Here is a 56,176-nt window from a genome sequence, read left to right as displayed (position 1 = left end):
GCCACGTCGGCGTCGTGCTGCTTTTGCTGCAGCGCCACTGCCGCCTCCTTCTGAGGCAGGAAGGCGGAATAGTTGCCCTTGTAGCTGGTCAGGCCGTGACCCTCCACCTCCCAGATGCGGGTACACACCTCGTCCAGGAAATAGCGGTCGTGGCTGACCACCAGCACCGCGCCGGAGTAGCCCTTCAGATAGTTTTCCAGCCACTCCATCGTGATGAAATCCAGATGGTTGGTGGGCTCGTCCAGGATCAGAACGTCCGGCCGCTGGAGCAGCAGCCGGGCCAGGCACAGCCGGGTGTGCTCGCCGCCGGAGAGCACCGCCACGCTCTTTTGATAGGTCTCGGGGCCAAACCCCATGCCGCTGAGCACCTTTTTGATGTTCACGTCCATGTTATAGCCGTCGGCAGCGTCGATCACCGCCGAGAGGCGGGCGTGCTCCGCCAGCAGTTCCTGGTCGGCGGGATCCTTTTCCAGCTTTTTTTCCAGCAGCTGCATCCGGTTCATGGCGTCCAGCACCGGCGCGAAGGCGTTGCGCATCTCACCGTAGACGTCCTGAGCGGGATCCAGCTTGCTGTTCTGCTCCAGGTACCCCAGGGTGACGCCGCGGGTCAGCTGCACCTCCCCTTCGTCGGGCTGATACTCGCCGCAAAGGATCTTGAGCAGGGTGGTTTTTCCGGCCCCGTTTTCCCCCACGATGCCGATGCGCTCCCCCTGCTCCACCGTGGCGTTGATCCCCTGAAGGACCACCGTCTCGCCAAAACTTTTTCCGATGTTTTGTAAGGATAGTACCATATTCGTCCCGTCTCTTCGCGTAACTTGTGGTCAGCCGCCCTGCTCAAACTGATGCTTGCGCGCCGTCTTGCCCACGTTCTCCAGTTCGTCCGGCTCCATCACGATGGCATACAGTTCCTCCCAGGAGCGCACGGTGTGGGTCGGTCCGTTCTCGGCGGGAGCCTCCTCCCCGTTCCAGTTGCACCAGCAGGTATCCAGCCCGGCGTTCTGGCCGCCCTTGACGTCCGCGGTGAGGCTGTCGCCCACCACCAGCACCTTGCCCCGGTTCTCGATGCCCAGGGTGCGCAGGGCCGTCTCAAAGAAGCGGCGGTTGGGTTTTTCCACCCCCACCCGCTCCGAGATGAACACACCGTCCATATAAGCGTTTAGGCCGGAATCCGCCAGACGCTTTTCCTGCACCCGCTCCACGCCGTTGGTCACCACCGCCAGGGTGGCCACCTCCGCCAGTTCCTTCACCGCGTCCAGCGCGCCGGGGATTGGGTCGGGATGCTCGCTCAGCCGGTCGAGATAATATGTGTTCATCGCCGCCGCGTCGCCGGTGCGCTCCAGCGCGGCCAGCAGTTCCTCAAACCGCCGCACCACCAGCTTGTCCCGCTTGATCTGGCCCTTCTCCAGCGCGGCCCAGAGCCCCTTGTTGATGGTGTGGTAGGTGTCCGCTACCTCCTGGGTGGCCGGCAAGCCGAAGTGTTCCATCGTCTCGTGAAAGGCCTTCTGCTCGGCGGCGCCGAAATCCAGCAGGGTGCCATCCACATCCAGCAAAAGGCAATGATAGTATGCCATGGGTCATTCTCTCCCTTTTTCAATCCTTTGCCGCCCGGCGATCCACACGGCGGGCGGCAGTTTTACCTTGTCTATTATCTCCTATTCCGGCCCATTCGTCAAGCAAACATCCCACATGCACGGCGGCACCCGGACGGGCCAAGGCCGCCGTCCGGGTGCCGCTGCGTGTGCTCAGAGATCGACGATGGGATAGGCGCTGCCGTCGGCCGCGGTGTTTTTGCAGCTGCAGCGCCCGCAGGGCCATGTGGGGCAGTTCTCCGTGGGCTCGGGGTCAGGTTCGGGCTCCGGATCAGGTTCAGGCTCCGGCTCCGTATCGCAGCCGCCGCAGGAAGTCCGGCAGCCCCAGGGGCACCGCCGCGACCCGCCCTGGCATCCATAGGACGTCAACGCCGCATCCGACGCCACCGGCTCGCCCCAATCAAAATCATAGTTCTCCACGGTGCCGTCGGTCACATTTTCGTCGCCCACCGCGTACGCGCGCAGGCACTGGCTCAAGTCTGTCATGGTCAAACGCCTCCTTGGCCCAGTGTATGCGCCGGCGGCGCGGCGTGTTCACGGAGGCGGCAGCGGACGATGCCGCTCAATAATCGAACTCGCCCTTCACCGACCGGCTGAACAGCCGCGGCAGCACCTCGTCGGCGGCGAGGCCGTTGTACAGAAGGTCGTTCACCGTTTGGCAGATGGGCAGATCCACCTTGTACTCCTGCCCCAGGCGCACCAGCGCCTGCACGGTGGAGGCTCCCTCGGCCAGCAGATCGAACGGTTCGCCCTTGATGAAGTTTTCGCCAAACTGGCGGTTGTGGCTGTGGGGCGAGAAGAGGGTGGCCTGGTAATCCCCCAGATGGCATAGCCCGTAGGCGGACAGTTCGTTGCCCCCCATGGCGCGGATGAGCCGTGCCACCTCCCGGGCACCCCGGGCCATCAATGCCCCCTTCAGGCTGGTATATCCCGCGCCGTCCAGCATGCCCGCGGCGATGCCGATGACGTTCTTCGCCGCGGCGCCCACCTCAGTGCCGATGAGATCGCGGCCTTTGTACAGCCGGATCAGGTCACTGCTGAGCTGTTCCACAATAAAATCGGTGGTGGAGGGGTCAGCGGAATCCACCACCATGCAGTTGGGCACGCCAGCGGTGAAATCCTGCACATGGCCGGGCCCGACCCACACCGCCAGCTGCACCGGCTGGGTGACCTCCTCCCGGAACACCTGGGTCAGGCGCTTGCCGGTGGCCACCTCGATGCCCTTCATGCAGAGGATGAAGGTCTTGCCCGCCACGTCGTGCTGCTGGATCTGCCCCGCCAGCTGCCGCAGCTGCTGGGCGCTGATGGAGATGACCACCACCGGCCCGAAGGCCAGCGCCGCTGCCAGGTCGTCGCCCAGCTGCAGCGAAGCGGGCAGGGTCTGGTATTCGTTCTTCCGCTCGGCCCGCAGCTGAGCGAGGCCGCGGGAACCGGGACGGCCCCACAGTAAAACGTCGTTTTTCGCGCAGTGGTAGGAGGCCAGAAATGTGCCCCATCGGCCGCAGCCGAGAACGGAAAGCTTCATGGTGCGTTCTCCTTCTTGGTCATGTCGTGAAAAGGCCGCCCTGCCGGGCAGGGCGGCCTTTTCTATTCTATTGACGTTTCAAAATGTATGTCCCCGCTCACGGCGTGTCCGGCTGGCTGGCGGTCGATGCAGGCGGAGTGGTGGTGGACGTTGCCGGCGGATCGGTCACGGTGACGGTGGCGCTGGCGGTACCGGTGGTGTAGCCGTCCTTGGTCACCGTGACGGTGATGGTCTGCTGGCCGGCAGCGGCGGGCGTGTAATTCACGCTCTCGCCGTTGCCGGTCACAGCGCCGCTCCAGGTGATCGTAGAACCGGCCGGCGCGCCGACCACCTTGTAGGTGCCCGTTGTGCCCGTCGTCAGCGAAGCGGCCCCCTCGATGGAAACAGACATCGGCTGGAGGGCCTTGCCCTGCACCGTGATGGTAGCCGTGCCGCTGACGCCGCCGATGGTGGCGGTCACCGTATAGGTCTTTGCGTCGGTGCTGTCGTTCGCGGGCACCGTCACCGTGGTGCTGGAGCCGCTGGTGGCGCTGAGGGTGGCGCCGGCGGTCACGCTCCAGCTGACCGTTCCTTCCGCGTCACCGGGCGTGACGGTGGCGGTGAGGGTGGCGCTGCCGCCGGAACTGCTGACACTGGTACCGCCGTTCACCGTGACGCCGGTGGGCTTCACCGCCCCCTTCTCCACCGTCAGTTTGTACTCGGCGGAGGTGGTCTTGCCGTTCACGGTCACGCTCGCCTTGATGGTAAAGGTACCTTCCTTGTCAGGCGTGTACGCCCAGCTGTAACCCACACGCTGCTGGGTGCCGTCCAGCGTCCAGATCACAGAAGTGTCCTTGTCGATGCTCTTGTCGCTCACCGAAGCGCTGAAGATGAGTTTGTCGCCCACCTTGGCGGTACCGGAACTGCCCTGCTCGATGCTCACCACCAATTTTGCGCCGAACATGGCGGTCACATTGACGTTCTGCTTGAAATCCTTGTCGGTGCGGGTGGCGTCGGTTTTGCCATCGCTCCATTTGATGAACTCGTAGCCGGATGCGGGCACCGCGGTCACCGAAACGCTGCTCTCACTGGTGAGGTCCTTGAAGCTCAGGTTCGTCTTGTCTTTCTGGTCACCGCTTGTCAGGGTGCCGCCCACGTTTTTGTCCACGTTATACTGCGCGGTATAGGTCTTCTGCTCCTGCGAAGTTGCCGGCGTGGGAGTGGTCGTGGTCGCGGTGCCGGTGGAACCGGTCTTGCGGCGCTCGGGGATGTTGCTGGTATCGGGGCGGCGGTCCTCCGTGCCAAGATAGGCGTGGGTGCGCGCATAATCCATAATGGCCGTGAGCGCATCCTTTTTCAGATGGATATCGCCGTCCATAAAATACTGCGACTTGCCGTAGCCGTCTTCACCCACCAGGATCTCGGAGATATTCAGGAACTTATAGCCGTTGTCCGCGCACATCTGCGCCAGGGCTTCGTTGAAACCGTTGATGGTCTCCATGCTCATATTGGGATAGCTGCCGTGGCTTTCCGGAATGGGCGGCACCGCGGAAACGATGATATCCGTATAGGGATACGCCGCCTTGATGGCCTCCAGCCCGCTGCGATAGTTGGACACAAAATCGGACGCGCTCATACTGCCGTCGGCGTTGTTGGTGCCCATCATCACGATGATCCGGCGGGGCTTCATCTTGGGCAGGGCGTCGGGAATGGAATAGGCGGTATCGTCGCCCTTGAAGTAGATGGATTTGTCGGTGGTGAAATTCTGGATGCCCAGCCCTTCCACCGCCACCACCTGATCCAGTTCCAGCAGCGCGTACTGGTAATAACGGTAGGTGTTGGAATCGCCCACAAAGATCGTCTGATCGATGTATTCCTTGCCGGCGTCGTCGGTCGCGCCCAGAACGGCGTCCCCGTACTGGCTGGCGTCAAAGTCGTTTTCCACCGTCTGCCCGGAGGTGGTGGACGAAGGCTGACTGTCTCCGGACTGGGGTTTGTCCTTGCCGGCCTTGGATACGATCACGCTCACCACAGCGATGGTGATGACCAGCACCAGGGCACAGATGGCCAACACAATGGCCGCCTGTTTCTGCTTCGGGGTCATGGACCCTGAGCCTCCGCGGGTGTTTCGTCTGTTTCGAGGCATTCGATTGCCCTCCTTTATTGTTTGCTTACTGACCAAGGATGAAATCGGTCAATTCCTCACACGTCCGGGCCATAAAGCACGGCTTGAAGGCAAGCAGTTCTTCCCTGCTGCCGTAACCGTACAGCACGGCAGCGGCGGGCACCTTGCAGTCGGCCGCGCCGCGCATATCATCGGCCCGGTCGCCCACCATCAGCACCTTTGCTCCCTTCAGTTCCGGACGCGTGAGCACGGTGTGCATCACGGCGGTCTTGGTGTCCACGCTCTTGTCCTCGCTGGCGCCGCCGATGAATGTAAAATAGCCGGCCAGCCCCTGCTCGCGCAGGATCGGAGTCACCACCGAAGTGGGCTTGGAGGTGGCGGTGTACAGTTTTACGCCGCTGTCCTTCAGCCGCCCCAGCATCTCCCGCACGCCGGGAAACACCTGGCACATATGCTGACCCACCTCGTGATACCGGTCACGGTAGATGCGCACCATGCGTTCCACGTCTTCCTCCCGGCGCATGTGTTCGCCAAAACTGCGCCGCAGCGGGGGGCCGAGGTATCGGGTCAGGTCGATCCCGGCCGGGTCGATCCCCACCGATTGAAACGTGTATTCCATTGTTGCGAGGATCCCCGGGCTGGAGTGGATCAAAGTGCCGTCCACATCGAACAGCACGGCATTGAAGCAAGCCAAACTGGCACCGCCTTTCCTTTGGTTGGTCGCGCCGAAAAGGGCGCCGTTTCCGGCGCGCGCCCCCCTCCCCGCCCATCGTTCACCCAAGAGGGAACGGAGACAGCAAGGCAGCACCGATACGGTTATTATACCATTTTTCCTGTTCCCGCACAACGAAAAGGCCCGGAATTTCACCTGACAGACGCATATAATACGATAAATCGCTCGCAAATATTGCAAAAATGCCCGGTGCGTTACAGCACCGGGCAGGAAAGCGCGTATCCGTTCAGGAGAGAAGCATCCGGTCATTGTCCAGTTCGCTGCCGCTGGCCTGCTCGAATTTTTGCAGCAGGTCGGCCACCTTCAATTTCCGCTTCTCCTCGCCGTTCACGTCGTAGATGATGCGCCCCTCAAACATCATGATGAGGCGGTTGCCATACTGGATGGCGTCTTTCATGTTGTGGGTGATCATCAGGGTGGTGAGTTTGTTCTCGGCCACGATCTTTGCGGAGAGTTCCAGCACCTTGGCGGCGGTCTTGGGGTCCAGCGCGGCGGTGTGCTCGTCCAGCAAAAGCAGCTTGGGCTTTTTGAGGGAGGCCATCAGCAGAGTCAGCGCCTGCCGCTGGCCGCCGCTGAGCAGGCCCACCTTGCTGGTGAGGCGGTTTTCCAGGCCAAGGCCCAGCATTTTCAGCTGCTCCTTGTACCGCTCCTGTTCCTCTTTGGTGATGCCCGGGCGAAGGCCGCGGCGCTGGCCGCGCCGGGCCGCCAGCGCCAGGTTTTCCTCGATCTGCATGGTGGCCGCGGTGCCGATCATGGGGTCCTGAAAGACACGGCCGATGTACTTGGCCCGCTTGTGTTCCGGCAGGCGGGTAATGTCCACCCCGTCGATCATGATGGTGCCGGAATCCACCGGCCAAACGCCCGCCACCGCGTTCAGCAGCGTGCTTTTGCCCGCGCCGTTGCCGCCGATCACCGTAACGAAGTCCCCTTCGTCCAGGTGCAGCGAAAGGCCGTTCAACGCCACCTTTTCGTTGACCGTGCCGGGGTTGAAGGTCTTGGAGATGTTTTTCACATCAAGCATTGCGGGCGCCCCCCTTCTTCACGGGTTTGGAAAAATAGCGGTTCTTCCAGTAAGGCACCGACAGGAACACAGCGACCACCAGCGCCGAGAGCAGCTTGAGATAGTTGGCGTTGAGGCCCAGCGCCAGCACCGCCTGCAGCACGATGTAGTAGATGATGGAGCCCAGCACCACCGAGAACAGCTTCAGCGCGAAATTGGTGAACAGCTTGCCGAAGATCACCTCGCCGATGATGACGGCGGCCAGACCGATGACGATGGCGCCGCGGCCCATGTTGATCTCGCTGGCGCTGTTGTACTGGGCCAGCAGCGCACCGGAAAGCGCCACCAGCCCGTTGGAGACCACCAGCCCCAGCACCTTGGCGAAGTTGGTGTTGATGCCCTGGGCACGGGCCATGTTGCCGTTGGCGCCGGTGGCGCGCAGCGAACAGCCCAGTTCGGTGCCGAAAAACCAGTAGAGCACCGCGATGATGGCCAGGGTGAACAGCCCGCCCACAAAGATGGGGTGGCGCCAGAAGGGCCGGGTGCCCTTGGCCACATCCGTCACGAACCGCAGCGACACCAGCAGCTTGTCCAGCATCTCGTTGGTGGTAACATTGATGGCCACGGTGGCTTTCATGCTCATAATGGCCATGTTCACCGAGTAGAGTCCCAGCTGGGTCAGGATGCCGGCCAGGATGGCGGGGATGCCGCAGGCCGTGTGCAGCAGGCCGGTGACAAGGCCCGCCGCCATGCCCGCCAGCGTGGCCGCCAGCATGGCCAGCCACAGGTTGACGCCGCCGGTGAACAGCACCGCGAACACCGCCGCACCGGTACACAGGGAGCCGTCCACCGTCAGGTCGGCGATGTCAAGAATGCGAAAGGTGATGTACACGCCGATGGCCATGATGCCCCAGATCAGCCCCTGGGAAACAGCCCCCGGCAGTGCGTTGAGAAAATCCATGTATCTTCCCTCCTGCGGGGCGAAAGGCCGCCCCGTTACTGTCGACTTTATTACTATAACAAAAAGCAGAGGAAAAGGAAAGCCTTTTCCCCTGCTTTTGGCCAACTTCAGCCGCCTTACTCGGCAGCGATCGCCTCGTAGCCTTCCGGGGGAGTGAGGCCCAGGTCGGCGCAGATCGCAGCATTGTATTTTTTGGTGAACTGAGGCGCATACTCGATGGGCATCTGGGACACATCGGCCTCGCCGGTGAGGATCTTCACCGCCATGTTGCCGGTGGCAACGCCCAGGTCATAGTAGCTGATGGACAGGGTGGCCACGCCGCAGCCGGAGCAGATGCCCTCCTCGCCGGCGATCACCGGCACGCCGGCCGGGCGGCAGATGTTGTCCACCACACCGGTGTTGTTGGCCACCGTATTGTCGGTGGGCACATAGATCACGTCGCTGTTGTCGGCGGCGTTCTGGGTGACGGAGGACATGTCATTGGTGTCGGAGAAGGGGTATTGGGTGCAGGTGTAGCCCAGTTTTTCCAGTTCGGCCTGCACCACGTCCACCTGATACTGGCTGTTGGGTTCGGCCGAGCAGTAGAGCAGGCCCACGGTCTTGGCGTCGGGGAACCACTCCTGCAGCATGGCGGCCTGCTGGTCCAGCGGGGCCAGGTCGGAGGTGCCGGACACGTTGGTGCCCACCGTGCCGGAGAAGTCATCAATGCCCAGCGCAACGCCGTACTCGGTGACCGACGTGCCCAGAATAGGAATATCGGAAGTGGCGGACACCGCGGCCTGCAGGCTGGCGGTGGCGTTGGCCATGATCAGGTCAACGCCGGAAGACACAAAGCCGTTCACAATGGTGGCGCAGGTGGGGGTGTCGCCGGCGGCGTTTTTCACCTCAATGGTCACCTGATCGCCCAGCGCCTCCTTCAGCGCGTCCTGGAAGCCCTGGGTGGCCGCGTCCAGCGCGTCGTGGGGCGCCAGCTGGCACACGCCCACCACATAGCTCGCTCCCTCAGCGGGCTGAGAACCGGTGGACGATGCAGAGGCAGCACCGCTGCTCGGAGTAGAGGCGGGGGTGGACGTCTGGCCACCGCAACCCGCCAACATGAGGGCGGCCAACAGCGCCGCCATAGATCCGCGGATCATCTTTTTCATGGTCTGTTTCCCTCCTGTTTTGCCCCATAGGGGGCTTTCACATCCCGGGCAGTTTATTGCCGCAATGTGTTACTGTACTGAAGTATACCACCGAATCATTCCGCTTGCAAGTGGTTTTTTCTCCCGTCCGGCCGCCTTTTGCCCTTTTGGCCGGGCAGATGCCGGCGGCTTTCCCGGATCACCTGCGGGCTGAGCCACAGCACTGCCGCAAGGTTGGGCAGGGCCATGAAGCCGTTGAAGGTGTCGGAGATCTCCCACACCAGTTCCAGCCTGGTCACGCAGCCCAGCACAATCACCCCCACAAAAACCGCCTTGTAGACGCCGGCGGCCCGCCTTCCCCACAGGTATTCCGCGGCCTGCGACCCGTAGAAACTCCATCCCAGCAGCGTTGAAAACGCAAACAGGGTCAGGCTCAGCGCCAAAAACACGCCGCCAGCCGGGCCGAAGGCAGCGCGGAAGGCGTCCGCCGTGAGGGCCGCGCCGTTGGGCAGTTGTTCCGACGAACCACCGGCCGCCGCGTAGGCTTCAAAGTCATATACCCCGCTGCACAGGATGGCAAGGGCGGTGAGGGTGCACATGAACAGAGTGTCCACCGCCACCTCCATGACGCCCCACATCCCCTGTTCCACCGGGGCACAGCCCGCGGCGGAATTGGCCATCACCGAGGAGCCCAGCCCCGCCTCGTTGGAGCTGACACCCCGGGCCACCCCCACCGTCAGCGCCCGGGCGATACCGTAGCCAGCGGCGCCCCCCAGCCCCGCCCGGAGGGAGAAGGCCTCCCGCAGGATCAGCGCCAGCACCCCGGGCAGCCGGCCGATGTTCAGCACCACGATCAGCACCGCGCCGCCGGTGTAGGCAAAGGCCATAAAGGGCACGATCTTCTCGGTGACCTTTCCCACCCGGCCGATGCCGCCGGCGATGGCGACACCGATCAGGGCGGCAACCACAAGGCCGGTGAACAGCGGCGGCAGCCGGAACACGTCCCGCAGCCCCTCGGCGATGGAATTGGCCTGGGCCATGTTCCCCATGCCCAGCGAGCCCAACAGGCAAAAGAAGCTGAAGGCCGCCGCCAGCGGCCGGCTGTGCAGGCCTTTTTCGATGTAGAACATCGCCCCGCCCACCGGGTTCCCGTCCCGGTCCGCGCCGCGGTACAGGCCTGCCAGCACGTTCTCCGCGTAGGCGGTCATGGTGCCCAGCAGCGCCGAGACCCACATCCAGAACACGGCGCCCGGTCCGCCCGCCACCAGCGCGGTGGCGACGCCGGCGATGTTACCGGTGCCCAGGGTCGCCGCCAGCGCCGTGCAGGCGGACTGGAAGGCGGTGGTGGCGCCGCGCCTGCCGTCGTCTCGGAAGGCCCTGCCCAGCGTGCCGCCGAGCCAGTACCGAATGCCGCGCAGCTGGAAAAAGCCGGTGGCAAAGCTGAACACCGCGCCGCAGAGCGCCAGCATCCCGATGGTGCCCGGCCCCCATGCCAGCTGATGAAGCGCCTGTAGGACAAGGCGCAGCGCGCCGTTTGCATGCTCCATATCCCTTCCCCTTTGTTGTCAGTGTCAAGATATGTATATGCGGGATTTCGCCCCGGTTTGCGGCCTTTGCCGGCAGACGCGGCGCTGAAAGGGCAAAAAGAGCGGGGCCCCCGTTCGCGAGGGTCCCGCCCGGATGTGTTTGCTTATTCGTGCCGGATGGCTTCCAGGGCGCTGATCTTGGTGGCGCGGATGGCCGGCCACAGGCCGGACAGGATGCCCACCAGGGTGGAGAATCCAAGCCCCAGCAGCACCAGCCACGGCGGGATGATTGAGATCGCGCCGCCCATGCCGCCGTACATGCCGCCCAAGCTGTTCAGCAGGCCGCTCATGTCGATACCGCCGCCGCCAAACAGCGCGGCGATGGTGTTGATGTTGTTGAGGATGGCCGACGCAGCGTAACTCAGCGCCACGCCGATGATGCCGCCCAGCAGGCCGATGGCGCCCGCTTCCACCAGGAACATATTGCGGATCTTGCCCACCTCGCAGCCCAGCACCTTCATCACGCCGATCTCCTTGGTGCGCTCGTAGATGGACATCATCATGGTGTTGGCGATGTTCAGCGCCGCCACCAGCAGCGCCACCGCCGCCGTGCCGCCCAGGATCATCTGGCTCTTGACGACGCTGGCCTGCATCTCCTCGCGGATCTGGGTCAGGGAGTTCGTCTGCTCATAGCCGATGTCGTGGATCCAGTCTTCCACGGCGCCCACGTTGTCCACATCGTCCACCTTGACATAAACTTCCTGATAGCCGTTGTCCTGCTCCCGCATGACCGTGCCGTTGGAGATCATCACACTGCCGGAGGAGGTGTTTTTGTTGCCGCTCAGGCGCTGGTATTCCTTTTCCAGCAGTTTCATGTCCGCCACACGCATGGCGATGCCGGATTCGGTGAAATAGTGCTTGGATGTGTCCGACACGAACACCCCCATCACCACCAGCTGATACTCGCTGGATTTTTCGTTGCCATTCGTGTCATAGGCGGTAAGCTTCAGGGTGAGTTTATCCTTGTTGATATCCACGAAAGGCGGAACGGGGTTTCCCAGAGAGTCAGTCTGCCCCGCCCAGCGCTGTCGCTTGCCGCTGTTGTAACTTTTGCGGGTATCCTGGAACTGATAGGCAAAGTTGGCGCCCACTAGCACGGGGATCTTCTTTTTTCCCAGGTTCACGTCCTCGGCGATCCAGTTGCCGCTTTGCAGCTGGAACTCCATTGCCTCCAGTGCGTTCATATCCACACCGTAGCAATCCCACATATACGCCTCGTAGCGATCGCCCTTGCCGGCAAGGATGCTGCCGTTGATGGAATTGGCGGAGTAAAACGGCGTTGCGGCCACCACATGCTCATGGCTGCGGAAGGTCTCCAGCATTTCGTCGTCCAGCTTGGGAGTATCTCCCGTGGCGCCGTAGGCATAGTTGTAAATCTGGATCTGGGTCAGGTCACCCCAGCTTTGCAGCATCGCTTCGTTCTGGGCGTTGCTGGCGATGCCCAAACTGATCATCACAATGATGGCGAAGGTACCCACCACCACGCCGATGACCGTCAGGGCGGTGCGGCCTTTGCGCCGCCGAAGATTATCCGTGCTGAGACGCAGCAGATCAGATATCTTCATCTTCATCCTCCAGCTGTGCAAGCTTCTTTGCCGCCTGCTTCTTGCGGATCACCACCACGATCACCGCCGCCACGGCGCCCACGCCGACCACGATCAGCGCCCAGCCCCAGACAGGCATGCCGCCGCCCACGTCTTCGCCCATGGTGGGATCCATCATGCCGGGATCCATCATGCCGGGATCCATCATGCCGGGGTCATCCATGGCCGGCATCGCCTGTACCGTGCAGGAAAATTCCTTTTCCAGCGAGGTCGTTTCGCCCTTGGCGTTTTCATAACTCAGGATGACCTTGCCGCTGATCACGCCCTCGGCGGAGGCCATCACGCTGAAATCCACTGAGTTTTCGGTGCCGGCGGCCACGTTGCCAAGGAACTGGCTCTGGCCGGGATTGGCGAGGTTTTCGCCCTGGATCTCGGCGGTGAGGTTGTTGATGGAGCTCTTGCCCTTGTTGACAAAGGTGACCGAGAGATACCCCTCCTCCCCCATCATCATGGTCTCGGGGGCCTCGATGTTGGTGATCTCAAACCGCTCGGGCTGGGTCACCGGGATGGAGATGGGCGAGGACACCGCCTCGCCGTTTTTGCTGGTCAGCTGCACGGTGATGCTCACCGCGCCGGGGTTCATCGTGGCGTCGGTGACCATCTTATAGCTGATGGTGCTGGTGGCGCCGGGCGCCATGGTGCCCACATAGGTGTTCATGCTGCCGCTGGCCAGGCTGATGCTCTTGGAATCGGTCGGGAAGGTCAGCCCCACCATCACGTCTTCCAGATTGGTGTTGCCGCTGGTGGTGAACAGGGTCAGTTCCAGGGTGAACTCCTTGCCCGCCTCCACGCTGGTGCCGCCGAAGGTGAAGTCCTTCACCATGATCTTGGGCACCTCCGCCGGGGCCGGAGAGGGCGACGGCGTGGGCTCGGGCCGCTCGGCGCACTGGTTGACCGGCAGGCTCAGCGTCACGATCTCGCGGACGTTCACCGGGTCCTCGGTGATGATATCGAATTTGAAGGTGTTGTCGCCGCCGGTGTACTCGATGTCCTTGAATTCAAATTTGTAGGCGTGGATGGCATGATCCGCCTCAGCGTAGGGCTCGATCGCGTCCTTGCCCACAAAGGAACCGGTGTTGATGCGCGCGCGCAGCTGGACGCCGTGGCTGTCCGCCCACTCATCCACCACGGTGATGGTGATGTCCGCTTTGCCGCCGGGGAAAAGCTGGCTGTCGTTCTTCACATCCACGCTGTAGTTGGAGATGAACGGCGCCTGAACCGCGGGCGTGCTGCTGGATACGGAAGCGCTGCCCGACGCGGGAGCACCGCTCGAAGTGCCCGTGGAATTTGTGGGGGCGCTGTTGGCGGGAGCCGGCGCCGTGTTCGCGGCGTTCTGGGACGCGGACGGCGTGGAAGGCGCCGCGGGAGCCGCAGCCGGATCGTCCGCAAAAGCGGTCATGCCCGCAAAAAGTGACAGCGCCAGGGCCAGGGAAAGCGCAAGGCTTGTGATTTTTCCGGTGGTCTGTTTCATGGGTAATTTCCTCTCTCATTCGTCGGTGATACTGTCTGCCGGGACGGTGGTCTGAGGCTCCGGCGGCGCCTGCTGTTTCGACTCCAGAATATCCTTGAACAGTTCGGCCTGTTTTTGCGCCTTCTCCTGTTCGTCAACGAGAATGTTGCTCTCCACCTTTCCGTCGCGGATGGTGATGACCCGGTCCGCCACATCGGCCAGATCCCGTTCATGGGTGACCATCACAAAGGTGATGCCGTTTTCCTTCGCCATGGTGAGCATCCGGTACAGCACCTGCCGGGTGGTGGTGGAGTCCAGGTTGCCGGTGGGCTCGTCCGCAAAGATGACTTTGGGTTTTGCCACAAACGCCCGGGCGATGCCCACGCGCTGCTGCTGGCCGCCGCTCATCTCGGTGGGTTTGTGGTTCGCGCGCTTGCCCAGGCCCATCCGCTTGAGTTCCGCCCTGGCCAGCTCCAACCGCTTTTTCCGCGGCATCCCCCTGAACATCAGCGGAAGCGCCACATTCTCGGCGGCCGTGAGGTTCGGCAGCAGATTGTAACTCTGGAAGATGAACCCCAGGTGGGCCTGCCGGAACTTTGCCAGCTGGTTCTCGTTCATCGCGCTGATCTCGTGTTTGCCTATGTACACGCTGCCCTTTGTGGGCTTTTCCAGCCCGGCGAGCTGGTTGAGCAGGGTGGATTTGCCGCTGCCCGAAGGGCCCACGATGCAGCAGATCTCACCGGGCTCGATGGCAAGGTTCACATCGTTGAGGGCGATCACCTTTTCCTTGCCCACCCGGTACACCTTGCGCAGATGCTCCACGCAGATGATTGGCGCCATTCTTTCACCTCTTCGCTGCGGCCCTGGCGGCCGCGGTCGTTATAAAAGCCCCACAAGCGGGCTGATCCAACTGCTTTGGCTGGACTTGAACACCCAGTAATAGAGCACGGCGAACACCTCCCGCATGTAGCAGGGCATCACCGAGTTGAGCCCGATGCTGGCCGGGATGGAACTGACCTGTTCAAACCCCACCAGCCGGGCATAACAGCGGGCGCGATAGCAGTGGAACGCGTTTGTCACCACCGCCATGGGTTCGTCCGCGCCGATGCCCCGCTGCGCCAACAGTTCTTTGGCAAACAGCAGATTCTCCTCGGTGGAGGTGCTCTTCTGTTCCACCACGATCTGCTCCGCCGGCACGCCTTTGGCCTCCAGATAGCGGGCCATGGCCACCCCCTCCGGGATGGTCTCGCCGTTGCCCTGCCCGCCGGTGACCGCGATCACCACCTCCGGGTGCTCCTGCCAGTAGGCAAACGCGGCGTCCAGCCGGCGGCGCAGCAGATCGGAAGGGGTATCCTTTCGCAGGCCCGCCCCCAGTACCACAATGGCCCGCTCGTTCCCGCCTGCGCCGACGGCGTAGCCACTGACGGCCACAAAACCCAGCAGCAGGCAGAATACACCCGCCCCGCAAAAGAACAGGATCTTCAGCCAACGGCCCACCCCGGCGGAACAGAAGGCGTCGATGGGGCGGTGGAAGACCGCGTACACCCACAGCGCCGCCGTGAGGAGATACATCAGCAGGAGGCCGAAATTGAAATTGGAGCGAAAGCTGCGCAGCACACTGTCGGCCAGAAGAAGGACGGCCAGCGCCCACACGATGATGATCCTGATCTGCATTTTATTCCTTTTCAAGGGATGTGGCTCCCCCTCCTGCCGCGCGGGCCGGCGGTTCCATTCCGGCACAGATACTCATTCCTCGTAAAGAGCGTCACTGCGTAAACGAATCGCCCGCGGATAATATTTCATCCAGCGTTCGATCACAGAAGAATTTTGTTGCTCAGATCCTCTCCGTCCAGTTTTGCCTCGACCCCCAGCGCCGTGCAGACGGTCTGGCCGATGGCGCCGAATCCCAGCACGGTGCCGAGGTTGTTGTCCCGCTTCACCTCCGGGCCCGCCACCAGCAGCGGCACATACTCACGGGTGTGATCGGTGGTCTTGGTGAACCCGGGATCGCATCCATGGTCGCCGGTGATCATCACCACATCCCCGGGGCGCAGCTTCTCCAGCAGCGTGCCCAGGCCCCGGTCAAACTCGGTGGCGGCCGCGGCGTACCCGGGGATGTTGCGCCGGTGGCCATAGACCATGTCGAAGTCCACCAGGTTGATGAAAGCAAGGCCCTCAAAGTCCCGGTCCGCGAGTTCCAGCATGACCTTGATACCCTCGGTGTTGCCGCTGGTGCGGATCTTCTCGGTCACGCCCTCGCCGTCAAAAATATCGTAGATCTTGCCCACGCCGATCACATCCTTGCCGGCGGCCTTGAGGTAGTCCAGCATGGTCTTGGCGGGCGGCTTCAAAGAATAATCGTGGCGGTTGGAGGTGCGCTTGAAATCCGCCGCGCAGCTGCCCACGAAGGGCCGCGCGATCACCCGGCCCACGCCGTGCTCGCCCTTGAGCATATCCCGGGCCATCTGGCAGTACGCATACAGCTGCTCCAGCGGCACCACCTGCTCATGGGCCGCCACCTGGAACACGCTGTCCGCCGAGGTATAAACGATCAGCGCGCCGGTGCGCATGTGCTCCTCACCGTAGTCCTTCAGCACCTCGGTGCCGGAATAGGGCTTGTTGCACAGCACCTTGCGGCCGGTGAGCTTCTCAAACTGCTGGATCACCTCCGGCGGAAAGCCGTCCGGATAGGTGGGCAGCGCCCGGTCGCTCTCGATGCCGGCGATCTCCCAGTGGCCGATGGTGGTGTCCTTGCCGTTGCTGGCCTCCCGCAGGCGGGCACAGCTGCCCGCCACCGGATGCACCGGTTCGCCGCAGCACACACCGTCCAGGTTGAACAGGCCCAGGCGCGCCATGTTGGGCACCTGAAAGCCCGGGTCTTTGGCGATGGACGCCAGGGTGTTGGCCCCCACGTCGCCGAATTTGTCCGCGTCCGGCTCATAGCCGATGCCGAAGCTGTCCAGCACGATCAGAAACACGCGTTTTGTCATGATATCTTTACCTCCTTGCAGCGGTGAATGTCTGAAGATGGTTCCATTATACAATATTCCCCGCGAGAAGTTAAGCCGGAAAGCAGAGTTTTCCTCTGGTGTTCGAGCGGCATCGTTAAAACTTTCAAAAAAATGCCGCGCAGCCTTTGACGCGCTTGCAATCGGGTGTATAATATATGCTAGCCTGATTTGGCAATTGTTCTTTTGGGGAGGTTTTTACATGAACAGAATGCGTAAAACCAAGATCGTTTGCACTCTGGGTCCCTCTACGGACCGGGAAGAAGTGCTTCGTGATATGATCCTGAGCGGCATGAACGTGGCCCGCTTCAACTTTTCCCACGGCAGCCATGAGGAGCACAAGCGCCGACTGGACACCCTCAAGCGCCTGCGCGAGGAGTTGAACCAGCCCGTTGCCGCCCTGCTGGACACCAAGGGTCCCGAGATCCGGCTCAAGACCTTCAAGGGCGGCCAGGCCGAACTGAAGGAAGGCCAGACCTTCACCCTCACCACCCGCGAGGTGGAAGGCACTGCCGAGGGCTGCGCTGTCACCTACAAGGACCTGCCCGCCGATCTCACGGTGGGCAGCACCGTGCTGCTGGACGACGGCCTTATCAGCCTGACGGTCACCAAGCTCACCGACACCGACATCACCTGCCGCGTGGACAACGGCGGCGTCATCAAGGACCGCAAGGGCGTCAATGTGCCGGGCATCTCCCTTTCCATGCCCTATATGAGCCAGCGGGACAAGGACGACATCCTCTTCGGCATTGAGCAGGGCTTCGATTTTATCGCCGCCAGCTTCACCCGCAGCGCCCAGGACATCCAGGAAGTTCGCCGGCTGCTGAACAGCCACAATTCCCACATGCGCATCATCGCCAAGATCGAGAACCGCGAGGGTGTGGACAACATCGACGAGATCCTCACCGCCGCCGACGCGGTGATGATCGCCCGCGGCGACATGGGCGTGGAGATCGATTTCACCGAGATCCCTGTCATCCAGAAGGAGATCATCTATCACAGCTTTTCCAGCGGCAAGCCGGTGATCACCGCCACGCAGATGCTGGAGAGCATGATCGAGAACCCCCGCCCCACCCGCGCCGAGATCACCGATGTGGCCAATGCCATCTACGACGGCACCAGCGCCATCATGCTCAGCGGCGAGACCGCCGCCGGCAAGTACCCGGTGGAGGCGGTGCGCACCATGGCCGCCATCGCCGAGCGCACCGAAAACGACGCCAGCTACTTCAGCCGTATGCGCAAGGCCCCGGTGGATTCCCGCATGAGCATCGTGGGCGCCACCGCCCACGCCGCCGGCACCACCGCCGCGGACGTGAAGGCCGCTGCCATCATCACCGTGAGCAAGAGCGGCGAGACCGCCCGGCTGGTGAGCAAGGGCCGGCCCTCCACCCCGGTGATCGCCTGCGTGGTGGACGATTGGGTCCAGCGGCACCTGTCCCTGTCCTGGGGCGTCACTCCCCTGCTGATGCCCTACGCCCACAACACCGATGAGCTGATCGAACTGTCGGTCAAGACCGCCGAGAACGCCGGCCTTGTGCACACCGGCGACCTGGTGGTGGTGACCGCCGGCGTGCCGGTGGGCATCTCCGGCACCACCAATATGCTCAAGGTGCACATGGTGGGCGACTCGCTGCTGAACGGCGTGGGCATCGGCGAGCACAACGCCAAGGGGCCGGTTTGCGTCTGCCGCAGCAACCAGGACGTCAAGGCAAAATTCCGCAAGGGCGACGTGCTGGTGGTCCCCTACACCAACAACGAGATGCTGGACGCCATGCGTGAAGCCAGCGCCATCGTGGTGGAGGAAGCGGGCCTGAACAGCCACGCCGCCATCGTGGGCCTGACGCTGTGCAAGGCGGTGCTGGTGGGCGCCTCCGGCGCGACCCACACCCTGAAAGACGGTGCCATGGTCTCGGTGGACTGCGAGCGCGGCATCGTGCAGAGCATGGCCAACTGATCACAACAGCAAGACCTCCCCGTTTTACAGAGCGCGGCCCGCAGGCCCGCGCCCTGTTTGGCGGGGAGGTCTTTTTTTACGCGGCGCGTTCAGGGCCGCCGCCACCCTTTTCGGTAAAAAGGTCACGCTCCTTCGGGGCCGTAGACTGTCATGGACACGCCGGTGTCCCGCACCAGGATATCCCTGGGCAGACGCCAAAAGCGAAAACACACATACAGGTCTCCCGCCGCGCCGGAAACGTTGATGAGCTGGATCAGATAAAAAAGCCCGAAAAGCTTCTCCCCGGCGAAAACGTTCAGTGCCAGCAGCACAGCGCCCCACACCACCACCGGGGCCAGCGCCACCACAACATAAGCGCCTTTTGTAAAGTACTCATCGCTGCCGGCAAAGGCGTACAGGCCGGTGAAGCCGAACCGCACCCGCTTTGCGCCGAACCACTTCATACAGAGGCCGTGCACCAGTTCATGAAGCACCAAATACAGCACGCAGCAGACCAGAAACGCCGCCAGTGTCGGCGGGCTGGTGAAAACCGCAAACATGGGCGTGAACAAGAAGCCTGCCGCGAACATCGCCAGGGCAATGACGGTGGCAAGGCCGTTGACCAGCAGGATGAGCTTCGGATCGTTCTGCAGGTCGAGGTGCAGGATCTCCTGATATTCCCGGGGCAATTGCTGAAAGCAGTGTTTTCTCATGGTTTCCTCTCCGTTTCTCAGCACAATTGAACGCCCCGCGGCGGGTCGCAGGGCGCAGGGCATACTGAAGAATGCCGACGGGTCCGACGCGCGGCGTTTACGGCACCACCGCGGCGAGCACCTCGCCGATGGGGCGGCGGATGGTCAGCGCGGCTTCGGCGTCCCGGGGGGTGACGCTGAGGTTGATGACGGCCAGATCCCTGCCGCGGAAATAATCCACAAGCCCCGCCGCCGGATACACCGACAGCTGCGTACCGCCGATCAGCAGCATGTCCGCCTGCGAGACGGCCTCTACCGCCGCGGTCAGCGTCGCCGGGTCGAGGCCCTCGCCATAGAGCACAACGTCCGGCTTGATGATCCCGCCGCAGTCGCAGTGCGGCACCGCATCGGCCGACAGCACCGACTCCACCGGATAACTCTTTCCGCACCGCATGCAGTGGTTGCGGTACACGCTTCCGTGCAATTCCAGCACACGGCGGCTGCCCGCCTGCTGATGCAGGCCGTCGATGTTCTGGGTGATCACGGCGGTCAGTTTCCCCTGCTGTTCCAGCCGCGCCAGCGCAAAGTGCGCCGGGTTGGGCTTTGCCTGCGGATGGACCAGATACTTGCGGTAGTAATCAAAAAACACATCCGTGTGCCGCAAAAAGAACTCGTGACTGAGAAGTTCCTCCGGCGGCCGGCCGTAGGCCTGCAGCGCGGCGTACACCCCGTTGCTGCTGCGAAAGTCGGGGATACCGCTCTCGGTCGAAAGGCCCGCCCCGCCCAGGAACGCTATGCGCTTCGCCCGGCCAAACATCTCGGCCAGCTGCTCAAGCTGTGCATCCATCTTTATCGCCTCCCCGCCTTATCATACCACATTCCCCGCGCGCTTTCCATTGGTACCGCTCCGGTTTGCGGCCGCATCAGAAACGCCCCGGGGGCGAAAGTTCCCGGGGCGTTTTACCGGCCGGAATAGGCCGCAAATTCTTCTATGGCGCCATTGAACACATTCAGGTCGATAAAAGGCTCCTCGCCTTCGTAACCGGCCAGCCGGCCCCGGTCGGTGTACTGCCAGAAGGTCCAGTCCCTGCCGTCTCCCAGGCGCGGGGAGAAAAAGACGTTCCGGATCCAGATATCGTACTCCCCGTAGCCCCCCGCCAGATACCGCTCGTACGCGCTGCCGGTGGCATAGATCACCGGGCGCATGCCATAGTGTTCTTCCAGGCGCTGCAGCAGCAGCGAAAGTTGTTCCGTCACCGCCTCACGGGGCGGCGGACGCAGCTTTTTTTCGCCGTAAAGTTCCACATCCACCACCGGCGGCAGCATTCCCTCAAAGGGTTCCACCGTCCGGATGAAATTCTCCGCCTGCGTGTCCGCCCCGCTGTCAAAGCTGAAGAAATGGTACGCGCCGATCCGCAGCCCGGTCTGCCGCGCCTGCGTCCAGTTGTACTGGAAATTGGGGTCCGCCGAACCGCTGCCCTCCGTCGCCTTGATGAACGCGAACGAGATCCCCTGTTCCGCGAGCAGCGGCCAGTCGATCTGCCCCTGATAAGCGGACACATCTACGCCCCGCACCGGGTATCGGGCCGGAGAGGGGGCGTTCAGGCGGGGCAGCCCGCCGCTCACCCACAGGCTCACGGCGGCGGCCGCCAGCAGAACAGCGGCCAAAAAGCCAACTGCCACCGCGGGTTTGGAGGGCCCAGGGGCTCCGCCCGACCGCCGCGGGAAGGGAAAGTACTGTTTCATCGGTCTCTCCTTGTATCCACAAACAAAAACGGGGCAAGCGCAAAGCATCTGCCCCGTTCTGGCGGAAAGAGAGGGATTCGAACCCTCGGTGGGTTTATGGCCCACACACGATTTCCAGTCGTGCGCCTTAGACCAGCTCAGCCATCTTTCCAGTTTATACTGCGGTTTCAAAAGCCGCTTATATATAATACCGAAAAGATCGCATTCTGTCAAGCCCTTCGGCGCAAAAAATGCCTGCTTTTCAGCAGGCATTCCCCGGGTCACTCCACGCGGGCGGGATAATACAGATTGTTGCTGATGAACTCCAGCTTATCCTTCAGCGCCTGCTCCATGGTGGCCACCACATTGACCATATTCGCCACCGACTCGTTGACCTCCATCAGCTGACAGAAATCCACATCCTCCATGGCGATGACACGCTGCAGCTTTTCGCCCTCAGCGTTCAGGATATGGCTGAGAGCGGTCTCCTCCAGGGCGATGCTCTCCAGCAGGTCGGTGACGGCCTGGCACATGGTGACGGGATTGGAATGCATCGCGATAACGGGCATAGACATGAGGCATACCTCCTGATGAAATGGTGTGGCAACACGTTGGTGTTGACTACCCCACTATATGCCCGGGGCGGCGTTTTGTTCCGCCCGGCAGCAAAAAAGAGCAGGGGCATGTTCCCCTGCTCTTTTGGTCTCAGCAGCCCAGATAGGCTTTGCGCACCTCGATGTTGTTGGCCAGTTCGTCGGCGGGGCCTTCCATCTTGATGGTGCCCGTCTCCAGCACATAGGCACGATCGGCGATCTCCAGCGCCATCTTGGCGTTCTGTTCCACCAGCAGCACGGTCACGCCGTCCCGGTTCACATCCTCGATGATGTGGAAGATCTCCTTCACCAGCAGCGGCGACAGGCCCATACTGGGTTCGTCCAGCAGCAGCATTTTGGGTTTGCACATCAGCGCGCGGCCGATGGCCAGCATCTGCTGCTCGCCACCGGACAGGGTGCCCGCCTGCTGTTTGCGCCGTTCCTTCAGGCGCGGCAGCCGCTCAAACACCCTTTCCAGATCGTCCGCGATGGCATCCTTCGAGTCCCTGCGGGTGAAGGCGCCCATCTCCAGGTTTTCCTGCACCGAGAGGTGGCTGAAAACCCGGCGCCCTTCCGGCACCTGGGCCAGCCCCAGCCGGATGATCTTGTGCGCCTCCATGTGGCTGATCTTCTGGCCCATGAAATCGATCTCGCCGCTCTTCAGTTTGAGAAGGCCGGAGATGGCGTGCATCGTGGTGGTTTTGCCCGCGCCGTTGGCGCCGATCAGGGTGACGATCTCCCCCTCGTTCACATGGAAGGAGATATCCCGGATGGCGTGGATGGAACCGTAAAAGACATTGATATCGCTCACGCGAAGCATCTCGCCCATGGATCAGTCACCTCCCAGATATGCCGCAATGACCTTGGGGTTGTTGCGGATGGATTCGCCGGTGCCCTGCGCGATCACCCGGCCATAGTCCAGCACATAGATGTACTCGCAGATGCCCATGACGAAGTTCATGTCGTGCTCGATGAGCAGGATGGCCAGATCAAAGCGGTCGCGCACCGCCTTGATGGTGTTCATCAGTTCTTCCGTCTCATTGGGATTCATGCCGGCGGCGGGTTCGTCCAACAACAGCAGCTTAGGGTTGGTGGCCAGCGCCCGGGCGATCTCCAGCTTGCGCTGCTTGCCGTAGGGCAGGCTGGAGGCGGGCAGTTCCGCCTCCTTGTCCAGATCGAAGATCTTGAGCAGCTGCATCGCCTGCTTGTTCATCTGGCGCTCCTTTTCCCGGAAGCCGGGCAGGCGGAAGATGCCGGTCCACATGGAATACTTGACCTGGTTGTGCAGGCCGATCTTCACGTTGTCCAGCACGCTCATCTGGTTGAACAGGCGGATGTTCTGAAAGGTGCGGGCAATGCCCGCCTGGTTGATCTTCGCCGGCTGCTGGCCGGTGATGTTCCTGCCGTCCAGGATGATGTCGCCCTCGGTGGGCTTATATACGCCGGTGAGCATGTTGAACACCGTGGTCTTGCCCGCGCCGTTGGGGCCGATCAGGCCGTACAGCTGGCCCTTTTCCATCTTCATATCAAGCTGCGCCACAGCCTGCAGGCCGCCGAAGGCGATGCCCAGGTTGGTTACTTCCAGCAGTGCCATACCTCACGCCTCCCCCTTCTCGCTCTGCGCGCCATCTTTTTTGCGCCGTGCCATCCACTGACGCAGCTTCGGGTTCTCCGCGATCCGCTCGGCCATCTGCTCGCGCCAGGCCACGATCTGCGGGCTCTGGTTGAAGATCATCATCACGATCAGCACAATGGCATACACCAGCATGCGGTAATCCGCCACGCCGCGCAGCAGTTCGGGCAGCACATACAGTACCGTGGCCGCGATCATGGAGCCGCGGATGTTGCCGATGCCGCCCAGCACCACGAACACCAGCACCAGGATCGAAGTGTTGTAGTCGAACTTCTTGGCGGCCAGCGCCGAAAAGTTCAGCGCGTACAAAACGCCCGCCATGCCGGCAAACACCGCCGACACGATGAACGCCATCAGTTTGTACTTGGTCACGTTGATGCCGGTGGCCTCGGCGGCGATGCGGTTGTCGCGGATGGACATGATCGCCCGGCCCGCGCGGGAGTTGATGAGGTTCAGGATCACGAACAGGGTGATCAGGATCAGGATGATGCCCGCCAGGAAGGTGGACGCCTTTTTCATGCCGCTGATGCCGATGGCGCCGTTGATGATCACGTCGCCGTCCGGCGCCAGGCCCATGGAGGCGGAATCCTTGATGGAGAAATGGAACCCGGCGGAATCAATGCCCAGATACACGGTGTTCAGAACATTTTTGATGATCTCGCCGAAGGCCAGCGTCACGATGGCCAGATAGTCGCCCCGCAGCCGCAGCACCGGGATGCCGATCAAAAAGCCGAACACGCCGGCCACCACACCGCCGATGAGCATGGAGAGCGCCAGACCCAGCACAGAGGGCATGTTGGAACCGCTGACCACCCAGAACACCGCGCCGGAGAAGGCGCCCACGCTCATGAAGCCGGCGTGCCCCAGGCTCAACTCGCCCAGAATGCCCACGGTGAGGTTCAGGGAAATGGCCAGCACCACATAGGTGCAGATGGGCACCAGCATCCCCTTCATGGAGTTGTTCAGGATGCCGCCCGAGGCAAGGCCTTGGGCGACGATGTAAAAGAGCACGACGATCGCATAAGTGATCAGATTGCTGCGCGTGGTCTTTTTCATGTTTTTCAAAGCATTCATCACGGCCACCTCACACCTTCTCGTTCATCGGTTTGCCCAGCAGGCCCGTGGGGCGCACCAGCAGCACGATGATCAGCACCGCGAAAACAATGGCGTCCGCCAGCTGGGTGGAGACGTAGGCCTTGCTCAGGATCTCGATGACGCCCAGCAGCACGCCGCCCAGCATGGCGCCGGGGATGGAGCCGATGCCGCCGAACACCGCCGCCGTGAAGGCCTTGATGCCGGGCATCGCGCCGGTGGTGGGCTGCAGCGAGGGGTACGCGGAGCACAGCAGCACGCCGGCAACCGCCGCCAGCGCCGAACCGATGGCGAAGGTCAGGGCGATGGTGGAGTTCACGTTCACGCCCATCAGCTGCGCCGCGCCCTTGTCCTCGGAGACCGCCAGCATGGCATGGCCCAGTTTGGTGTGGTTGACGAAAGCACTCAATCCCACCATGATGATCGCCGCCGAGATGATGGTGACCACCGTCTCGGAGGAGACGACGATCTGCCCGCCGGCCAGATGCAGTTCCAGCGCGTGGATATTCACCACAGAGGTGAAGTTCTTGGGGTCGGAACCCCAGATGAGCAGCGCCAGGTTTTGAAGCAGATAGCTCACGCCAATGGCGGTGATCAGCACCGCCAGCGAGGGAGCGCCCCGCAGCGGCTTGTAGGCAAACCGCTCGATGACCAGCCCCAGCACCGTGCACAGCACCATGGACAGCAGGACCGCCGCCAGCGGCGGGATCCCCATCTGATTGACCGCGATAAACACGATGTAACTGCCCACCATGATCACGTCGCCGTGGGCGAAATTCAGCATTTTGGCAATGCCATACACCATGGTGTAGCCAAGGGCAATAATGGCATACACACTGCCGAGGCTGATGCCATTGATCAAATAGGAAAGTAACTCCATGCCCGATTCCCCTTTTCTTCCGCCGGCCTTCCCCCGCCCCTCCAAAATCGGGGAGGGCCGGCCCGCAAATATCTTACTCATTATAGCACTGTTCTAAAGTGCGCACAAGAAAAAAATGGCGCAAGCGCCGCCTTTTTGACGGAAAAAGGGTGCCGGCTTTCCGCCGGCACCCCCCTTGGTGCTGTATTGAGTTTACGCGATCACATCGCGGTGTAAGCGCCGTTCTGGATCTTCATGGCGCGGGGAGCCTTGTTCACCTCACCGGTGGCAGCCCACTTCATGCCCTCGCCGGTCAGGCCGTCCACCGTGATCTGGGTCATGGCGCCCTTCAACGCGTCGCACAGGGTGGAAGCGTCCATATCAGCGGTCGCGCCGGACTGCTCAATGGCAGCCAGGATGGTGTACACACCGTCGTAAGCGTCGGCAGCGAACTGGTTGGGGATCTCACCGTACTGCTCCTGGTACTTGGTGACGAAAGCCTGGGTGGCCTCGTCGTCGGCATCCGCCACAAAGGGGGTCAGCAGCATGACGCCCTCGAACAGGGACAGATCGGCGCCCTCGATGGTCAGCAGGCCGTCCAGGCCGTCGCAGCCGAAGATCAGCGCGTCGTAACCCTGCTTATCCATCTCCTGAATGATCAGGTTGGCCTCATTGTAGTAGATGGGCAGGAACACCAGCTCGGCGCCGGCGTCCTTGGCCTTCTGGACCTGCACGGAGAAGTCGGTCTTGCTGTCGGCGGTGAAGGCCTCGTCAGCAACGACCTCCAGGCCCTTGGTACCGGCCTCTTCCACGAACTTGTCGCGGATGCCCTTGGAGTAGGCATCGGAGCTGTCGTAGATGATGGCGATCTTGGTAGCCAGGCCGTTGTCCGCAATGTAATCAGCGGAGGCAATGCCCTGGTTGGGGTCGGTGAAGCAGACCTGGAAAGCGTTGTCCTCCGCGATGACGTCCACGTTGGAGGCGGACGGGGTCAGCAGGAACATGTTGTCCGCGGCAGCCTCGGGCGCAACGCTCAGGCAGGGCTGGGTGGTAACGGTGCCCAGCAGCACCTGCATCCCCCAGTCTTTCAGGGTGTTGTAGGCGTTCACGGCCTTCTCAACGTCGTTCTCGTCATCCTGGAAGTTCAGTTCGAACTGGATGCCGCCCTTGGCGTTGATCTCATCCACGGCGATCTGAGCGCCGTTCTTCACAGCGTTGCCGTAGGTGGCGGCGCCGCCGGTGGTGGGCCCGATGCCGCCGATCTTGAAGACGCCGCCGGTGGCGGAAGCGCCCTCAGAAGCAGAGGCGGGGGCGGAAGTGCCCTCAGAAGCGGGCGCAGAACCCGCGGAGGACGAAGGGGTAGAGCCGCAGGCCACCAGGCTGAACGCCATAGCGGCCGCCAGCGCGGCACTCAAAAACTTTTTCATATGTGTTCCCTCCTGTTTTGGGGATCCGGGAGAGCAGCGCTCCTCCGTCGCTTTCCCGAATCTTTGTTTCCTAACATTATAATCACATTCGCCGCAAGATACAATTCGCTATTTTTACATACTTTTTACCGTTGTAAAGCGGCATAGTGGATACTTTGCATAAATTTTTCGCCTTGTTTTTCAAATAATTGACCATCGACGACAAAGAACAGCCGCTGAAGCAGGTTTTCCGGCCGCGGCTGTGTTTTCTTTGCGCAGGCCATTGAAAAAGGCGGCGTTTTTTGTCATAATAGGTGTATTATTTCCATAAAGGTAGGAGTTGCTGGTATGCAGTTGCTGGAAGAACGGATCATTCGGGAGGGGCAGGTTCGCCCCGGCAATGTTTTGAAGGTGGATTGTTTCTTGAATCATCAGTTGGACGTTGCGCTGCTGGATGAGATCGGCAAGGCGTTTTATGATGTTTACAAGAACGACGGGATCAACAAGATCCTTACCATTGAGGCGTCCGGCATTGCCATCGCCTGCATGACCGCCCGCCACTTTCATGTGCCTGTGGTGTTTGCCAAGAAGGCCAAAAGCAAAAACATTGACGGGGATGTGTACACCTCCACCGTTCATTCCTTCACCTATGGGCGGGACTACGACATCACCCTTTCCAAAAAATTCCTCGGCCCGCAGGACAAGGTGCTGATCGTGGACGATTTCCTGGCGGTGGGCAAGGCCATGCACGGCCTGCTGGACGTGTGCAAGCAGGCGGGCGCCACGGTGGGCGGCATCGGCATCGCCATTGAAAAGGGGTTCCAGCCCGGCGGCAAGGCACTGCGCAGCCAGGGCTACAAACTCACCAGCCTCGCCATTGTGGACTACATGGACGACGAGGGCAACCTGCGGTTTCGCCAGCAGCCGTGAGGCACTGAAAAAACGGGTGCGGGCGCAGGTGCGTTTCGCTTAAAAAACACGACCGGCCGCTTTCGCGGCCGGCCGTGTTTTTTGGTTTCTTCAGGCCTGCTCTTTTTCCTTGAGCCGGTTGATGATCAGCGCATAGCCCCCGTTGCCGTACTGGATGCAGCGATTGATGCGGCTGATGGTGGCGGTGCTGATCTCCACCTCCCGGACGATCTGTTCGTAGGTCTTGCCGTCCAGCAACATCTTGGCCGCCTCCAGGCGCTGCGCCATATCGGCGAGTTCCTTCATGGTGCAGAGGTCCTCAAAAAAGGTATCGCACTCCTCCATATTTTCCAGCGAGAGGATCGCTTCAAACAGGGCTTTGGTGGTTTGATTTTTCAGACGAGCTTTCTCAACCATGATACACCTCGCACATCCTTTGACTTTTTACTCAACTAAAGTCTAACACAATCTCTTTCAGATTGCAAGGCATCGAATAAAAAAACACTTTATTCACTGCCCGCGGGTCGTGCGAAGCTGCCCGGCGCCCTTGTTGCCGCCCAGGCATCTTACTCGCGCAGCAGGTCGCTTCGGATATCACTGGAGAGGGCGGTGCGCACCGCGCCGCTTTCGGCCAAAAGGCACACCAGCAGCGTGCCCAGCCCGATGGCGCCGGCGCAGAGCAGCACCGATACCAGCAGAGCGGGCAGCGTGTGACCGAACATATAGTTGCCCAGCAGCCACCGGGCGGCGCAAAGCCAGACCGCGGCGCCCGCCGGCAGACCTATCCCAAGGCCCCAGGCACAGCGCAGCAGCGTTTCCCGCCGCAGCATGGAGGCCACATCTCTCCGGGCCATGCCTGCGCTGCGCAGCAGGGCGAACTCCCGCCGGCGCAGTTGGGTCTCGGCGCCGATGGAACCCAGCAGCGCCGCGGCACACCCCAGCGCCGCCAGAACCTCAAATCCGCCGGCAAAAACGTTCAACAGCACCCGCACCGCCTTTTGGTAGACCCGGGTGGGCGAGGTGGGAGTGAGGTCCTCGATCTGCCAGCCGGTGTTGGTCTGGCCGCCGGCGTAGCGCTCACTGGCGCCCAGCTCCGCCAGCGTTTGTTGCAGCGCGGGGGTGAGACGGGAAGAGTCCTCCGTGTCCACAAAGAACTCGAATTCCCGCTTGTCCTCACCGGTGACCGCCGTGCCCCGCAGCGCGTCAAAGGCGCCCTGGCTGGTGACGAGCACCCCATTGGGATACATGGACATGTAGGTGTTCTGCCAAAGCACCCCCGCCGGCAGCGGCGAGGTGCAGACGTCTGTTACCGCCATAGCCTGTTCCGTGCCCTCGTTCAGCGATTCGCCGGCGGAAAACGCCGCCCGGCCGTCCTCCGGCGGGGCGTACACGCAGGCGAGGCCGCCCTGCGCCTCGGGCAGCGCGCCGCCGTACCACCGGGCAAAGCTCTCGTCGTCCAGGGTGATGAGGACGGCGCTGCGGGTCTCGCTCTCCCACACGCGCCAGCCGGTGCGCTCGGTGACCCAAACGTCGTCGCCGGTAATGTTGTGCGCCGTCTGCCGGAGACTTGTGAGCAGCTGGGCGGTGTCGATGTTTTTCGCCCAGAGGTAGACCCGGTAGGAATAGGTTGCAAACTGGCTCTCGTACCCCTGCAGCAGGCCGCGGCAAAAGCCATCCGCCATACAGATCAGCAGCGCGCACACCACGATGACGCTGACCTGGGTGCGAAAGCGCCCGCCGGCCCGCCGCACGCTGCGGCTCGCCAGCAGGGCGGCCGCGCTGCGGGGTTCATGGCGCCGGACACTGCGGGGCGGGGTCTCGGCGGCGCCCCGCACCGCCTCGATGGGCGTCAGGCGCGCCGCACGCCGGGCCGCGCCTCTGGCGGCCAGCAGCAGGGTGATCACCGGGCAGGCCAGCGCCAGCGCCACCGCGCCGGGGGTGATGATGAGATGCACCTCCCGCACGCCCCGCACCGTCAATTCCTCAAGGAAGGGCGCCAGCAGCCGGAAGGTGACGGCCAGCCCGCCCGCCGCGCACGCAACCCCCAGCGGCGCGGAAAAGGCCGAGAGGAAGAGCGCGTCCAGCCACACGCTCTGGCGCAGCTGGCGGCGGGTGGCCCCCACGCTGGCCAGCTGGCCCAGCATCCGGGTGCGCTGGGCCAGGGACATCACAAAGGCGCCCCGCAGCAGCACCGCCAGAAACACCACCAGCAGCGCCGCCACCAGCTGTGCCGCCGCCAGCACGATCTGGGAAAAACCGGACTCCATTTGAAAAGACGCGGCAAGAGAAAGGCCGCCGAACTGCACCGCCGCCAGCATGGCCGAGCACACCAGGGCGGAGAAGGCCACGAACCAGGTGCGCGCGCCGCCCCGCAGCCACTGCCGCCAGGTGATGAGGAACATCGCTTTCATGCCCGCACCTCGTCTTTCACGATGCGGCCGTCCCGCAGGCGGAGGATGCGCCTGGCCTGCAATGCCAGCGTCTCGTCGTGGGTGATCATCACAATGGTCTGGCCGGTGGTCTCGTTGAGCCGCACCAGCATCCGCATCACCTTCTCGCTGGCGGCGGAGTCCAGATTGCCGGTGGGCTCGTCCGCCAGCAGCAGCGCCGGGTGGGTGATGAGGGCGCGGGCGATGGCCACCCTCTGCTGCTGACCGCCCGAAAGCTGGGCCGGAAAGGCCCGGCGCTTGCCCTCCAGGCCCAGGCGGGCCAGCAGGTCCAGCACCCGGGCGGGGTCGGCGGAGCGGCCGTCCAGCAGCAGGGGCAGGGTGAGGTTCTCCTCCACCGTCAAAAGCGGCACCAGATTGTAAAACTGGTACACGAGTCCGATCTGCCGGCGGCGGAACACCGTCAGCTCCTCCTCTTTCTGGTCATAGAGCGAGACGCCGTCCAGGGTGATGCGGCCGGAAGTGGGCCTGTCCACCCCGCCCAGCAGATGCAGCAGCGTGGATTTGCCCGACCCGGACGCCCCCATCACCGCCACGAACTCGCCCCGCTCCACGGTCAGCGACACGCCGTCCAGCGCCCGCACCGCCGCATCCCCCGCGCCGTACACTTTTGTGAGTTGTTCCACCTGTAAAAACGACATGGTATCCCTTCCTTTCGCCTCTCAGGATACGCCGCCGGGGTGACTGCCCGGTGACGGGCGGGTGACAGTTTGGTCATCCGAATAGAAGCGCAGCACGAAGCGGGGGCCGTGGGGCCCGTTTTCCGCCCGCACCGTTCCCCCCTGCCCCTGGGCGATGGCCTTTGCCAGCGCCAGGCCGATGCCCGCGCTGCCGGGGGCGGCGTCCCTGCCCCGCCAGAACCGCTGGAACAGGTGGGGAAATTCTTCCCGGGCAATGGGCGGGCCGTCATTCTCCACCGCCAGTTCCGTGTAAAGCGTATTCCCTTCGCAGGAAAGCCTCACTGTGCCGCCGGCATCCGTGTGCTCCGCCCCGTTCTTTGCCAGGTTCGTCAGCGCCTCCAGCGTCCACGCCCTGTCGCACAGGCAGCGGGCCTGCCCCTCTTCCACCCGCAAGGACACGCCGCGGTCCGCGCACAGCGGCCCGACCAGCCGCGCGGCCTCCCGCAGCAGTCCGCCGGCGTCGACAGGCTGTCGGTCGAACCGGACGACGGCGGCGTCCAGACGGCAGAGTTTGAGCAGCTGTTCCACCAGCCAGCGCATCCGCTCGGCTGCCTCTGCCACGCGGCGGGCGCAGGCGGCCTTTTCCTCCGGGGGCACGGCCTCGCCCTCCCACAGTTCGGTCTGCAGCAGGATGGCGGCGATAGGCGTTTTCAGCTGGTGGGCCACGTCGCCCAGAAAGTCGGCCAGCAGGCGCTTGTCCGCCTCCAGCGCCCCTTTCTGTTCGCCCAGGACGGTGGTGATCTTGTAGATGTCGTCCCGCAGGGCGCTCAACTCCCCTTCTTTTTGGGTGCGGATGTCCAGGATGCGGCCGCCGGTGTAGACGCTGGCGAGATACTCGGAGAGCCGGTCGATCTCCCGGGCGCGCCGGGTGCAGAACCCGGCGGCCAGTGCCAGACAGGCGGCGCCGCACAGCGCGGCAAAGAGCGCCGCGCCCGCGTCGCAGAAAAACGCCCCCGCCGCGGCGGACAGCGCCCCGGCCAGCAGGATCTCCAGCAAAAAGGTTTTTGCTTCCCGGCTTCTCATGGCTTATCCTCCCATCGGTAGCCGATGCCCCGGACGGTGACGACGCGCGCGCCCTCCCGGCCCAGCTTTTCCCGCAGCCGCTTGACGGTGACGGTGAGAGTATTGTCCTCCACAAAGGCGCCGCCCTCGTCCCACAGGGCCTGCAGCAGCTGCCCGCGCTCCCACACCCGCCCGGCCTGGGAGACCAGAAGCAGCAGCAGACGGTATTCCTGGGCGGTGAGTTGGACGGGAGCGCCGTCCAGCGTGACCTGGGCCGAGCGGGCGTCCACCGTGAGCGCGCCGAACACCGCCGCCGGCTTTGCGCCCCGCCGCCGCAGCACCGCCCGCAGACGGCTGACCAGTTCCCGCGCGCGGAAGGGCTTTGCCACATAGTCGTCCGCCCCTTCCTCCAGGGCACGCACCACGCTGTCCTCATCGCTGCGGGCGGTGAGGATGATCACCGCCGCATCCCCCGCCGCCCGCACCGCGCGGCACACCTCGTAGCCGCTGCCGTCCGGCAGGCCAAGATCGATGAGGGCGGCATCAAAAGAGCACGCGCCGATCCGTTCCCGGGCGCGGGCGGCGGTGGGCGCGATCTCGATGCTCCAGCCCTCGGTGCGCAGCAGTGTCGCCAGCGGACGGGAGATGGCCTCCTCGTCCTCCACAAGCAGCACGTTCATGGTCTCTTCTCCCCCTTTCCCCTTTAGTATAATGCATTTTTCGGCCGCGCGGGTGACGGTTTCGTCACACAGCGCATTGCCGCGCGGGCTTCGTTCCCGCCGTTCTCCACGGTCCCTTGCGCAAAGCCGCATACCGCGCGGCACAAAAAAAGAGAGTGAGCGGTCCGCTCACTCTCTTTGTGAATCATTCAACCTTTACAGGTCTTGGCTTACTTCACCATGCCGGCAACTTCGCTGGCGAAATCGTCCACGCGCTTCTCCAGGCCCTCGCCCTTCTCGTAGCGGGTGAACTTGACGATCTTGATGTCGCCGCCCAGTTCCTTGGCCACCTTGTCGGTGTACTTGGCAACGGTCAGCTCGGGATCCTTGACGAACTCCTGATCCACCAGGCAATTCTCCTTGTAGAACTTGCCGATGCGGCCCTGGACCATCTTCTCTTTGATGGCGTCGGGCTTGTTGGCGTTCTTGGGATCGTTGGCGATCTGCGCCAGCAGGATCTCCTTCTCCTTGTCCAGCACCTCGGCGGGCACTTCGCTCTCGCACAGGTAGCCGGGGTTGGCGGCGGCGATCTGCATGGCAACGTCGCGGCCGTAGGCGGCGAAGGCGGGGTTGGCAGCCACCTCGGGGGTGGTGTCGAACTGCACCAGCACGGCATGGGTGCCGCCGGCATGGATGTAGGCGGCGCACACGCCCTCGTAGCGCACAAAGCGGCGGATCTTGATGTTCTCGCCGATGACCAGGATCTTCTCCTTCAGGGCAGCCTCCACGGTCTCGTCGCCCATCTTGCAGGCCAGCAGCGCGTCCACGTCGGCGGGGTTCTGCTGGGCCACAACGGCGGCCACGTCCTTCACGAAGGTCTGGAACATCTCGTTCTTGGCCACGAAGTCGGTCTCGGCGTTCACTTCCAGAACAACGCCCACATTGCCCTCAACGCAGGCATAGACCATGCCCTCGGCGGCGATGCGGCCGGCCTTCTTCTGCGCGGCGGCCAGGCCCTTCTCACGCAGGTACTCCACAGCCTTTTCAAAGTCGCCGCCGGCCTCGGTCAGCGCCTTCTTGCAGTCCATCATGCCGCAACCGGTCTGCTCGCGCAGGTTCTTCACGTCTTGTGCGGTAAAAGCCATTTTAGAAATCCCCTTTCCTGTCTCTTTGTCGATCGGTCTCAGGCTTCGGCCTGCTCAGCGGCCTCGGTCTCCTCGGCAGGAGCGTCCTGCTGGCCCTGACGGCCCTCCAGAACGGCGTCGGCCATGGCGCCGGCGATCAGCTTCACGGCGCGGATGGCGTCGTCGTTGCCGGGGATCACATAGTCGATCTCATCGGGGTTGCAGTTGGTGTCCACAATGGCCACGATGGGGATGTGCAGCTTGCGGGCCTCGGAGACAGCGATGCGCTCCTTGTGGGGGTCAACGATGAACATGGCCTTGGGCAGACCGTGCATCTCTTTCACACCGCCCAGGAACTTCTCCAGCTTCTCGATCTCCAGCTCCAGCTTGGCAACTTCCTTCTTGGGCAGCAGATCAAAGGTGCCGTCCTCGCTCATTTTGTGCAGCTGCTCCATGCGGTCGATGCGCTTGCGGATGGTGCGGAAGTTGGTGAGCATACCGCCCAGCCAGCGGGCGTTCACATAGTGCATGCCGCAGCGGGTGGCCTCGTCGCGGATGGACTCCTGGGCCTGCTTCTTGGTGCCCACGAACAGGATCTCGCCGCCGTCGGCCGCGACCTCACGCACGAAGTTGTACGCCTCGTCCAGCTTCTTCACGGTCTTCTGCAGGTCGATGATGTAGATGCCGTTGCGCTCGGTGAAGATGTACTTCGCCATCTTGGGGTTCCAGCGGCGGGTCTGATGACCGAAATGCACGCCGGCTTCCAGAAGCTGCTTCATAGATACTACTGCCATTGTCAAATCCTCCAATAAATTGTTTTTCCTCCGCATTGCATGCATGCTTTTCAACCCCTGCGGGCACAAAAAAGCAAAGCAATGCGTGCGTATTGCCGATATAGTATACCACAAGCGATCGTTGATTACAAGCGCTTTTTTGCGTTTTTTTCAGCTTTCCAGCGCGAGATCGCCCGGGCGGATCCATCCCCTGCGGCGCATTAGGGTCCCCAGCAGCCAGCACAGCACCGCCGGCAGCACCACACAGATCAGCGCAAGGCCCGTCCAGTCGAAAGCGGTGATGGCCCCTTTCGCACCGGAGGCGACGTCCGCCACCCAGCCGCTGTACACGCCGATGGGCCCCACCAGTCCGCAGGTGCCCATGCCGGAGGAGACCGCCGGCCCGTTCATCTCCAGCCGGAACACGCAGGTGGCCAGCGGCCCGGTAACGGCGCTGGTGAGGATGGCGGGCAGCCAGATGCGGGGGTTTTTCAGGATGTTGCCCATCTGGAGCATGGAGGTGCCGAGGCCCTGGCTCACCAGCCCGCCCCAGCGGTTCTCCTTGAAGGAGAGCACCGCGAAGCCCACCATCTGCGCGCAGCAGCCGGCCACTGCCGCGCCGCCGGCAAGGCCCGTGAGGGAGAGCGCCGCGCAGATGGCCGCTGAGGAGATGGGCAGCGTGAGGGCCACGCCGATGATCACGCTGACCACGATGCCCATGACGAAGGGCTGCTGTTCGGTGGCCCACATGATGACCGTGCCCACGGCGGAGGCCGCCCTGCCGATGGCCGGCGCCCACCACAGCGCCAGCGCCGTGCCTGTAAAGATGGCCACAAGGGGGGTGACCAGGATGTCCACCTTCGTCTCCTTGGAGACCAGCTTGCCCGCCTCGCAGGCCAGGATGGCGATGACCAGCACCGCCAGCGGCCCGCCCGCGCCGCCCAGGCTGTTGGCCGCCCGCCCCACGGTGATGAGGGAGAACAGCACCAGTGCCGGGGCGTTCAGCGCGAAACCGATGCTCACCGCCATGGCGGGCCCCGCCACCGACGAGGCAAAGCCGCCCATCTGGGTGAGCAGTTCCAGCCCCAGCTGGGTGCCCGCCGTGTTCAGGATGGTGCCGATGAGCAGCGAGGCAAAGAGGCCCTGGGCCATGGCGCCCATGGCGTCCACACCGTAGCGTCTGGCGCTGATCTTCACGTTCTTTGCGTCCGCATACGCCCGGATGGCGGCCAGTGCCTCCGCCAGCCGCTGCCGCGGCCTGCCCGGTTTGGCCGGGCTCTTCTGTTCTGTGTACATGATTCTTTCCCCTCCCGCGTTTTGTGCGAAGTTGTAGCATATTGTATTCTTTCCCGGGAATTTGTCAAGCACAGTGAAATCCCTTGCCGCCGTCGCCCGCTTTTGCTATACTGAATGAAAGTGCTGAAAAAGGGGCGTGCACACACCATGGTCATACAATATTATAAGGAGCGCAGCGAATATCTGAAGCGGGAGATGGAATTCAAGGTCTACGGACACGGCGGGCCGGTGTGCCTTGCCTTCAGCTGCGAGGGCGGGCGCTTCTACGACTGGGAGGACCGGGGCCTTGTGAACGCGCTGGGCTTTCTGATCGACGCGGGCCGGCTGCGGCTGGTCTGCGCCGACAGCATCGACGCCGAAAGCTGGCTTTCCGACGGCGAGGGCCGCCGGCGCGCGGAAAACCAGGAGCGCTGGTTCTGCTGGCTCACCCGGGAGCTGGTCCCCCGCGCCCGGGAACTGTGCGCTCTACCGGCCGGTGAAAAGCTGCTTGCCGCCGGCATCAGCCTGGGCGCCGGCCACGCCGCGAACCTCTATCTGCGCCGGCCGGACCTTTTTGGCGGCGCGGTCTGCCTGTCCGGCAGCTACACCGCCCGCGGCTGGTTCGGCGGCTATGCCGACGACCTGACCCTGCGCAACAGCCCCACCGACTATCTGCGGCTCATCCCCGCCGCCCAGCTTGCCCAATATACCGGCCCTTTCCTGCTCTGCTGCGGGCAGGGCCCCTATGAGGACCGTTTCCTGGCCGAGACCCGCGCCTTTGACGCCGCGCTGGCGGCCAGGGGCCTGCCGGTGCGCACCGATCTGTGGGGCACGGACGTGAGCCACGACTGGCCCTGGTGGCAGAAGGAACTGGCGGTGCTGTTCCCCCGGATGCTGGACGCCCCGGATGGCGCGCCCCGTACATAACGCTTTTCATGCCGCGCAGGGTATCCCGCGCGGCTTTTTTGTCGCTTTCGCACAATCGCTCCCCCTTCTGTGCCGCCGCGATTGTGTGGAACACCGATTTTGGACCGGGCTCCCTCTGCCCTATTGCAATCCGAACCCCCATATGTTATGCTTTTAGCATGATAAAGTAATAAAGCATTTTGCTTTGCTGGAGGGAACACCATGAAAAAGGCTGTATCGTTTTTGACCTCCGCCGTACTGGCCGCCTCCCTGCTGGCCGGCTGCGGGCAGACCGGCGAGTCCGACTGGGAGTATGTGAAGGAAAAGGGCACCATGAAGATCGGCATCACCCTGTTTGAGCCGATGAATTACTACGACCCGGAAAACCCGGACAAGCTGATCGGCTTTGACACGGAACTGGCCGAGGTGGTGTGCGAAAAGTTGGGTGTCACCCCGGAGTTCGTGGAGATCGACTGGGATCAGAAGGTGTTTGAACTCCAGAGCAAAAACATCGACTGCATCTGGAACGGCATGACCATTTCGGACGATTTGAAGGAGAATATGGACTTCTCTGTCCCCTACAGCGGCAACATGCAGGTCTGTGTGATCAACAGCGCCAACGCCGGCGTCTACACCGACCTTGCCAGCATGGCAAACGCGAAGATCGTGGCGGAGGCGGGCAGCGCGGGCCAGAAGAGCGTGGAAGCGGAGGACGTGCTGAAGGACGCCCAGCTCACCACCGTGCAGGCCCAGCGCGACACCCTGCTGGAACTGAAATCCGGCACCGCCGACGTGGCGGTGATCGACGCGGTGATGGCCTACGCCTCGGTGGGCGAGGGCACCGACTACGCCGACCTGATGGTGGCGGACGGCATCGAACTCTCCAAGGAGGAGTACGGCATCGGCCTGCGCAAGGGCAGCGACATGACCGAAAAGATCAACACCGCGCTGCAGGAGTTGACCGACGACGGCACCGTGGCGGCGCTGTCGGAAAAGTATCCCTCGGTGCTGGTCACGCTGGAACCGAGCGCCTGATCGAAAAATCCTTAAGAACCATTTGAACGCGCGCCGTCCGGGGCCATCGGCCCCGGGCGGCGCAGGTCTGCAATCCTGGCGCGCCCGGGCCCGCCGGAAAAAGGAGTTTTATTCATGTCGTTTTGGGACGTCACTCTGGAACTGCTGAAAGGGTTTCAAACCACCGTCGTGATCTTTGCCGGCACACTGGCCGCGGCGCTGCCGCTGGGGCTGGTGGTATGCTTTGGCTCCATGTGCCGCTTTGCACCGCTGCGCTGGCTCACCCGCACCTTTATCTGGATCATCCGGGGCACCCCGCTGATGCTGCAGGTGATCGTGGTGTTTTATGTGCCGGGCCTCGCCTTCGGCATGCCGGTACAAAACCGGCTGGCGGCAGTGCTGGCGGCCTTCATCATCAACTACGCGGCCTATTTTTCCGAGATCTACCGGGGCGGCATCGAGGGCGTTCCCCAGGGTCAGTGGGAGGCCGGACAGGTGCTGGGCATGACCCGGGGGCAGATCTTCCTCCGGGTGGTGCTGCTGCAGGTGGTCAAGCGCATCCTTGCCCCCATGAGCAACGAGATCATCACCCTGGTGAAGGACACCAGCCTCGCCCGGGTCATCGCCGTGGGCGAAGTGATCCGGGCCGCCCAGGACATCACCGCCCAGCGGGCGCTGCTGTGGCCGCTGTTCTACACCGGCGTGTTCTATCTTGTTTTCAACGGCGGGCTGACGCTGCTGTTCGGCTGGGCCGAAAAAAAGCTGAGTTATTACAGGGGGTGACGGACATGGCGATCCTGGAGGTGAAGGGCCTGCGCAAGGCCTTTGGCGGCACGCAGGTGCTGCGCGGCGTGGATTTCAAGCTGGAACAGGGCCAGGCCCTCTCCATCATCGGCTCCTCCGGCAGCGGCAAGACCACCCTTTTGCGCTGTCTGAATTTTCTGGAGACGCCCGACGAGGGCCAGCTGTATGTGAAAGGCGAGGAACTGTGGGGGCCCGCATGCACCCAGCCGGTGCGGCAAAAGCGGCTGCACTTCGGCCTGGTGTTCCAGAACTTCAATCTCTTTCCCCAGTACACCGCGCTGCAGAACGTGACTCTGGCCATGGATCTGCTGGCCCGGGAGCGGCTGGGCAAGGCGGGCGCCAAACAGGCAGCGGCGGAAAACCGGGCGCAGGCGCAGGCGCTGCTGGGCCAGGTGGGCCTTGGCGACAAACTGAGCCACTACCCCTTCCAGCTGTCCGGCGGGCAGCAGCAGCGGGTGGCCATCGCCCGGGCGCTGGCGCTCCGGCCGGACATTCTGTGCTTCGACGAGCCCACCAGCGCCCTGGACCCGGAACTAACCGGCGAGGTGCTGCGGGTGATCAAGGGGCTGAAGAGCCGGAACACCACCATGATCGTGGTGACACACGAGATGGAGTTTGCCCGCAACGTGTCCGACCAGGTGCTTTTTATGGCGGACGGCGTGATCGAGGAGGCGGGAACGCCGGATGAGGTGTTCGGCGCCCCCCGGCGGGAGAAGACCCGGGCGTTCCTGGCCAACTGCCTGCGCCCGGTTTATTGAGAGCGCAGCACCTGCGGCAGCTTTCCCCTTGTGCGGCGGCAAGGAATGTGGTATTGTTTAAACAGCATCGCACCGGGCGGGCGGTGGTCTTCCACCGCCCGCCCGGTTTGCACCTGAACGAGGATTCCCGCCACGGGTATTCCGCGTGTAGACCTTAACGAGACGGAGGAATGAATATGATCCGCATTGGTATTATGGGTTACGGGAATCTGGGCCGCGGCGTGGAGTACGCCATTGCCCAGAATCCGGATATGCAGCTGGCCGCCGTGTTCACCCGGCGCGACCCCGCCTCCATCCGCACGGCGACGGCGGGCGTGCCGGTGCTGGCCGCCGACAGCGCCGCCGACATGAAGGACGAGATCGACGTGATGATCCTGTGCGGCGGCAGCGCCACCGATCTGCCCGAGCAGACCCCGGCGCTGGCCCGCTGGTTCAACGTGGTGGACAGCTTTGACACCCACGCCCGCATCCCCGAGCACTTTGCAGTGGTGGACGCCGCCGCGAAGGAGGCGTCCACCCTCGGCCTGATCTCGGTGGGCTGGGACCCGGGTCTGTTCTCGCTGAACCGGGTATACGCCAGCGCCGTGCTGCCCCAGGGCGAGAGTTACACTTTCTGGGGCAAGGGCGTGAGCCAGGGCCACTCCGACGCGATCCGCCGCATCGAGGGCGTGCAGGACGCGCGCCAGTACACCGTTCCGGTGGAGAGCGCGCTGGAGGCGGTGCGCAGCGGCAGCCAGCCCGTTCTGACCACCCGGCAGAAACACACCCGGGAGTGCTTTGTGGTGGCCAAGCCCGGCGCGGACACCGCCCGCATCGAAAAAGAGATCAAGGAGATGCCCAACTACTTTGCCGACTACGACACCACCGTGCATTTCGTCAGCCAGGAGGAACTGCTGCGGGATCACGCGGGCCTGCCCCACGGCGGCATGGTCATCCGCACCGGCAAGACCGGCCCGGAGGGCGCCAATACCCATGTGATCGAGTACCGGCTGAAGCTGGACTCCAACCCCGAGTTTACCTCCAGCGTGCTGGTGGCCTATGCCCGCGCCCTCTGGCGGATGTACCAGGCCGGCGAGCGCGGCTGCAAGACCGTTCTGGACGTGCCCCCCGCTCTGCTCAGCCCCCTGAGCGGCGAGGAACTGCGCGCCTCCATGCTGTAATGTTCAAAAGCTTTGCGAAAGGAGTTCTCCCATGAAATTTTCCATGATCCATGAAAACTACAATGTGAGCGACCTGGACCGCTCCCTCGAATTTTACCGACAGGCACTGGGGCTGGAGGAGGTGCGCCGCAAGCCGGCGGCGGACGGCTCCTTCATCATCGTATATATGGCCGTGCCCGGCGAGCCCTTTGAGCTGGAACTCACCTGGTTGCGGGACCATCCCCAGAAGTACGACCTGGGCGAGTGCGAATTTCACCTGGCCTTCCGGGTGGACGACTACGACGCGGCCCATGAAAAGCACAAGCAGATGGGCTGCATCTGCTATGAAAACCCGTCGATGGGCATCTACTTCATCCAGGACCCGGACGGATACTGGCTGGAGATCGTTCCCACCCGCGCATAAAATTTGCCCGGCCGCATCCGCGGCCGGGCTTTTCTGCGCCGTTTGGGGCTGTGGTCAATCCTGCCCGCTCACATGGAGGCAGCACAGCATCACAAAGAACACCACAAAGAGCAGCACCAACACGCAACGAACGATCATTCCCCTCTCCTCCTTCGCCGGTCCTGCCCTGATTCTATCCCTTTTCTGAAAAAAAACGGCTCGCAGTGTGGCGGCTGTTTTTGTTTTTGCATACCATGGACTAACGAAAGGGGTGGATCCTTGTGAACAATCAGACCGCGAATGTGGATTTCTACTTGGGCGCGCTGGGCCCCCATGGTTTTCACGGATACTTTGACCGCCTGTGCCAGGAGCCGGACCGGCAGATGTACCTCATCAAGAGCGGCCCCGGCTGCGGCAAGAGCACGATGATGCGCGACGTGGCCGAGGCGTCGGCCCTGCCGGTGCAGCGCATTCACTGCTCCTCCGACCCGGACAGCCTGGACGGCGTCATTCTGGAGGAGCCCCGCGCCGCCGTGGTGGACGCAACGCCTCCGCACGCGCTGGAACCGGCCTGTCCCGGCGCCTGTGAGCGGGTGGTGAGCCTGTATCACACGATGGACGTGGCCCGGCTGACCGAAAACCGCGGGCAGATCCTGCGGCTCTCGATGCGCTGCAAAGCGCTGCAGGAGCGGGCGGCCAGCTACATCGCCGGGGCCGCAAAGCTTCTGGCGGACAGCCGCGCCACCGCCGCCTGGTCCACCGACACCGACAAAGCGCTGGCCTTTGCCGCGCGGCTGGCGCTGCGCTATCTGCCCCGGGGCGAGAGCGCGGGCGAGGAGCAGGTGCGGCTGCTCAGCGCCGTGACGCCCAAGGGAATCCTCACCTTTTACAACACCGTGCCCGCCCTGGCGGACACCGTCGTGGTGCTGCACGACGAGTACGGCCTGTGCGGCCGGCTGATCCTGGACGAACTGCGCAGGCAGGCGCTGCGCCGCGGGTACAGCATCATCAGCTGCCCCTGCCCGCTGGGCACCGGCGAGACCGAGCACCTGTTCATCCCCGCGCTGCGGCTGGCCTTCCTCACCTCCAACAGCTGGCATCCCATGGACTTTGAGGGCCAGAAAAACATCCACTGCCGCCGCTTTGAGGACAAATCCAAGCTGCGCTGCCGCAAAAAGCGCCTGCGCTTCAACCGCCGCGCCGCCGCGGAACTGCTGGGCCAGGCCAGCGCCATGCAGCGGGAGGCCAAGATCAGCCACGACGCCATGGAACAGTTGTACGGCGCGGCCATCGACTTTGCCGCGGTGGACCGGGCGGCGGCGGAACTGCGCGCGGAACTCGGCCTGTAAAGTCCAACAGGTTTCCATATTTTGACAGCGCCACAGCCCAGCTTTTTGTGCAGACAAAGCGTGTTTGTGGTACAATGGGTGCCAAAGGCGGAAGGTTTTTCGCCTTTGGCACCCATTTCTTGTGTGTGAAGGGAGGCGCGGCGCGTGGCACAGGTACACCTTTCGGTGCGGCAGCTGGTGGAATTTCTGCTGCAGACCGGCAGCATCGACAGCCGTTTTGCCGGCTTTGACCGGGCCGCCGAGGGCGCGCGCATCCATCGCCGCCTGCAAAAGGCGGCCGGCAAGGGCTACGACGCCGAGGTCTACCTCAAACAGGAATACACCGTGGAGGGGGTGGACTACCTCATCGACGGGCGGGCGGACGGCCTTTTCACCGAGGACGGACTGGTGACGGTGGACGAGATCAAGACCGTGACTGTGCCGCTGGAGGAGATCACCGAGGAGATGCAGCCGGTCCACTGGGCCCAGGGGCAGGTGTACGCCGCCATGTGGGCCCGGCAGCAGGGTCTTGATGAGATCGGCGTGCGCCTGACCTACTTTCAGGTGGACGAGGAGCAGATCGTGCGCTTTTCCCGCCGGTTTTCCGCCGATGAACTGGACGCCTTTGTGACGGACCTTCTGGCCCGGTACGCTCCCTGGGCCCAGCGGGCGCAAAGCTGGCAGGAGCAGCGCACCGGGAGCCTGCGGGCGCTGCGCTTCCCCTTTTCGGAGTACCGCGCGGGCCAGCGGGCCATGGCGGCAGGGGTCTACCGCACCCTGCGGGACGGCCAGCGACTGTTCTGCCAGGCGCCCACCGGCATCGGCAAGACCATGAGCACCCTGTTCCCCGCCCTGAAGGTAATGGGCGAGGGCTGCGACGGGCGCATCTTTTACCTCACCGCCCGCACCACCGCCCGCGCCGCCGCCGAGGGCGCGCTGGCGCGGCTGCGCCAAAGCCAGCCGGGGCTGCGCCTCAAAAGCATCACCCTCACCGCCAAGGACAAGGTATGCCTTTTGGAGAAGCGGGAGTGCACGCCGGAGGCCTGCCCCTACGCCCGGGGCTACTACGACCGGGTGCGGGACGGGCTGTGGCAGGCGCTGGACGAGGACGACTTCACCCGCGCGAAACTGGAGGAACTGGCCCGGCGCTTCCAGCTTTGTCCCTTTGAGTTCGGGCTGGACCTCTCCCTCTGGTGCGACGTCATTGTGGGCGACTACAACTATCTGTTCGACCCGGTGGTGAACCTGAAGCGCTTTTTTGAATCGGGCGGCGACCATCTGTTCCTGGTGGACGAGGCCCACAACCTGCCCGACCGCGCCCGGGAGATGCACTCGGCATCGCTGTGCAAGAGCGAGGTGTACCGTTGCGTCAAGCTGCTGGGCAAGGGGCGTGGCCGGCTCAAGACCGCCCTGGGCCGGCTCAACCGGGCCTTCATCGAACTGCGGCGCCAGTGTGAGGAGCAGCCGGAGCGCACCTTCTTTTCCGCCCCCGCCCTCACCGCCTTCGACCGCTGCGTGAGCCGGGTCACCGGCCCGGCGGAGGAATGGCTGGAGGAGCACCGGGAGGGCGAGACGCACGACGCGGTGCTGGAACTCTATTTCCAGCTGCGGCAATACCTGCGGGTGGCGGAGTGGTACGACGACCACTTTGTCACCCAGGTGAGCGCCGGCGGCGGCGAGGTGCGGGTGTGGCAGCTGTGCCTCGACCCCAGCGCCTTTGTGGACGCCAGCCTCGCCAAGGGGCGGGGCGCGGTGCTGTTCAGCGCCACCCTCTCCCCCGCCGGCTATTTCAAGGACATTCTGGGCTGCGCCGAGGCAAAGACCGCCGCCCTGCCCAGTCCCTTCGACCCCGCGCGGCTGGGCCTTTTCTGCGCCGCCGACGTGAGCACCCGCTACCGGGACAGGCACGGGAGCCTGGAGGCCATTGCCCGCTACCTGCGCGCCATGGTGGCCGGACACACAGGGAACTACATGGCCTTCTTCCCCAGTTACAGCTATCTTTCCCAGGTGCACGAGGCGTTCTGCCGCCTGTTCCCGGAGGTGGAGACCCTGGTGCAGGAGGCGGGCATGGACGAGGCCGCCCGGGAGGGGTTTCTCGCCCGGTTCACCCCCGCCCCTTCCGCCTCGCTGCTGGGCTTCGGGGTGCTGGGCGGGGTGTTTGGAGAAGGAGTGGACCTGGCGGGCCGGCGGCTGATCGGCGCGGCCGTCGTGGGGGTGGGGCTGCCCCAGGTGGGGCCCCGGCAGGAGATGCTGCGCCGCTATTATGAGGACACCCGGGGCGACGGGTTCGACTACGCCTATCGCTTCCCCGGTTTCAACAAGGTGCTGCAGGCGGCGGGCCGGGTCATCCGCACCGCCGAGGACAAGGGCGTGGTGCTGCTGATCGACGACCGGTTCTCCTTCGCCGCCTACCGCCAGCTTTTTCCCGAACACTGGCGGCACTGCCGCTTTCTGTACGGGCCGGATGAACTGGAAGGGCAGCTCGCCGCCTTCTGGGACGGGCAGCGGGCGGATTGACAAAAACAGGCGCGAGCCCCCGGAAAAGGGGTTCGCGCCCATTTTTTCGCTCATTGATCCACCGATTTAAAGGTCACATTGCTGCCTTCGATGGTGATGCTCATCGTGTGGTCGTGGAGTTTGCCGTCCTCCCCTTTCTGCCGGAAGGACACCGCGCCGCCGCCGAGGTATTCAAATTCCGGCTCGTCCGGAAGCTGCGCATCGGTGCCGCCCATGCGGCAGGCGCCGTCCGCGCCCAAAAAGGCAACGCCGGCGGTCCGGGCATCCCCGTTCCGGAACAGAACGGCTCCCACGAGGCCGCTGGCCTGGTCGGGGAAGGTCACACAGTCCACCATCTCCCAGTCTTCTTCCCTGCCGGCCTTGTACAGTTCCAGAACCTCCTCCTCGGTCCAGGTCCGGGAGGCTTCGCTCCGGCCGGCGCTTTCGCTTTGCTCACTGGCGGGAGGGGCGGGCGTTGCTGTGGGCGTTGAGACGGGCGTTGTTCCGCCGCCGCAGCCGGTCAGGGCCAGCGCGAACGAGGCGGTCAAAACGAGAGCAAGCATTCGTTTCATCGTGCAGTCCTCCGTAGCAGCGGGCATAGCGGCCCGGGCTTCATTCCTCCGGCAGCCGCTTGCGCAGCAGGCTGTGGGGCGGCAGCGGCTCCTCGCTGGGCATGGTGTAGAGCATCATGGGATGGGGCGTGCTGGTGACGTTCTCCCCTTCGGCGTTGCGCAGCCATGGGGGCGAAAGCTTCACCACCTCGCCGCTGGGCGTCAGCGCCTCCAGTTCGTCGCCCAGGGTGAACTTGCCCCGCTGGGTGCATTTGGCCAGCCCCTCGTGCCAGCTTTCCACCACGCCCACAAACTCCCATTTGCGCACATAGCCGCCGGTCTTCGTGTCCTGCCGGGCCTTCTGAGGCCCAAAGTAGAACCCCGGCGAATAGCGGCGGTGGCTGGTGCGGTCCAGTTCGTCCAGCACCCGCTCGGGGCACAGAAAATCCTCCCCCGGCGGGGTGGCGAGAAAGGCGTCCAGCGCCTGCCGGTAGGCGCTGGTGACGCTGGCCACATAGTAGAGGGTCTTGGCGCGGCCCTCGATCTTGAGGCTGTCCACCCCGGCGGCGCAGATCAGGTCGATGAAGGGCGCGGTGCACAGGTCGTTGGCGTTCAGGATATAGCTGCCCTCCTCCGTCTCGCCGATCTCCATGTACTGCCCGGGCCTTGTCTCCTCCATCAGATAGTACTTCCAGCGGCAGGGCTGGGCGCACTGGCCCCGGTTGGCGTCCCGCCCGGCGAGGTACTGGCTGAGCAGGCACCGCCCGGAGACGCTCATGCACATGGACCCGTGGACGAAGGCCTCCAGTTCCAGATCCTCCGGCGTGTTGGCCCGGATCTCCGCGATCTGCTGTAAGGTCAGTTCCCTTGCCAGCACTACCCGCTTGGCCCCCAGTTCCCAGGCGGCGCGGGCGGCGGCCCAGTTGGTGACCCCCGCCTGGGTGGAGAGGTGTATCTCCGCCTCGGGGGCATATTGCTTCACCATCGAGAGCACGCCCAGGTCGGCCACGATGAAGGCGTCCACTCCGGCGGCCCAGGCGTCCCGGATGGCGCCGGGGATCTGCCGCAGCTCCTCGTTGGTGGGCAGGGTGTTCAGCGTGAGGTACAGCTTTTTGCCCCGGGCATGGCAGAGGGCCGCTCCGTCGGCCAGCTGTTCCGGCGTGAAGTTCTGAGGCGCCGAGCGCATGCCAAACTCTGGCAGCCCGGCATACACCGCGTCCGCCCCGTAGCGCAGGGCGTATTCCAGCCGCTCCAGGTCTCCCGCGGGGCTGAGCAGTTCCGGTACCGGCAGCATGGTCATCTCTCCTTTTCATAAAGCGGGGCGCTGAAAGTTTTCTTTCAGCGCCCCGTCTGTCGCTTTACTGCGAGAACGCGATGCTCTTGTTGCGCTCGTGCTCGCTGATGGTCTTGGCGTAATAGTATTTGCCGTTCTTGTCGGTGACAAAGAAGTAATATTTCCCCTCCAGATACTCCGGGTCGGGGTTCAGCGCGGCCACGATGGCGTCGATGCCCGGGTTGGAGACCGGACCGGCGGGCAGGCCCTCCCGCTCGTAGGTGTTGTAGGCCGCGTAGATGTTGGCGGGGATGTTGTCCCACCCGCCGTAGTAGGGGGCGATCCAGTTGTAGATGTAGTTGTTGTCGTCCGGGTTCTGGACGTAACTGCTCACGTTGCTCTCCATCCGGGGATAGGGCGAGCCCTCCGCCAGCCGGTTGTGGAACACGGCGGAGACACGGGCGTCCTCGGCGTTGCCCGCCTCCTCCTGCACAAAGCTGGCCAGGGTGATGGCCTCCTCCAGGGTGAAGCCCTGGTCCGCCGCCTGCTGGCGCAGCTGGGGGGTGACCTGGCGGTCAAACTCGGCGTAGAAGGTGTTCACATAGTTGTAGACCGTGTCGTCCAAAAAGAACTCATAGGTGTTGGGGAAGAGGTATCCCTCGCACTTCATGAAGATGTCCGGGTCGTCCGGGATCTCGTTCCAGAACTCGTACTGGCTGAAATCCGAGCCGTCCTCGCCGTTGGCGCAGGCCAGAAACTCCTGGGCGGTACACAGGCCGTTCTCCTCCATCAGCTGCGCCATCCGCTGCGCGGTCAGCCCCTCGGGGAAGGTGACGGTGACAGTGTCCCGCTTGACGTACTGGCTCAGGGTCTCGATGATCTCATCGTAACTCTCGCCCTTGTACAGGGTGAATTCGCCGTATTGCAGGCTGCCGGCGGCCTCTTTGTAGCGCAGATAGTACTTGAAGACGAGGGGGCGTTTGATGACCCCCGCCTCGGCGAGGCGGTTGGCGATGGTGGTGGGGCCTTCGCCCTGCTCAACGGTCACCGTGACCTCCTCCATGGTGGCGTTTTTGCCGGCGATCTCTCCGATCACCGACGCGCCCCAGATGCCGCCGCCGATCAGCAGAACGACAAACAGCAACAGCGCGATCAGGCAGCCGCTGGGCCCCCGCCTGCGGCGGCGCGGGCGCTGTTCCCGGGTTTCCCGTGGCTGGTTGTTCATATTCACTTCCTACCTTTTTTGTTTATTCTTCATCGTCCAGCATCAGGCGCATATAGGCATCCTGCACATCAAAATGCTGGCCGAAAAACCGGATCATGCCGTAATCCCGCGGCGCGCCCTCGCCCAGAAAGAGCGTCTGGCTTTCGCCCAGTTCCAGCACCGCGCTCTCGGCGCCGGTCTTCTGGCGGGCGGCTTCCAGCAGGAGTTCGGCGGCGTGGTCGCTGTCCGCAAAAAGCTCCACAAAGCGCATCTCGCTCCCCTTTTTGAAAAAGAGGCCGTATCCGTGGTCGGTGCACAGGCTGGTGACGCCCATGCTGTACAGGTCGGTGAGCACCGCCGTGTATCCCTTTGCGTCCAGTTCCACCGCTTCCGGCACATACTTCTGGCGCAGTGCCTGCAGCCCCTTCACCGTGACGGTGTCGAACTCCGCCTGCGCCCACAGATTGTTGCGCACGGAACGGTGCAGCACCCGTTTTGAAAATGCTTTTTCAAAGCCGCGTTTGGCATAAAACGCAAAGAGCGGCGCGTTTGCGGGGATCAGCACCGCGAAGGCCGCGCCCCGGCGGGCCAGTTCTTCGCCGGCGGCGTCCATCAGGGCGGTCATCACGCCGCTGCCCCGCTGATCCGGCCGGGTGGTGAGGCCGTAATAATACACGCCCTTGCGGCCGCGCAGCGTCACGGGCACCGCGCAGAGCAGCGCCGTGCACACGCCGTCCTGCCGGGCGGTGAACACGTTCCCCTCTCCGGCAAACTCCTCCAGCACCGTGCGGGCGAACTGCAGGGTTCCGCCGAAGGAGTCGACGAACAGCTGCGCCAGTGCGGGAAATTCCTCCCGCCTCGCCAAACAGTCCATGATTGCTTTCCCTCCCTTTCGGCGCATTGCGCCCCGGTCACTTGTTCAGGGCGGCCAGATACTTGGGTTCGATGATATCCGGGTTGTAGGACAGCTTTGCCGTCCGCAGGCCCTCGTCGCCCACATCATCCTCCCGGTTGATGAGGTCAAAACCCGCGCAGACGTTGCGGGCCATCTCCCGGTTGATGATATTGTAGGCTCCATTCACATCGTACAGGGCCTTCTCCACATGGGTATCGAACACCCGGTCGTTGATGGGGCTGCCGAAGGAGAAGGCGACGATCTTGCCCCCCGCTGTAATGTAGCCGCCCCGCAGGTCCAGCCGGTCAAAGTGATTGAACAGCATCTCAATGGATTCGTGTTCGGTCTGGATGCCGGGATTGTCCTTGTTTTCGTACAGCTGACACCAGGCGTTGTTGAACTCCCGGATGGCGGGCAGATCCTCTTTGGTGAGGAAATGGAACTGCCAGTCGGGGTTTTCACGGATAAAACGAGACACATGGTTGCGTTTCTTCTGAAAGCGGCGGCCGGGCAGTTCCGCCAGATTGGCCTGCTCGTAGATGTAGTCGTAGTCCGCCCGGTCGGAGGTGATGGTGAATTTGCCGGGATACCACTCCTCCAGCTGGGTCTTGGCCTCCAGCGTGACAGAATACAGATACATGGGGCGGCCGATGCGCTCGGCGTCCCGCTCCATCGCCTCAAGGGCTTTGCGCTCGTCGCCGCTCTTGCCGGCGGGCCAGAGGTAATAGCAGGCGTCGCCCACATCGCTGCGGATGAGCACCCAGTCATCGTATTTCGCGATGTGGGTGTTGTAGGCGTGGCTCCACATGAACTGGGTCACAAAAGAGTAGCCGCAACACATATAGTTGCTGGAGCGCATGATGGGCGCGGCCCAGGCAAAATCGTCGATGGAAATGGGATGAAATTCGATCATAAAACCTCCTTGATCGTTTCGAGAAGGTCCGCGTGGATGGCCTCAATGGAGCGCATCGCTCCCTTCTCGGTGCAGGAGACCTTGCGCCAGCCCAGCGCGCGGGCGCAGTAGTCCGCCGCCTCGTGGCTGCGGGCCAGGTAGGCAAGGTCCTTTTCGTGTATGTCCTTTTTGCTCTCGTCGCCCTTGTAGCGGGCGGTCATCAATCGTTGGCTCACCGCCGGATCCGCCTCCAGGTAGATGACGCGGTCCGGTGCGGGGATGCCGATCTTGTTGTATTCGAAGTCGAACAGCCAGTCCAGAAAGGCGGGCCACTGCTCCCTCGGCAGCTTGGAGCACTGGTGCACCGCGTTGCTGGTGGTGTAGCGGTCGGAGACCACAATGCCCCCGCCGCGGTAGAAAGCGCCCCAGTTGGTCTTGTAGCTGGCGTAACGGTCCACCGAGTAAAAGGTGGAGGCCGCGTAGGCGTTCACATCGTCGGGGTGGCTGCCGAATCTGCCGACCAGATACATCTTGATGAGGGCGGAGGAATCGCTGGCATAGTCCGGGAAGGAGATTTGCTTCACATCTTCCCCCTGCCTTGCCAGCGCCTCGGTCAGGCGTGCCGCCTGGGTGGCCTTGCCGCTGCCGTCCAGCCCTTCGATCACGATCAGCTTGCCGCTCACTGCCCCAGGGCCTCCTCCTTGAGTTTTTTGTATCTTTCCCGCACAGCCGCGGCCTCGCCGCAGGTCATGGCGCCCTCGCTGCACGCCCCCCGCACGCAGGACGGGCCGGCCATGGCGAACAGGGCCGGCGCGATGGGATACACCAGGCGCAGCATCTCCTCCGCCAGCGTCCGGATCTCCCACTGGGCGCGGGCGCAGCAGCGGTGCTTGAAGAAGTTGTGCAGGCTGCGGGCGTTCATGGTCACGATCATCTTGGTGTCGCAGGCGTTGGGCAGCACGAAGCGCGCGTCCTCAATGGCAAGCTTTTCCGCTTTACGGGCAGCTTCCTGTTCGCTCATCCCCCGCTGCATCAGGCGGCGGATGTGGCCGTCCTTGAGCAGGGCCGCGATGCGCCGGTACTCCTCGCCCTGCTGGTCCATCGCCTGCCGGAAGGCGTCCAGCGCCTCGGGGTCGGCGGCGATCTGGGGTGGGGTGACATATTCGAACTCGTCCAGCCGCACATAGCGCTGGCTCTGGACGCTATAACTGGCGATGCGGTGCCGGGTGATCTGGGCCAGCAGGCTGCGGCTGACCCCCTCGATGGCAAAGGTGAAGCTGACGTGCTCGGTGGGGCTCTCGTGGCCCAGCTTTGCCAGCTTTTCCACGAACTCCCGGCTTTTTTCCGGCGTCAGGCCGGCCAGCAGATCGTCCACGCCGGCGCTGGAATAGCACAGCTTCGCCGCGGCGGCGACCACCTTTTCCGGCTCGGGGGTGTGGGCGATGAGAGACACTCGGAGCATATGAAACTTCCTTTCTCAGTCCTCCAGCAGGGTGAGGGGGGCGTAGTTCGCCATGGTCTTTTTGATGCCGGCCCTTTCAAACTGGATCTCCACGATGGTGTCGCCGGCGGCGGGGGTGGCCTTGAGCACCACGCCCCGGCCGAACACCTTGTGTTCCACCTTGTCGCCGGGCTTGAACATCGGCTTTTTGCCGCCGGCCAGGCGCGGGGCGGGCGCGGCGCCCACCGTGGGCCCAAAGCCCGCAGAGCGGCCGGGGGCCGCGCCGGGAGCGGGGGCCGCGGTGCGATTCCAGCCGCTGCCGGCGCCGGGCGTCCAGCCGGTGACGCTGCCCCGGGAGGGCCCGCCGGAGGACGCGCCGCCAAAACTGCCGAAGCCGAAGCTGCGCCGGGCGGCCATGGGGCTGGCCTGCTCGTCCAGCAAGGAGGCGTCGATCTCCTCCAAAAAGCGGGAGGGCCGGTTGCGGCGGGTCTGGCCGAAGATCATACGGCTCTGGCTGCAGGAGAGGTACAATTCCTTGCGGGCGCGGGTGATGCCCACATAGCACAGGCGGCGCTCCTCCTCCATATCCTCGTCGGAAAAGCGGCTGAGCTCGCTGGGGAACACCCCTTCCTCCATGCCCACGATGAACACATAGTCGAACTCCAGGCCCTTGGCGGAGTGCATGGTCATCATCACCACCACGTCGGTCTCCTGGTCGTAGCTGTCCAGGTCGGAGATGAGGGCGACCTCCTCCAAAAAGCCGGCGAGGCTGGCCTCGGGGCCCTTCTGGTCGGCGTAGGTCTTGACGCTGGAGATCAGCTGGCCCAGGTTTTCCAGCCGGGACGCGCCCTCATCGCCCAGGTTCTCCAGCATCTTTTTGTAGCCGGTGATCTGCAGCAGCTCGGTGACGAAGGAATCCAGCGGCAGGGTATCCGCCGCCTCCACCAGTTTTTGGTAGATGCCCCAGAAACCGTTCAGCGCGCCCGCCGCCCGGCTGATGGAGGGATAATCCGCGGCGTGACGGCAGACTTCCAGCAGGCTGACGCCCAGGCCGGAGGCGATCTCCGCCATCTTGTCCAGCGTGGTGCCGCCGATCTTGCGGGCCGGCTCGTTGATGATCCGGCGCAGGCGCAGATCGTCGGCGGGGTTGGCCACGATGGACATGTAGGACAGGATGTCCTTGACCTCTTTGCGGTCATAAAAGCGCTGGCCGCCCACGATCTTGTAGGGGATGCCGGCCCGGGCGAAGTAGGTCTCGATGGGGTTGGACTGGGCGTTCATGCGGTAGAGCACCGCGTGGTCCCGCAGGCGGGCGCCCTCCTTCAGGTGGCGGCCGATCACCGAGGCGATGTGGCTGGCCTCGTCCTGCTCGTTTTCCGCCACATAGCAGTGCACCTTGTCGCCCTCGGAATTTTGGGTCCAGAGGGTCTTGCCCTTGCGGCCGTGGTTGTTCTTGATGACGCAGTTGGCGGCGTTCAGGATATTGGAGGTGGAGCGATAGTTCTGCTCCAGCCGGATGACCTTCGCGCCGGGGAAATGCTGTTCAAAGTTCAGGATGTTCTCGATGGTGGCGCCCCGGAAGCGGTAGATGCTTTGGTCGTCGTCGCCCACCACGCAGACGTTCTGCCGCGGCCCGGTGAGCAGGCGCACCAGATGGAACTGGGCCACACTGGTATCCTGGTACTCGTCCACCAGAATATACTGGTACTTCTGCTGGTAATATTCCCGCACATCCTTGCAGTCCTGCAGCAGGCGCACGGTGTGGTAGATCAGGTCGTCAAAGTCCATGGCGCCGGCGCTCTTCAGCCGCTTCGCGTAGGCGGCGTACACCTTGGCCAGCAGCGCGGCCTTGGTGTTGGCGGCGGGCGCGTCCAGCGCCTCCTCGGGGCTGATGAGCTGGTCCTTCATGCGGCCGATCTGCCCCAGGGCGGATTTTACCGGCAGGAACTTGTCATCCACCAGCAGCTGCTTGTAGACCTCCTTCATCGCCCGTTCCTGGTCGCTGGTGTCATAGATGGTGAAGCTTTTGGGGAAGCCCAGCCGGTCCGCGTCCCGCCGAAGCATCCGCACACAGGCCGAGTGGAAGGTGGAGGCGTTCACGTCCGCACCCTCCGTCTCCCCCAGCATGGCGGCAAGGCGGGCTTTCAGTTCCCCCGCCGCCTTGTTGGTGAAGGTGATGGCCAGCACGTTCCAGGGGCGGGCGTTCTCCCGCCGCAGCATCGGCCACAGCGAGGGGGCGGGCGGCTGGCCCTCCAGCGCCGCCTTCAGATTCTCCACATCCTGCTCGGTGGCGGGGCGGGGCAGCCAGTCGGAACCGTGGGCCTGCCCGAAGCGGATGATGTTGGCGATGCGGTTCACCAGCACGGTGGTCTTGCCGCTGCCCGCGCCGGCCAGGATCAGCAGCGGGCCCTCGGTGGAGAACACCGCCTCCCGCTGCACCGGATTGAGACGGCCGAAGCGGCTTTCGATGAATGTATCGCGAAGGGCGACGAACGCCCGGTCAAGTTCCTGTGGCATAGATTCCCTCTCAAAGAACAGTATTGTCCCCGGCGGCGCCGGCCCATTCCGCCCGGCCTGCCTGGCATTACTTTTAACATTATACCACAAGTTCTTGATAAAGAAAATCCGCCCGGCCCAATATCTCGCAATTTTTGCTTCGCGGAGGCCATGCGCGGCCGGTTTCCTCCTTCCCGTTTCTTTTTTGGCGCCCATCTGCCGCGCTGCAAGCACCGGAAGGTTCCTTTCCGCCCCGGCGGGACCGGCCCATTGTGCGCAAACATCCTGCGCGCAACAGACCCTGCCCCCTTGTTTCGCCCCAATAATGGTCTTGTTGCACAAAAGCATTTAATAATTGAAATATATTATATATGTATTGTGTTATTACCGGGCTCGTATTATAATTGAATCGGTCGGATCAGACGGTAATTTTCACCCGGGCCCGCCAACAGCTTGCAGTTGATACAGGAGCCGCGCCATGAACAACAAACGATTCGAAATCTCCGCCAAAGACGCCGAAGCGGGCGGCCGATGCCGGCTGTTGGGTGAATCCCCCGCCCGGTTGCTGTACGCCGCCGCCGCGACCTGCGGCCCCAGCCTCGGCAGGGCGCCCCATACTCACAACTGCGTTGAATTTTTGTACATGGTGAGCGGCGTGGGGCAATTTCGCATGGGAGAAAACCTTTTCGCCGTGTCAAAGGGAGATTTTGTGATCGTTCATCCGCAGGTGGAACACGCCGGAAAAAATCTCTCCGCGCACCCGCTGGAATACATCATCCTGGGGGTGGAAGGGCTTTTGTTTCCGCCCGGTATCGAAAACCTGTATGGAGTATATCATTTCCACGGCGACCAGGAGTCTGTGCGGCGTATCTTGCAGCTGATCCTGCGGGAACTGGAGGATCGGCCCGCCGGCTACATCCAGATGTGCCAGGCGTTTCTGGAAATGCTGCTGATCCTTCTCGGGCGCTACACCGACTTTGCATCCAGTTTCGAGCCCACACGGCGCGTCGGCAGAGAGTGCGCCGTGGTAAAACGCTACCTTGACGCCAACTTTACAAAGAACATCAGCCTGGACCAGCTGGCGGAATTGGCCCATGTGAACAAATACTACCTGGTCCATTCCTTCAGCCGCGAGTACCACATTTCCCCCATCAGCTACCTGATCCGGCGACGGGTGAAGGAAAGCTGCCGTCTGCTCATCGACAGCGACTACTCCCTCGCGCAGATCTCGCGCCTGCTGGGCTTTTCTTCCCCCAGCTATTTCTCCCAGAGTTTCCGCAAACTGATGGGCATGAGCCCCATGGAATATCGCAAGCACAGCCGCGGGATGCCCCGGCGGCAGACTTGATCCCCGTATTTCCGTCGCCGCTCATCCGGCGGGAGACCGCCCGCGCCAATACCGTGGCGTGACCGGCAGTTTGTCCGCCGCGATACCCGGCGCCATGAAACTGTTTCGCATTACCGGGCCAGCGCCCGGCTCAACAAAGGGAGGTACAACACGATGTCCAGTCTTGCCGAGGGCTTTTTGCAGGAAGTCTTTGACGCCTATGATCTTGGAGGCCAGGTGGCGGGCGCGCTGCGCTACGGCCAGGGCCATATCAACGACACCTTTTGCGCCTATGTGCAGACCCCCGAAGGCGAGTGCCGCCGTTTCATCCTTCAGCGCATGAGTTCCGCTGCCTTCAAACACCCCGATCAACTGATGGCCAACATCGTGGGCGTGACCCGGCATCTGCGCAAAAAGATCCTGGCCGCCGGCGGCGACCCGGCCCGGGAGACCCTGACGGTGGTGCCCACCGCGAAGGGCGAAAGTTTCTTCACCGATTCCGAGGGCGGCGCATGGCGGGCATATCCCTTTGTGGAAAATACCATCTGCCTGCAGTCCGCCGAGACGCCGGAACTGTTTTACGCCTCGGCGCTGGCTTTCGGCAAGTTTCAGGCGATGCTCAGCGACTATCCCGCCGACACACTGTATGAGACCATTGAGCGGTTTCACGACACGGAAAACCGCTACAAGAACTTTGAGAGGGCGCTGGCGGCCGACGCGCTGGGCCGGGCCGCCTCGGCCCGGCCGGAGATCCGGTTCGTGCAGGAGCACAAGGCGGATTGCAGCGTGGCGCTGGAGGCGCTGCGTCAGGGCAAGCTGCCCCTTCGCGTGACCCACAACGACACCAAGCTGAACAACGTGCTGATGGACAAGGCCACCTTAAGGGGCATCTGTGTCATCGACCTGGACACCGTGATGCCCGGGCTCTCCATCAATGACTTCGGCGACTCCATCCGTTTCGGCGCCAACCACAGCGCCGAGGATGAGCGGGACCTCTCCAAGGTGAATTTTGACATCCAGCTCTACGACATCTACACCAGGGGCTTTTTGGAGGGCGCGGACGGCGCGCTCACCGGGGCCGAACTGGAATATCTGCCCTGGGGCGCAAAGCTGATGACACTGGAGTGCGGCATCCGTTTTCTGACCGACTATCTGGAGGGCGACCACTATTTCCACACCCAGCGTGACGGGCAAAACCTGGACCGTTGCCGCACCCAGTTCAAGCTGGTGCGCGATATGGAACAGCAATGGGACGCCATGGGGGCTGTGATCCAAAAATATGCCCGCTGACCGCTGCGTTTCAAGTCAGGACCCCCGGCAAAGCCGGGGGCTTGAGTAAGCCCTAGAAGGGCATAATACAGACAACGCCCCTCAAGGGGCCACGAATGGGTCGGCCAACTGCATTGCTGACTCATGGCGGCCCCTTAAGGGGCTTTCTTATACCTTGATATTCTTGCTACCCGTAAACGGGTCAATAAACTCTTTCAGGCTCATCTGGTCCGCAATCTGGTCCTCATCCAGCTGCCTTTTGATGTATTCCTGTATCTGCCTTTTGTTTCGCCCTACCGTATCGACATAGTATCCTCGTGCCCAGAAATGCCTGTCTCCATATTTGTATTTTAGATTCGCGTGTCTGTCGAAGATCATCAGGCTGCTTTTCCCTTTGAGATACCCCATGATTTGTGATACACTATACTTCGGAGGGATACTCAGCAGCATGTGAATGTGGTCTGGGCACGCTTGCGCTTCGATGATTTCTACTC

The 56,176-nt window shown here is 63.1% G+C and carries 53 protein-coding genes and 1 tRNA gene (1 of these 54 cut by a window edge); 12 read left to right on the top strand and 42 right to left on the bottom strand.

Going from position 1 to position 56,176, the window contains the following annotated elements; genetic code table 11:
* The 15 genes from ACH2A7_RS01655 to ACH2A7_RS01585 form a co-directional block, all read right to left on the bottom strand.
* Nucleotides 1-791: the beginning of an ABC-F family ATP-binding cassette domain-containing protein gene (locus ACH2A7_RS01655; RefSeq protein ID WP_394959421.1), read on the bottom strand. It extends 1,102 nt beyond the left edge of the window; the window shows 791 of its 1,893 coding nt (coding positions 1-791); it begins with the start codon at nt 789-791; its stop codon lies beyond the left edge, outside the window.
* 30 nt (nt 792-821) lie between these two features.
* A complete protein-coding gene (locus ACH2A7_RS01650; protein WP_394959419.1) occupies nt 822-1,571 on the bottom strand; it encodes a YjjG family noncanonical pyrimidine nucleotidase in 750 nt (249 codons plus the stop codon).
* A 171-nt stretch (nt 1,572-1,742) separates the two neighbouring features.
* Entirely contained in the window at nt 1,743-2,075 is a 333-nt protein-coding gene (locus ACH2A7_RS01645; protein WP_394959417.1) for a hypothetical protein, read from the bottom strand.
* 76 nt (nt 2,076-2,151) lie between these two features.
* Nucleotides 2,152-3,114 carry an NAD(P)H-dependent glycerol-3-phosphate dehydrogenase gene (locus ACH2A7_RS01640; RefSeq protein ID WP_394959415.1) on the bottom strand — a complete coding sequence of 321 codons (963 nt, stop codon included), beginning with the start codon at nt 3,112-3,114 and terminating at the stop codon, nt 2,152-2,154.
* Between the two features lie 97 nt (nt 3,115-3,211).
* Entirely contained in the window at nt 3,212-5,197 is a 1,986-nt protein-coding gene (locus ACH2A7_RS01635) for a GDSL-type esterase/lipase family protein (protein ID WP_394959413.1), read from the bottom strand.
* A gap of 67 nt (nt 5,198-5,264) precedes the next feature.
* Nucleotides 5,265-5,912, bottom strand: coding sequence for an HAD hydrolase-like protein (locus ACH2A7_RS01630; protein WP_394959411.1), 648 nt, complete (start codon nt 5,910-5,912; stop codon nt 5,265-5,267).
* Between the two features lie 265 nt (nt 5,913-6,177).
* The gene (locus tag ACH2A7_RS01625; RefSeq protein ID WP_394959409.1) at nt 6,178-6,972 is read right to left on the bottom strand and encodes an ABC transporter ATP-binding protein; all 795 of its coding nucleotides are present in this window, start codon (nt 6,970-6,972) and stop codon (nt 6,178-6,180) included.
* Nucleotides 6,965-7,912, bottom strand: a complete 948-nt coding sequence (locus ACH2A7_RS01620; protein WP_394959407.1) for an ABC transporter permease — start codon at nt 7,910-7,912, stop codon at nt 6,965-6,967. The genes ACH2A7_RS01625 and ACH2A7_RS01620 overlap by 8 nt, the downstream gene beginning before the upstream one ends.
* Nucleotides 7,913-8,028: 116 nt before the next feature.
* A complete protein-coding gene (locus ACH2A7_RS01615) occupies nt 8,029-9,057 on the bottom strand; it encodes an ABC transporter substrate-binding protein (protein WP_394959405.1) in 1,029 nt (342 codons plus the stop codon).
* 95 nt (nt 9,058-9,152) lie between these two features.
* Nucleotides 9,153-10,583 (bottom strand): alanine/glycine:cation symporter family protein, encoded by a 1,431-nt coding sequence (locus tag ACH2A7_RS01610; RefSeq protein ID WP_394959403.1) that lies wholly within the window; start codon nt 10,581-10,583, stop codon nt 9,153-9,155.
* A 143-nt stretch (nt 10,584-10,726) separates the two neighbouring features.
* Nucleotides 10,727-12,187, bottom strand: coding sequence for an ABC transporter permease (locus ACH2A7_RS01605; protein ID WP_394959401.1), 1,461 nt, complete (start codon nt 12,185-12,187; stop codon nt 10,727-10,729).
* The gene (locus ACH2A7_RS01600) at nt 12,174-13,697 is read right to left on the bottom strand and encodes a hypothetical protein (RefSeq protein ID WP_394959399.1); all 1,524 of its coding nucleotides are present in this window, start codon (nt 13,695-13,697) and stop codon (nt 12,174-12,176) included. Before ACH2A7_RS01600 ends, ACH2A7_RS01605 begins: the two co-directional genes overlap by 14 nt.
* Nucleotides 13,698-13,712: 15 nt before the next feature.
* Nucleotides 13,713-14,516, bottom strand: a complete 804-nt coding sequence (locus tag ACH2A7_RS01595) for an ABC transporter ATP-binding protein (protein ID WP_394959397.1) — start codon at nt 14,514-14,516, stop codon at nt 13,713-13,715.
* 39 nt (nt 14,517-14,555) lie between these two features.
* Nucleotides 14,556-15,365, bottom strand: a complete 810-nt coding sequence (locus ACH2A7_RS01590; protein ID WP_394959395.1) for a YdcF family protein — start codon at nt 15,363-15,365, stop codon at nt 14,556-14,558.
* A 125-nt stretch (nt 15,366-15,490) separates the two neighbouring features.
* Entirely contained in the window at nt 15,491-16,666 is a 1,176-nt protein-coding gene (locus ACH2A7_RS01585) for a phosphopentomutase (RefSeq protein WP_394959393.1), read from the bottom strand.
* Nucleotides 16,667-16,895: 229 nt separating this feature from the next.
* On the opposite strand from ACH2A7_RS01585, the gene pyk reads away from it, so the two are divergent.
* The gene (gene pyk, locus ACH2A7_RS01580; RefSeq protein WP_394959735.1) at nt 16,896-18,638 is read left to right on the top strand and encodes a pyruvate kinase; all 1,743 of its coding nucleotides are present in this window, start codon (nt 16,896-16,898) and stop codon (nt 18,636-18,638) included.
* A 122-nt stretch (nt 18,639-18,760) separates the two neighbouring features.
* On the opposite strand, the gene ACH2A7_RS01575 is transcribed toward pyk, so the two are convergent.
* The 10 genes from ACH2A7_RS01575 to ACH2A7_RS01530 all read right to left on the bottom strand — a co-directional run bounded on the left by ACH2A7_RS01575 (nt 18,761) and on the right by ACH2A7_RS01530 (nt 26,638).
* Nucleotides 18,761-19,330 (bottom strand): DUF3267 domain-containing protein, encoded by a 570-nt coding sequence (locus ACH2A7_RS01575; protein ID WP_394959391.1) that lies wholly within the window; start codon nt 19,328-19,330, stop codon nt 18,761-18,763.
* 97 nt (nt 19,331-19,427) lie between these two features.
* Nucleotides 19,428-20,156 carry an NAD-dependent protein deacylase gene (locus ACH2A7_RS01570; protein ID WP_394959388.1) on the bottom strand — a complete coding sequence of 243 codons (729 nt, stop codon included), beginning with the start codon at nt 20,154-20,156 and terminating at the stop codon, nt 19,428-19,430.
* Nucleotides 20,157-20,269: 113 nt separating this feature from the next.
* Nucleotides 20,270-21,055 (bottom strand): GH25 family lysozyme, encoded by a 786-nt coding sequence (locus ACH2A7_RS01565; protein WP_394959386.1) that lies wholly within the window; start codon nt 21,053-21,055, stop codon nt 20,270-20,272.
* Nucleotides 21,056-21,114: 59 nt separating this feature from the next.
* Nucleotides 21,115-21,206 (bottom strand) — tRNA-Ser (locus ACH2A7_RS01560).
* Between the two features lie 109 nt (nt 21,207-21,315).
* A complete protein-coding gene (locus ACH2A7_RS01555) occupies nt 21,316-21,609 on the bottom strand; it encodes a hypothetical protein (protein ID WP_394959384.1) in 294 nt (97 codons plus the stop codon).
* Nucleotides 21,610-21,739: 130 nt separating this feature from the next.
* Nucleotides 21,740-22,456: an ABC transporter ATP-binding protein gene (locus tag ACH2A7_RS01550; protein ID WP_394959382.1), complete on the bottom strand. Its 717-nt coding sequence runs from the start codon at nt 22,454-22,456 to the stop codon at nt 21,740-21,742.
* A 3-nt stretch (nt 22,457-22,459) separates the two neighbouring features.
* Entirely contained in the window at nt 22,460-23,221 is a 762-nt protein-coding gene (locus tag ACH2A7_RS01545; protein WP_394959380.1) for an ABC transporter ATP-binding protein, read from the bottom strand.
* Nucleotides 23,222-23,224: 3 nt separating this feature from the next.
* Nucleotides 23,225-24,334: a branched-chain amino acid ABC transporter permease gene (locus ACH2A7_RS01540; RefSeq protein WP_394959378.1), complete on the bottom strand. Its 1,110-nt coding sequence runs from the start codon at nt 24,332-24,334 to the stop codon at nt 23,225-23,227.
* A gap of 10 nt (nt 24,335-24,344) precedes the next feature.
* Entirely contained in the window at nt 24,345-25,232 is an 888-nt protein-coding gene (locus tag ACH2A7_RS01535; protein ID WP_394959376.1) for a branched-chain amino acid ABC transporter permease, read from the bottom strand.
* Nucleotides 25,233-25,432: 200 nt separating this feature from the next.
* Nucleotides 25,433-26,638, bottom strand: a complete 1,206-nt coding sequence (locus ACH2A7_RS01530; RefSeq protein WP_394959374.1) for an ABC transporter substrate-binding protein — start codon at nt 26,636-26,638, stop codon at nt 25,433-25,435.
* A gap of 327 nt (nt 26,639-26,965) precedes the next feature.
* Between ACH2A7_RS01530 and ACH2A7_RS01525 the strand changes: the two genes are divergently transcribed.
* Nucleotides 26,966-27,547 carry a xanthine phosphoribosyltransferase gene (locus ACH2A7_RS01525; RefSeq protein ID WP_394959372.1) on the top strand — a complete coding sequence of 194 codons (582 nt, stop codon included), beginning with the start codon at nt 26,966-26,968 and terminating at the stop codon, nt 27,545-27,547.
* Nucleotides 27,548-27,637: 90 nt separating this feature from the next.
* Here ACH2A7_RS01525 and ACH2A7_RS01520 read toward each other — a convergent pair whose 3' ends face one another.
* The 8 genes from ACH2A7_RS01520 to ACH2A7_RS01485 all read right to left on the bottom strand — a co-directional run bounded on the left by ACH2A7_RS01520 (nt 27,638) and on the right by ACH2A7_RS01485 (nt 35,444).
* Nucleotides 27,638-27,943 (bottom strand): YerC/YecD family TrpR-related protein, encoded by a 306-nt coding sequence (locus ACH2A7_RS01520; protein ID WP_394959370.1) that lies wholly within the window; start codon nt 27,941-27,943, stop codon nt 27,638-27,640.
* Between the two features lie 149 nt (nt 27,944-28,092).
* Nucleotides 28,093-29,937, bottom strand: coding sequence for an FtsX-like permease family protein (locus ACH2A7_RS01515; protein ID WP_394959368.1), 1,845 nt, complete (start codon nt 29,935-29,937; stop codon nt 28,093-28,095).
* Nucleotides 29,934-30,614, bottom strand: coding sequence for an ABC transporter ATP-binding protein (locus ACH2A7_RS01510; protein WP_394959366.1), 681 nt, complete (start codon nt 30,612-30,614; stop codon nt 29,934-29,936). Before ACH2A7_RS01510 ends, ACH2A7_RS01515 begins: the two co-directional genes overlap by 4 nt.
* 21 nt (nt 30,615-30,635) lie before the next feature.
* Nucleotides 30,636-31,676 carry a sensor histidine kinase gene (locus ACH2A7_RS01505; protein ID WP_394959365.1) on the bottom strand — a complete coding sequence of 347 codons (1,041 nt, stop codon included), beginning with the start codon at nt 31,674-31,676 and terminating at the stop codon, nt 30,636-30,638.
* A complete protein-coding gene (locus tag ACH2A7_RS01500) occupies nt 31,673-32,335 on the bottom strand; it encodes a response regulator transcription factor (protein ID WP_394959363.1) in 663 nt (220 codons plus the stop codon). The genes ACH2A7_RS01505 and ACH2A7_RS01500 overlap by 4 nt, the downstream gene beginning before the upstream one ends.
* Before the next feature lie 209 nt (nt 32,336-32,544).
* Nucleotides 32,545-33,459 (bottom strand): translation elongation factor Ts, encoded by a 915-nt coding sequence (gene tsf, locus ACH2A7_RS01495; protein ID WP_394959361.1) that lies wholly within the window; start codon nt 33,457-33,459, stop codon nt 32,545-32,547.
* 38 nt (nt 33,460-33,497) lie between these two features.
* Complete coding sequence (gene rpsB / locus ACH2A7_RS01490) at nt 33,498-34,232, bottom strand: 30S ribosomal protein S2 (protein WP_394959359.1); 735 nt, start codon at nt 34,230-34,232, stop codon at nt 33,498-33,500.
* Nucleotides 34,233-34,382: 150 nt separating this feature from the next.
* Nucleotides 34,383-35,444: a PTS transporter subunit IIC gene (locus ACH2A7_RS01485; protein WP_394959733.1), complete on the bottom strand. Its 1,062-nt coding sequence runs from the start codon at nt 35,442-35,444 to the stop codon at nt 34,383-34,385.
* 210 nt (nt 35,445-35,654) lie between these two features.
* Here ACH2A7_RS01485 and ACH2A7_RS01480 point away from each other — a divergent pair, with 210 nt between their 5' ends.
* From ACH2A7_RS01480 to ACH2A7_RS01445, 8 genes are all read left to right on the top strand, one after another.
* Nucleotides 35,655-36,413, top strand: coding sequence for an esterase family protein (locus ACH2A7_RS01480; protein WP_394959357.1), 759 nt, complete (start codon nt 35,655-35,657; stop codon nt 36,411-36,413).
* 201 nt (nt 36,414-36,614) lie between these two features.
* A complete protein-coding gene (locus ACH2A7_RS01475) occupies nt 36,615-37,427 on the top strand; it encodes a transporter substrate-binding domain-containing protein (RefSeq protein ID WP_394959354.1) in 813 nt (270 codons plus the stop codon).
* 114 nt (nt 37,428-37,541) lie between these two features.
* A complete protein-coding gene (locus tag ACH2A7_RS01470; protein ID WP_394959352.1) occupies nt 37,542-38,189 on the top strand; it encodes an amino acid ABC transporter permease in 648 nt (215 codons plus the stop codon).
* Between the two features lie 5 nt (nt 38,190-38,194).
* Nucleotides 38,195-38,968 (top strand): amino acid ABC transporter ATP-binding protein, encoded by a 774-nt coding sequence (locus tag ACH2A7_RS01465; protein WP_394959350.1) that lies wholly within the window; start codon nt 38,195-38,197, stop codon nt 38,966-38,968.
* A 170-nt stretch (nt 38,969-39,138) separates the two neighbouring features.
* Nucleotides 39,139-40,128 carry a diaminopimelate dehydrogenase gene (locus ACH2A7_RS01460; RefSeq protein ID WP_394959348.1) on the top strand — a complete coding sequence of 330 codons (990 nt, stop codon included), beginning with the start codon at nt 39,139-39,141 and terminating at the stop codon, nt 40,126-40,128.
* A gap of 31 nt (nt 40,129-40,159) precedes the next feature.
* Nucleotides 40,160-40,531 carry a VOC family protein gene (locus ACH2A7_RS01455; protein ID WP_394959346.1) on the top strand — a complete coding sequence of 124 codons (372 nt, stop codon included), beginning with the start codon at nt 40,160-40,162 and terminating at the stop codon, nt 40,529-40,531.
* Nucleotides 40,532-40,791: 260 nt separating this feature from the next.
* Nucleotides 40,792-41,859 carry a hypothetical protein gene (locus ACH2A7_RS01450; RefSeq protein ID WP_394959344.1) on the top strand — a complete coding sequence of 356 codons (1,068 nt, stop codon included), beginning with the start codon at nt 40,792-40,794 and terminating at the stop codon, nt 41,857-41,859.
* Nucleotides 41,860-42,003: 144 nt separating this feature from the next.
* On the top strand, nt 42,004-44,355 hold the full coding sequence (locus ACH2A7_RS01445) for an ATP-dependent DNA helicase (RefSeq protein WP_394959342.1): 2,352 nt from the start codon (nt 42,004-42,006) through the stop codon (nt 44,353-44,355).
* 50 nt (nt 44,356-44,405) lie between these two features.
* Here the strand turns inward: ACH2A7_RS01445 and ACH2A7_RS01440 are convergent, their stop codons facing one another.
* From ACH2A7_RS01440 to ACH2A7_RS01405, 8 genes are all read right to left on the bottom strand, one after another.
* Nucleotides 44,406-44,906, bottom strand: a complete 501-nt coding sequence (locus tag ACH2A7_RS01440) for a hypothetical protein (protein ID WP_394959340.1) — start codon at nt 44,904-44,906, stop codon at nt 44,406-44,408.
* 40 nt (nt 44,907-44,946) lie between these two features.
* Entirely contained in the window at nt 44,947-46,179 is a 1,233-nt protein-coding gene (locus ACH2A7_RS01435) for a U32 family peptidase (protein WP_394959338.1), read from the bottom strand.
* 64 nt (nt 46,180-46,243) lie between these two features.
* Nucleotides 46,244-47,383, bottom strand: a complete 1,140-nt coding sequence (gene mltG / locus ACH2A7_RS01430; RefSeq protein WP_394959336.1) for an endolytic transglycosylase MltG — start codon at nt 47,381-47,383, stop codon at nt 46,244-46,246.
* Between the two features lie 22 nt (nt 47,384-47,405).
* On the bottom strand, nt 47,406-48,236 hold the full coding sequence (locus ACH2A7_RS01425) for a GNAT family N-acetyltransferase (RefSeq protein WP_394959334.1): 831 nt from the start codon (nt 48,234-48,236) through the stop codon (nt 47,406-47,408).
* Between the two features lie 37 nt (nt 48,237-48,273).
* Nucleotides 48,274-49,170, bottom strand: coding sequence for a DUF2156 domain-containing protein (locus tag ACH2A7_RS01420; RefSeq protein ID WP_394959332.1), 897 nt, complete (start codon nt 49,168-49,170; stop codon nt 48,274-48,276).
* Nucleotides 49,167-49,832, bottom strand: coding sequence for a dTMP kinase (locus tag ACH2A7_RS01415; RefSeq protein ID WP_394959330.1), 666 nt, complete (start codon nt 49,830-49,832; stop codon nt 49,167-49,169). The genes ACH2A7_RS01420 and ACH2A7_RS01415 overlap by 4 nt, the downstream gene beginning before the upstream one ends.
* Entirely contained in the window at nt 49,829-50,611 is a 783-nt protein-coding gene (thyX, locus tag ACH2A7_RS01410) for an FAD-dependent thymidylate synthase (RefSeq protein WP_394959328.1), read from the bottom strand. Before thyX ends, ACH2A7_RS01415 begins: the two co-directional genes overlap by 4 nt.
* 15 nt (nt 50,612-50,626) lie before the next feature.
* Nucleotides 50,627-53,107, bottom strand: coding sequence for an ATP-dependent helicase (locus ACH2A7_RS01405; protein WP_394959326.1), 2,481 nt, complete (start codon nt 53,105-53,107; stop codon nt 50,627-50,629).
* A 457-nt stretch (nt 53,108-53,564) separates the two neighbouring features.
* On the opposite strand from ACH2A7_RS01405, the gene ACH2A7_RS01400 reads away from it, so the two are divergent.
* Both ACH2A7_RS01400 and ACH2A7_RS01395 read left to right on the top strand, forming a co-directional pair.
* Nucleotides 53,565-54,434 (top strand): helix-turn-helix domain-containing protein, encoded by an 870-nt coding sequence (locus tag ACH2A7_RS01400; protein ID WP_394959324.1) that lies wholly within the window; start codon nt 53,565-53,567, stop codon nt 54,432-54,434.
* 153 nt (nt 54,435-54,587) lie between these two features.
* Nucleotides 54,588-55,703, top strand: coding sequence for a phosphotransferase enzyme family protein (locus ACH2A7_RS01395; protein WP_394959322.1), 1,116 nt, complete (start codon nt 54,588-54,590; stop codon nt 55,701-55,703).
* Nucleotides 55,704-55,850: 147 nt separating this feature from the next.
* Here ACH2A7_RS01395 and tnpA read toward each other — a convergent pair.
* The coding region (tnpA, locus tag ACH2A7_RS01390; protein ID WP_394959320.1) for an IS200/IS605 family transposase at nt 55,851-56,176 on the bottom strand (326 nt) is incomplete at its 5' end.

This window comes from Candidatus Allofournierella merdavium (genome assembly GCF_944382735.1).
Classification (GTDB): Bacteria; Bacillota; Clostridia; order Oscillospirales; family Ruminococcaceae; genus Allofournierella_A; species Allofournierella_A merdavium.
This window is presented reverse-complemented; position numbering and strand designations above follow the sequence as displayed.

Excerpts from the sequence above, each read along its gene's own strand:
- ACH2A7_RS01575 (WP_394959391.1), bottom strand. The coding sequence starts at position 19,330 with ATGAGAAAACACTGCTTTCAGCAATTGCCCCGGGAATATCAGGAGATC.
- ACH2A7_RS01465 (WP_394959350.1), top strand. The coding sequence starts at position 38,195 with ATGGCGATCCTGGAGGTGAAGGGCCTGCGCAAGGCCTTTGGCGGCACG.
- ACH2A7_RS01530 (WP_394959374.1), bottom strand. The coding sequence starts at position 26,638 with ATGAAAAAGTTTTTGAGTGCCGCGCTGGCGGCCGCTATGGCGTTCAGC.
- ACH2A7_RS01570 (WP_394959388.1), bottom strand. The coding sequence starts at position 20,156 with ATGGATGCACAGCTTGAGCAGCTGGCCGAGATGTTTGGCCGGGCGAAG.
- ACH2A7_RS01505 (WP_394959365.1), bottom strand. The coding sequence starts at position 31,676 with ATGAGAAGCCGGGAAGCAAAAACCTTTTTGCTGGAGATCCTGCTGGCC.
- ACH2A7_RS01610 (WP_394959403.1), bottom strand. The coding sequence starts at position 10,583 with ATGGAGCATGCAAACGGCGCGCTGCGCCTTGTCCTACAGGCGCTTCAT.
- thyX (WP_394959328.1), bottom strand. The coding sequence starts at position 50,611 with ATGCTCCGAGTGTCTCTCATCGCCCACACCCCCGAGCCGGAAAAGGTG.
- tsf (WP_394959361.1), bottom strand. The coding sequence starts at position 33,459 with ATGGCTTTTACCGCACAAGACGTGAAGAACCTGCGCGAGCAGACCGGT.
- ACH2A7_RS01520 (WP_394959370.1), bottom strand. The coding sequence starts at position 27,943 with ATGGTTGAGAAAGCTCGTCTGAAAAATCAAACCACCAAAGCCCTGTTT.
- ACH2A7_RS01500 (WP_394959363.1), bottom strand. The coding sequence starts at position 32,335 with ATGAACGTGCTGCTTGTGGAGGACGAGGAGGCCATCTCCCGTCCGCTG.
- ACH2A7_RS01585 (WP_394959393.1), bottom strand. The coding sequence starts at position 16,666 with ATGACAAAACGCGTGTTTCTGATCGTGCTGGACAGCTTCGGCATCGGC.
- ACH2A7_RS01455 (WP_394959346.1), top strand. The coding sequence starts at position 40,160 with ATGAAATTTTCCATGATCCATGAAAACTACAATGTGAGCGACCTGGAC.
- ACH2A7_RS01515 (WP_394959368.1), bottom strand. The coding sequence starts at position 29,937 with ATGAAAGCGATGTTCCTCATCACCTGGCGGCAGTGGCTGCGGGGCGGC.
- ACH2A7_RS01640 (WP_394959415.1), bottom strand. The coding sequence starts at position 3,114 with ATGAAGCTTTCCGTTCTCGGCTGCGGCCGATGGGGCACATTTCTGGCC.
- ACH2A7_RS01510 (WP_394959366.1), bottom strand. The coding sequence starts at position 30,614 with ATGTCGTTTTTACAGGTGGAACAACTCACAAAAGTGTACGGCGCGGGG.
- ACH2A7_RS01550 (WP_394959382.1), bottom strand. The coding sequence starts at position 22,456 with ATGGGCGAGATGCTTCGCGTGAGCGATATCAATGTCTTTTACGGTTCC.
- rpsB (WP_394959359.1), bottom strand. The coding sequence starts at position 34,232 with ATGGCAGTAGTATCTATGAAGCAGCTTCTGGAAGCCGGCGTGCATTTC.
- mltG (WP_394959336.1), bottom strand. The coding sequence starts at position 47,383 with ATGAACAACCAGCCACGGGAAACCCGGGAACAGCGCCCGCGCCGCCGC.
- ACH2A7_RS01460 (WP_394959348.1), top strand. The coding sequence starts at position 39,139 with ATGAATATGATCCGCATTGGTATTATGGGTTACGGGAATCTGGGCCGC.
- ACH2A7_RS01395 (WP_394959322.1), top strand. The coding sequence starts at position 54,588 with ATGTCCAGTCTTGCCGAGGGCTTTTTGCAGGAAGTCTTTGACGCCTAT.
- ACH2A7_RS01540 (WP_394959378.1), bottom strand. The coding sequence starts at position 24,334 with ATGAATGCTTTGAAAAACATGAAAAAGACCACGCGCAGCAATCTGATC.
- ACH2A7_RS01565 (WP_394959386.1), bottom strand. The coding sequence starts at position 21,055 with ATGAAACAGTACTTTCCCTTCCCGCGGCGGTCGGGCGGAGCCCCTGGG.
- ACH2A7_RS01525 (WP_394959372.1), top strand. The coding sequence starts at position 26,966 with ATGCAGTTGCTGGAAGAACGGATCATTCGGGAGGGGCAGGTTCGCCCC.
- ACH2A7_RS01555 (WP_394959384.1), bottom strand. The coding sequence starts at position 21,609 with ATGTCTATGCCCGTTATCGCGATGCATTCCAATCCCGTCACCATGTGC.
- ACH2A7_RS01400 (WP_394959324.1), top strand. The coding sequence starts at position 53,565 with ATGAACAACAAACGATTCGAAATCTCCGCCAAAGACGCCGAAGCGGGC.
- ACH2A7_RS01435 (WP_394959338.1), bottom strand. The coding sequence starts at position 46,179 with ATGCTGCCGGTACCGGAACTGCTCAGCCCCGCGGGAGACCTGGAGCGG.
- ACH2A7_RS01645 (WP_394959417.1), bottom strand. The coding sequence starts at position 2,075 with ATGACAGACTTGAGCCAGTGCCTGCGCGCGTACGCGGTGGGCGACGAA.
- ACH2A7_RS01535 (WP_394959376.1), bottom strand. The coding sequence starts at position 25,232 with ATGGAGTTACTTTCCTATTTGATCAATGGCATCAGCCTCGGCAGTGTG.
- ACH2A7_RS01600 (WP_394959399.1), bottom strand. The coding sequence starts at position 13,697 with ATGAAACAGACCACCGGAAAAATCACAAGCCTTGCGCTTTCCCTGGCC.
- ACH2A7_RS01470 (WP_394959352.1), top strand. The coding sequence starts at position 37,542 with ATGTCGTTTTGGGACGTCACTCTGGAACTGCTGAAAGGGTTTCAAACC.
- ACH2A7_RS01480 (WP_394959357.1), top strand. The coding sequence starts at position 35,655 with ATGGTCATACAATATTATAAGGAGCGCAGCGAATATCTGAAGCGGGAG.
- ACH2A7_RS01425 (WP_394959334.1), bottom strand. The coding sequence starts at position 48,236 with ATGGACTGTTTGGCGAGGCGGGAGGAATTTCCCGCACTGGCGCAGCTG.
- ACH2A7_RS01650 (WP_394959419.1), bottom strand. The coding sequence starts at position 1,571 with ATGGCATACTATCATTGCCTTTTGCTGGATGTGGATGGCACCCTGCTG.
- ACH2A7_RS01595 (WP_394959397.1), bottom strand. The coding sequence starts at position 14,516 with ATGGCGCCAATCATCTGCGTGGAGCATCTGCGCAAGGTGTACCGGGTG.
- ACH2A7_RS01635 (WP_394959413.1), bottom strand. The coding sequence starts at position 5,197 with ATGACCCCGAAGCAGAAACAGGCGGCCATTGTGTTGGCCATCTGTGCC.
- ACH2A7_RS01625 (WP_394959409.1), bottom strand. The coding sequence starts at position 6,972 with ATGCTTGATGTGAAAAACATCTCCAAGACCTTCAACCCCGGCACGGTC.
- ACH2A7_RS01620 (WP_394959407.1), bottom strand. The coding sequence starts at position 7,912 with ATGGATTTTCTCAACGCACTGCCGGGGGCTGTTTCCCAGGGGCTGATC.
- ACH2A7_RS01475 (WP_394959354.1), top strand. The coding sequence starts at position 36,615 with ATGAAAAAGGCTGTATCGTTTTTGACCTCCGCCGTACTGGCCGCCTCC.
- ACH2A7_RS01605 (WP_394959401.1), bottom strand. The coding sequence starts at position 12,187 with ATGAAGATATCTGATCTGCTGCGTCTCAGCACGGATAATCTTCGGCGG.
- ACH2A7_RS01545 (WP_394959380.1), bottom strand. The coding sequence starts at position 23,221 with ATGGCACTGCTGGAAGTAACCAACCTGGGCATCGCCTTCGGCGGCCTG.
- ACH2A7_RS01405 (WP_394959326.1), bottom strand. The coding sequence starts at position 53,107 with ATGCCACAGGAACTTGACCGGGCGTTCGTCGCCCTTCGCGATACATTC.
- ACH2A7_RS01420 (WP_394959332.1), bottom strand. The coding sequence starts at position 49,170 with ATGATCGAATTTCATCCCATTTCCATCGACGATTTTGCCTGGGCCGCG.
- ACH2A7_RS01615 (WP_394959405.1), bottom strand. The coding sequence starts at position 9,057 with ATGAAAAAGATGATCCGCGGATCTATGGCGGCGCTGTTGGCCGCCCTC.
- ACH2A7_RS01440 (WP_394959340.1), bottom strand. The coding sequence starts at position 44,906 with ATGAAACGAATGCTTGCTCTCGTTTTGACCGCCTCGTTCGCGCTGGCC.
- pyk (WP_394959735.1), top strand. The coding sequence starts at position 16,896 with ATGCGTAAAACCAAGATCGTTTGCACTCTGGGTCCCTCTACGGACCGG.